This window comes from Limnobacter olei, from assembly GCF_029087225.1.
GTDB classification, from domain to species: domain Bacteria; phylum Pseudomonadota; class Gammaproteobacteria; order Burkholderiales; family Burkholderiaceae_B; genus Limnobacter; species Limnobacter olei.
In genome coordinates this window covers 1-57,671 of sequence record NZ_JARFJD010000005.1, presented here as the reverse complement: position 1 = coordinate 57,671, position 57,671 = coordinate 1, and the positions used below count along the sequence as shown (strand labels likewise).

55 protein-coding genes (1 of these 55 running past the window's edge) are annotated in these 57,671 nt (G+C 52.9%); 40 read left to right on the top strand and 15 right to left on the bottom strand.

Annotated elements, in window-relative coordinates; translation table 11 throughout:
- Positions 1–671: the 3' portion of a hypothetical protein gene (locus PY990_RS04230; protein WP_105029534.1), read on the top strand. 247 nt of this gene lie to the left of the window's left edge; 671 of the gene's 918 nt are visible here — the last part of the coding sequence; the start codon falls outside the window, past its left edge; it ends in the stop codon at positions 669–671.
- Here the strand turns inward: PY990_RS04230 and PY990_RS04225 are convergent.
- Positions 668–2,260: a gamma-glutamyltransferase family protein gene (locus PY990_RS04225; protein ID WP_275270547.1), complete on the bottom strand. Its 1,593-nt coding sequence runs from the start codon at positions 2,258–2,260 to the stop codon at positions 668–670. The two genes, PY990_RS04230 and PY990_RS04225, sit on opposite strands and share 4 nt — an antisense overlap.
- A gap of 168 nt (positions 2,261–2,428) precedes the next feature.
- Between PY990_RS04225 and PY990_RS04220 the strand changes: the two genes are divergently transcribed.
- Complete coding sequence (locus tag PY990_RS04220; RefSeq protein WP_275270546.1) at positions 2,429–3,988, top strand: carbon-nitrogen hydrolase family protein; 1,560 nt, start codon at positions 2,429–2,431, stop codon at positions 3,986–3,988.
- Here PY990_RS04220 and PY990_RS04215 read toward each other — a convergent pair.
- Both PY990_RS04215 and PY990_RS04210 read right to left on the bottom strand, forming a co-directional pair.
- On the bottom strand, positions 3,974–5,416 hold the full coding sequence (locus PY990_RS04215; RefSeq protein ID WP_275270545.1) for an aminotransferase-like domain-containing protein: 1,443 nt from the start codon (positions 5,414–5,416) through the stop codon (positions 3,974–3,976). The genes PY990_RS04220 and PY990_RS04215 overlap by 15 nt on opposite strands.
- Before the next feature lie 3 nt (positions 5,417–5,419).
- Positions 5,420–6,577 carry a YbfB/YjiJ family MFS transporter gene (locus tag PY990_RS04210; protein WP_275270544.1) on the bottom strand — a complete coding sequence of 386 codons (1,158 nt, stop codon included), beginning with the start codon at positions 6,575–6,577 and terminating at the stop codon, positions 5,420–5,422.
- Between the two features lie 156 nt (positions 6,578–6,733).
- Here PY990_RS04210 and PY990_RS04205 point away from each other — a divergent pair, with 156 nt between their 5' ends.
- Positions 6,734–7,336 carry a LysE family translocator gene (locus PY990_RS04205; RefSeq protein ID WP_275270543.1) on the top strand — a complete coding sequence of 201 codons (603 nt, stop codon included), beginning with the start codon at positions 6,734–6,736 and terminating at the stop codon, positions 7,334–7,336.
- A 4-nt stretch (positions 7,337–7,340) separates the two neighbouring features.
- On the opposite strand, the gene PY990_RS04200 is transcribed toward PY990_RS04205, so the two are convergent.
- The 4 genes from PY990_RS04200 to PY990_RS04185 all read right to left on the bottom strand — a co-directional run bounded on the left by PY990_RS04200 (position 7,341) and on the right by PY990_RS04185 (position 11,399).
- The gene (locus tag PY990_RS04200) at positions 7,341–8,495 is read right to left on the bottom strand and encodes a fatty acid desaturase family protein (RefSeq protein WP_275270542.1); all 1,155 of its coding nucleotides are present in this window, start codon (positions 8,493–8,495) and stop codon (positions 7,341–7,343) included.
- Between the two features lie 25 nt (positions 8,496–8,520).
- The gene (locus PY990_RS04195; RefSeq protein WP_105029529.1) at positions 8,521–9,666 is read right to left on the bottom strand and encodes a ferredoxin reductase; all 1,146 of its coding nucleotides are present in this window, start codon (positions 9,664–9,666) and stop codon (positions 8,521–8,523) included.
- A gap of 126 nt (positions 9,667–9,792) precedes the next feature.
- Positions 9,793–10,962, bottom strand: a complete 1,170-nt coding sequence (locus PY990_RS04190; protein WP_275270541.1) for a hydroxymethylglutaryl-CoA reductase — start codon at positions 10,960–10,962, stop codon at positions 9,793–9,795.
- 20 nt (positions 10,963–10,982) lie between these two features.
- Positions 10,983–11,399 carry a hypothetical protein gene (locus PY990_RS04185; protein ID WP_275270540.1) on the bottom strand — a complete coding sequence of 139 codons (417 nt, stop codon included), beginning with the start codon at positions 11,397–11,399 and terminating at the stop codon, positions 10,983–10,985.
- Between the two features lie 173 nt (positions 11,400–11,572).
- On the opposite strand from PY990_RS04185, the gene PY990_RS04180 reads away from it, so the two are divergent.
- From PY990_RS04180 to PY990_RS04160, 5 genes are all read left to right on the top strand, one after another.
- Entirely contained in the window at positions 11,573–12,220 is a 648-nt protein-coding gene (locus tag PY990_RS04180; protein WP_105029526.1) for a CerR family C-terminal domain-containing protein, read from the top strand.
- Positions 12,217–13,329: an efflux RND transporter periplasmic adaptor subunit gene (locus PY990_RS04175; protein WP_275270539.1), complete on the top strand. Its 1,113-nt coding sequence runs from the start codon at positions 12,217–12,219 to the stop codon at positions 13,327–13,329. Before PY990_RS04180 ends, PY990_RS04175 begins: the two co-directional genes overlap by 4 nt.
- Positions 13,326–16,436, top strand: coding sequence for an efflux RND transporter permease subunit (locus tag PY990_RS04170; protein ID WP_275270538.1), 3,111 nt, complete (start codon positions 13,326–13,328; stop codon positions 16,434–16,436). The genes PY990_RS04175 and PY990_RS04170 overlap by 4 nt, the downstream gene beginning before the upstream one ends.
- On the top strand, positions 16,433–17,212 hold the full coding sequence (locus tag PY990_RS04165; protein WP_275270537.1) for a nitroreductase family protein: 780 nt from the start codon (positions 16,433–16,435) through the stop codon (positions 17,210–17,212). The genes PY990_RS04170 and PY990_RS04165 overlap by 4 nt, the downstream gene beginning before the upstream one ends.
- 114 nt (positions 17,213–17,326) lie before the next feature.
- On the top strand, positions 17,327–18,628 hold the full coding sequence (locus PY990_RS04160) for a GDSL-type esterase/lipase family protein (RefSeq protein WP_275270536.1): 1,302 nt from the start codon (positions 17,327–17,329) through the stop codon (positions 18,626–18,628).
- Positions 18,629–18,631: 3 nt separating this feature from the next.
- Here the strand turns inward: PY990_RS04160 and PY990_RS04155 are convergent, their stop codons facing one another.
- From PY990_RS04155 to ppnP, 4 genes are all read right to left on the bottom strand, one after another.
- Positions 18,632–19,366, bottom strand: a complete 735-nt coding sequence (locus tag PY990_RS04155) for an SIMPL domain-containing protein (RefSeq protein WP_275270535.1) — start codon at positions 19,364–19,366, stop codon at positions 18,632–18,634.
- 181 nt (positions 19,367–19,547) lie between these two features.
- Positions 19,548–20,204, bottom strand: a complete 657-nt coding sequence (locus tag PY990_RS04150; protein WP_275270534.1) for a DUF6989 domain-containing protein — start codon at positions 20,202–20,204, stop codon at positions 19,548–19,550.
- Positions 20,201–20,833: a TetR/AcrR family transcriptional regulator gene (locus PY990_RS04145; RefSeq protein ID WP_105029518.1), complete on the bottom strand. Its 633-nt coding sequence runs from the start codon at positions 20,831–20,833 to the stop codon at positions 20,201–20,203. The genes PY990_RS04150 and PY990_RS04145 overlap by 4 nt, the downstream gene beginning before the upstream one ends.
- A gap of 134 nt (positions 20,834–20,967) precedes the next feature.
- Positions 20,968–21,279: a pyrimidine/purine nucleoside phosphorylase gene (gene ppnP, locus PY990_RS04140; RefSeq protein WP_105029517.1), complete on the bottom strand. Its 312-nt coding sequence runs from the start codon at positions 21,277–21,279 to the stop codon at positions 20,968–20,970.
- 274 nt (positions 21,280–21,553) lie between these two features.
- Here ppnP and PY990_RS04135 point away from each other — a divergent pair, with 274 nt between their 5' ends.
- From PY990_RS04135 to PY990_RS04115, 5 genes are all read left to right on the top strand, one after another.
- Entirely contained in the window at positions 21,554–21,841 is a 288-nt protein-coding gene (locus PY990_RS04135) for a hypothetical protein (protein ID WP_105029516.1), read from the top strand.
- Between the two features lie 15 nt (positions 21,842–21,856).
- Positions 21,857–23,341, top strand: coding sequence for a hypothetical protein (locus tag PY990_RS04130; protein WP_275270533.1), 1,485 nt, complete (start codon positions 21,857–21,859; stop codon positions 23,339–23,341).
- A gap of 100 nt (positions 23,342–23,441) precedes the next feature.
- On the top strand, positions 23,442–24,530 hold the full coding sequence (locus PY990_RS04125; RefSeq protein ID WP_275270532.1) for an NAD(P)H-dependent flavin oxidoreductase: 1,089 nt from the start codon (positions 23,442–23,444) through the stop codon (positions 24,528–24,530).
- A 118-nt stretch (positions 24,531–24,648) separates the two neighbouring features.
- The gene (locus PY990_RS04120; RefSeq protein ID WP_275270531.1) at positions 24,649–26,328 is read left to right on the top strand and encodes a GMC family oxidoreductase; all 1,680 of its coding nucleotides are present in this window, start codon (positions 24,649–24,651) and stop codon (positions 26,326–26,328) included.
- 8 nt (positions 26,329–26,336) lie between these two features.
- Complete coding sequence (locus PY990_RS04115) at positions 26,337–26,774, top strand: acyl-CoA thioesterase (RefSeq protein WP_275270530.1); 438 nt, start codon at positions 26,337–26,339, stop codon at positions 26,772–26,774.
- On the opposite strand, the gene PY990_RS04110 is transcribed toward PY990_RS04115, so the two are convergent.
- The gene (locus tag PY990_RS04110; protein WP_275270529.1) at positions 26,775–27,935 is read right to left on the bottom strand and encodes an alkane 1-monooxygenase; all 1,161 of its coding nucleotides are present in this window, start codon (positions 27,933–27,935) and stop codon (positions 26,775–26,777) included.
- 133 nt (positions 27,936–28,068) lie between these two features.
- Here PY990_RS04110 and PY990_RS04105 point away from each other — a divergent pair, with 133 nt between their 5' ends.
- The 6 genes from PY990_RS04105 to PY990_RS04080 all read left to right on the top strand — a co-directional run bounded on the left by PY990_RS04105 (position 28,069) and on the right by PY990_RS04080 (position 35,698).
- A complete protein-coding gene (locus tag PY990_RS04105; RefSeq protein WP_105029509.1) occupies positions 28,069–29,103 on the top strand; it encodes an AraC family transcriptional regulator in 1,035 nt (344 codons plus the stop codon).
- A 103-nt stretch (positions 29,104–29,206) separates the two neighbouring features.
- A complete protein-coding gene (locus PY990_RS04100; protein WP_413789499.1) occupies positions 29,207–31,246 on the top strand; it encodes an oxidoreductase in 2,040 nt (679 codons plus the stop codon).
- Complete coding sequence (locus PY990_RS04095; RefSeq protein WP_275270527.1) at positions 31,243–32,271, top strand: AraC family transcriptional regulator; 1,029 nt, start codon at positions 31,243–31,245, stop codon at positions 32,269–32,271. The genes PY990_RS04100 and PY990_RS04095 overlap by 4 nt, the downstream gene beginning before the upstream one ends.
- A 70-nt stretch (positions 32,272–32,341) precedes the next feature.
- On the top strand, positions 32,342–33,514 hold the full coding sequence (locus PY990_RS04090) for an acyl-CoA dehydrogenase family protein (protein WP_275270526.1): 1,173 nt from the start codon (positions 32,342–32,344) through the stop codon (positions 33,512–33,514).
- On the top strand, positions 33,483–34,412 hold the full coding sequence (locus PY990_RS04085) for a MaoC family dehydratase (protein WP_275270525.1): 930 nt from the start codon (positions 33,483–33,485) through the stop codon (positions 34,410–34,412). The genes PY990_RS04090 and PY990_RS04085 overlap by 32 nt, the downstream gene beginning before the upstream one ends.
- Complete coding sequence (locus PY990_RS04080) at positions 34,409–35,698, top strand: thiolase family protein (RefSeq protein ID WP_275270524.1); 1,290 nt, start codon at positions 34,409–34,411, stop codon at positions 35,696–35,698. Before PY990_RS04085 ends, PY990_RS04080 begins: the two co-directional genes overlap by 4 nt.
- A gap of 69 nt (positions 35,699–35,767) precedes the next feature.
- On the opposite strand, the gene PY990_RS04075 is transcribed toward PY990_RS04080, so the two are convergent.
- The gene (locus PY990_RS04075) at positions 35,768–36,040 is read right to left on the bottom strand and encodes a hypothetical protein (protein WP_275270523.1); all 273 of its coding nucleotides are present in this window, start codon (positions 36,038–36,040) and stop codon (positions 35,768–35,770) included.
- Between the two features lie 185 nt (positions 36,041–36,225).
- Here PY990_RS04075 and PY990_RS04070 point away from each other — a divergent pair, with 185 nt between their 5' ends.
- Positions 36,226–37,917, top strand: a complete 1,692-nt coding sequence (locus PY990_RS04070; protein ID WP_275270522.1) for an AMP-binding protein — start codon at positions 36,226–36,228, stop codon at positions 37,915–37,917.
- Between the two features lie 70 nt (positions 37,918–37,987).
- Here the strand turns inward: PY990_RS04070 and PY990_RS04065 are convergent, their stop codons facing one another.
- Positions 37,988–38,848 carry a pirin family protein gene (locus PY990_RS04065; RefSeq protein WP_275270521.1) on the bottom strand — a complete coding sequence of 287 codons (861 nt, stop codon included), beginning with the start codon at positions 38,846–38,848 and terminating at the stop codon, positions 37,988–37,990.
- Positions 38,849–39,140: 292 nt separating this feature from the next.
- Here PY990_RS04065 and PY990_RS04060 point away from each other — a divergent pair, with 292 nt between their 5' ends.
- Positions 39,141–40,055, top strand: coding sequence for a metal-dependent hydrolase (locus PY990_RS04060; protein WP_275270520.1), 915 nt, complete (start codon positions 39,141–39,143; stop codon positions 40,053–40,055).
- Between the two features lie 240 nt (positions 40,056–40,295).
- Here the strand turns inward: PY990_RS04060 and PY990_RS04055 are convergent, their stop codons facing one another.
- Positions 40,296–41,309, bottom strand: coding sequence for an integron integrase (locus tag PY990_RS04055; protein ID WP_275270519.1), 1,014 nt, complete (start codon positions 41,307–41,309; stop codon positions 40,296–40,298).
- 1,625 nt (positions 41,310–42,934) lie between these two features.
- Between PY990_RS04055 and PY990_RS04050 the strand changes: the two genes are divergently transcribed.
- From PY990_RS04050 to PY990_RS03960, 19 genes are all read left to right on the top strand, one after another.
- A complete protein-coding gene (locus PY990_RS04050) occupies positions 42,935–43,351 on the top strand; it encodes a DUF2314 domain-containing protein (RefSeq protein ID WP_275270518.1) in 417 nt (138 codons plus the stop codon).
- 109 nt (positions 43,352–43,460) lie between these two features.
- A complete protein-coding gene (locus PY990_RS04045) occupies positions 43,461–44,930 on the top strand; it encodes a HEPN domain-containing protein (protein ID WP_275270517.1) in 1,470 nt (489 codons plus the stop codon).
- Positions 44,931–45,043: 113 nt separating this feature from the next.
- A complete protein-coding gene (locus PY990_RS04040; RefSeq protein ID WP_275270516.1) occupies positions 45,044–45,415 on the top strand; it encodes a hypothetical protein in 372 nt (123 codons plus the stop codon).
- A 136-nt stretch (positions 45,416–45,551) separates the two neighbouring features.
- Complete coding sequence (locus PY990_RS04035; protein ID WP_275270515.1) at positions 45,552–45,860, top strand: hypothetical protein; 309 nt, start codon at positions 45,552–45,554, stop codon at positions 45,858–45,860.
- Positions 45,861–46,869: 1,009 nt separating this feature from the next.
- Positions 46,870–47,244: a hypothetical protein gene (locus PY990_RS04030; RefSeq protein WP_275270514.1), complete on the top strand. Its 375-nt coding sequence runs from the start codon at positions 46,870–46,872 to the stop codon at positions 47,242–47,244.
- A 77-nt stretch (positions 47,245–47,321) separates the two neighbouring features.
- Positions 47,322–48,092, top strand: a complete 771-nt coding sequence (locus PY990_RS04025; RefSeq protein WP_275270513.1) for a hypothetical protein — start codon at positions 47,322–47,324, stop codon at positions 48,090–48,092.
- 130 nt (positions 48,093–48,222) lie between these two features.
- Complete coding sequence (locus tag PY990_RS04020; protein WP_275270512.1) at positions 48,223–48,579, top strand: lysozyme inhibitor LprI family protein; 357 nt, start codon at positions 48,223–48,225, stop codon at positions 48,577–48,579.
- A gap of 68 nt (positions 48,580–48,647) precedes the next feature.
- Positions 48,648–49,190 (top strand): hypothetical protein, encoded by a 543-nt coding sequence (locus PY990_RS04015; protein ID WP_275270511.1) that lies wholly within the window; start codon positions 48,648–48,650, stop codon positions 49,188–49,190.
- 108 nt (positions 49,191–49,298) lie between these two features.
- Positions 49,299–50,060, top strand: a complete 762-nt coding sequence (locus PY990_RS04010) for a hypothetical protein (RefSeq protein ID WP_275270510.1) — start codon at positions 49,299–49,301, stop codon at positions 50,058–50,060.
- Positions 50,061–50,139: 79 nt separating this feature from the next.
- Positions 50,140–50,940: a DUF4393 domain-containing protein gene (locus tag PY990_RS04005; protein ID WP_275270509.1), complete on the top strand. Its 801-nt coding sequence runs from the start codon at positions 50,140–50,142 to the stop codon at positions 50,938–50,940.
- 490 nt (positions 50,941–51,430) lie between these two features.
- Positions 51,431–52,183, top strand: coding sequence for a hypothetical protein (locus PY990_RS04000; protein ID WP_275270508.1), 753 nt, complete (start codon positions 51,431–51,433; stop codon positions 52,181–52,183).
- 77 nt (positions 52,184–52,260) lie between these two features.
- Entirely contained in the window at positions 52,261–52,875 is a 615-nt protein-coding gene (locus PY990_RS03995; RefSeq protein WP_275270507.1) for a DUF4145 domain-containing protein, read from the top strand.
- A 73-nt stretch (positions 52,876–52,948) separates the two neighbouring features.
- Positions 52,949–53,410 carry a hypothetical protein gene (locus PY990_RS03990; protein WP_275270506.1) on the top strand — a complete coding sequence of 154 codons (462 nt, stop codon included), beginning with the start codon at positions 52,949–52,951 and terminating at the stop codon, positions 53,408–53,410.
- Positions 53,410–54,480: a serine/threonine-protein kinase gene (locus tag PY990_RS03985; protein ID WP_275270505.1), complete on the top strand. Its 1,071-nt coding sequence runs from the start codon at positions 53,410–53,412 to the stop codon at positions 54,478–54,480. Before PY990_RS03990 ends, PY990_RS03985 begins: the two co-directional genes overlap by 1 nt.
- Positions 54,481–54,560: 80 nt before the next feature.
- Complete coding sequence (locus tag PY990_RS03980; RefSeq protein ID WP_275270504.1) at positions 54,561–55,013, top strand: GNAT family N-acetyltransferase; 453 nt, start codon at positions 54,561–54,563, stop codon at positions 55,011–55,013.
- Between the two features lie 105 nt (positions 55,014–55,118).
- Positions 55,119–55,967 (top strand): protein NO VEIN domain-containing protein, encoded by an 849-nt coding sequence (locus PY990_RS03975; RefSeq protein WP_275270503.1) that lies wholly within the window; start codon positions 55,119–55,121, stop codon positions 55,965–55,967.
- A 162-nt stretch (positions 55,968–56,129) separates the two neighbouring features.
- On the top strand, positions 56,130–56,546 hold the full coding sequence (locus tag PY990_RS03970) for a VOC family protein (RefSeq protein ID WP_275270502.1): 417 nt from the start codon (positions 56,130–56,132) through the stop codon (positions 56,544–56,546).
- A gap of 70 nt (positions 56,547–56,616) precedes the next feature.
- The gene (locus tag PY990_RS03965; RefSeq protein ID WP_275270501.1) at positions 56,617–57,213 is read left to right on the top strand and encodes a PIN domain-containing protein; all 597 of its coding nucleotides are present in this window, start codon (positions 56,617–56,619) and stop codon (positions 57,211–57,213) included.
- A gap of 43 nt (positions 57,214–57,256) precedes the next feature.
- Positions 57,257–57,499, top strand: a complete 243-nt coding sequence (locus tag PY990_RS03960; RefSeq protein WP_275270500.1) for a VF530 family protein — start codon at positions 57,257–57,259, stop codon at positions 57,497–57,499.
- Positions 57,500–57,671 lie beyond the last annotated feature (172 nt).

The window sequence follows — 57,671 nt, the reverse complement described above, 5'->3', positions numbered from 1 at the left end:
TGTTGAATCACGATTGCATTTTGGGCAATGTGGAAGCTGAACTTGGCGAGCCTTTGGATGTGGCTGATTGTGGCTGTGCCTATCCCGAGAATGTGGATCAAGGTGTGGTGGACCGGTCAAACTTCATTCATACCGAGCTGAAGCGGTGCGCGCAACAACAGCCGGAATTATTGGACAGGTTGTTACAGAAACCTTTCTTTGCACGTTACAGCGTGGGTGAATTGAATGTGGCTGTGGTGCATGGCGATGGCGATTCATTGGCAGGCTGGCGTTTTGACCCTGCTCATTTGAAGCAAACGGACGAAGCGCCATGGCGTGCAGCTTTGTTTGAAAAAGCACAGGTGAATGTATTTGCCAGCAGCCACACTTGCAGTGCCGCGTTTCATCATGAGCCACTGCCCAATGGGCAAACAGGATTGATCAGCAACAACGGCGCGGCTGGAATGGCCAGTGAACCGGGAAGCCTGAACGGATTGTTCACCCGAATTTCAGCGACACGCTTGAATAATACTGCTTTGGTATTTCAATCCATACAACTCAATGGTGTGTGGGTTGAACAGGTTCGCGTTCAATTTGATCAAGCTGCCTGGCAGCAGCACTTTCTTGGCCAGTGGCCTGAAGGTACTTCTGCATATACCTCTTATTTCAAACGAATCAGCGAAGGTGTTTAAACACAGGCCACTGATCCATCTGAACGCGGGTCAGCAGCCCCTTCCATCATGCCGTTGGGGTGGCGTACCACCGCACCGGCATGACCCATGGTGTCACTGAATGCCTCTGGCAACACCTCCAGTACATGGCCTGCGTCTCGCAGTTGGGCAATCAATTGTTCATCAAACCGGTTTTCCAGTTTCAAAGTTGTGCTTTGCTCGCCCCAGGTGCGGCCCAACAGCCAGCGTGGTGCTGTTACCGAAGTTTGCAAAGGCTGATTGAACAAGGCATATCGGCTGAACACAGCAGCTTGGGTTTGTGGTTGGCCTTCGCCGCCCATGGTGCCGTACACCATGCTGCGGCCATCTTTGAAACGTGCCATGGCCGGGTTCAAGGTGTGGAAGGGTTTGCGGCCCGGCTCAAGCCTGTGCAGTGCATCTTCTTTCAGTGAAAAACTGATGCCCCGGTTTTGCCACATCACACCGGTTGAAGGGCAAACCACACCCGAACCAAATTCCCAGAACACACTTTGAATAAAGCTGGCGGTACGACCTTCGCTGTCAATACAACCCATCCAGATGGTGTCGCCTTGCCATGGGTCTTGGGGCCAGGGCAGTGCGCGCTGCATGTTGATTTTCTTCGCCCGCTCAGCCAGCGATTCGCGGGTCAGAAAATCACTGGGGTTCACCGTCATGTAAGCAGGGTCGGTGCAGTAGCGGTCGCGCACCAGAAAGGCTTGCTTGGTGCTTTCTACCATGCCGTGCAAATACTCAAACCCATCGGCCTGTTGCACGCCGAGCGTGTCGAACATTCCCAGAATCATCAGCGAGGCCATGCCTTGCGTGGGCGGTGTCATGTTGTAAATCGTGCTGTTGTTCAGCTCGGTTTGCAAAGGCGTAACAAACTGCGCATGGTGATTGTTCAAATCCGCGAGACTTATGGGGCTGCCCACTCGGGCCAAGTCTTCAGCCATGGCCTGAGCCAGTTCGCCGCGGTAAAAATCATCCAGCCCCACTTGGCCCATGCGCGCCAAGGTGTCGCCCAAGGCGGCTTGTTTCAATACGCTGCCCTCAATAGGCACCTTACCATCCATCAGCAAATGCTCCGCAAAGCCGGGTGCTGTTGAAAGCTCATCGAACTTCACACGGGTTAAACGTTCCTGACTGCTGCTGACAGCCACACCATGGCGTGCATGCACCACGGCGTCTTCCAGCAATCGGCTCAAAGGCAGTTTGCCGCCCCATTGTGCGGCCACCTCCTGGGCCTTGATCCACCCACCCACGGTGCCGGCTGCTGTGAGCGCAGCCAATGGCCCGCGGTTGGGAATCGCATCGAATCCTTGCTCGGTGTAAAAGGCTCGTGTGGCTTTTGCAGCCGCTTTTCCACAGGCATCGATCCCTACCGGTGCCTTGCCGGGTTCGCTGAGCAGCCAGAAACCGTCGCCTCCAATCGAGTTCATGTGTGGGTATACCACTGCAATGGCAGCGGCAGCGGCGATCATGGCTTCTGCGGCGTTGCCGCCTTCTTTCAGCACATCTCGGCCAGCCTGTGCAGCCAAATGATGGGGCGCCACAAATACGCCGCCCAGTGCGCGTTTGGTGTGAATCATCTTCAGAAATTATTCGTCGTAAATCGATGTTTAATTGTCTTGAATTATTTTTTAACTCGCCATTCAGTAAAACCCGATTTATTGAGCCCGGACTGATCAAAAATTCATCAATTTTCTAAATATGTTCTAATAAGGAGGTTCATAAAGTAAACGAATAGAGAAGTGACCATGTCGACAGAAATCGAAAATACCGAGTATGAACATACGGAGCACAAGCTAAGCTTGCGCAATTTGCAGGCATCAGATTACGCGGATATCAAGCGAATCATGGAGGTGGTTTACCACAGTGCTGGCGGTGCTTTACCAGAAGCCAAATTCCGTTCAATTTTAAAAACATTTCCGGAAGGTCAAATTTGCATCGAAGACGATGGAAAGGTGATTGCCGCGGCCTTTGCAGTGGTGGTGGACTATGACAAGTTTGGCGACAAACACACTTACATGGAGATCACCGGCAACATTTACGCCACCACGCACGACCCCAAGGGTGACGTGCTTTACGGCATTGATGTGTTTGCGGATCCTGAATACCGCAACATGCGTTTGGGTCGCCGCCTGTACGAAGCGCGCAAGGAATTGTGCCAAAACCTCAACCTTCGCGCCATCATGGCGGGCGGGCGAATTCCCGGCTACAAAGACCACATGAAAGACATGTCGCCGCAGCAGTACATTGCCGCAGTGAAACGCAAAGACATTTACGACCATATTCTTACTTTTCAGCTCAGCAACGATTTTGAGGTGAAGCAGGTGCTAAAAGGTTACTTGCCGGAAGACAAAGAATCGCAGGGCTATGCCACCTTGCTGGAGTGGTTCAACATCTACTATGAACCTGAAAAGCCCATGCTGTTTGGCGCACCTAAAACTACCGCGCGCCTGGGTTGTGTGCAGTGGCAAATGCGCGAATTCCACAGTGTGGAAGACGTGGTGAAACAGGCCGAGTACTTCATCAATGCGCTTTCAGATTACCGCTGTGATGTCGCCCTGTTCCCCGAATTTTTCAACGCACCCCTGATGGGTTTGGCGGGCAATGGCAATTCCTTGGAGGCGATTCGTCACCTCGCCACCTACACCGATCAAATTCGCGACGAGATGAGTCGCATGTCGGTGAGCTACAACATCAATGTGGTGGCCGGTTCGATGCCGGTGATGGAAGATGGTGCTTTGTACAACGTGGCCTATTTGTGCCGCCGCGATGGCACGGTTGAGGCGCAGTACAAAATTCACCCCACACCGCATGAAAAACGTGAATGGATGATGGAGGGGGGTAGCAAGCTGAGTGTGTTTGACACCGACTTTGGCAAGATCGGAATCCTGATTTGTTACGACTCCGAGTTTCCCGAGTTGTCGCGTGTGCTAGCCGACAAAGACATGCAAATTTTGTTGGTGCCTTTCTGGACCGACACCAAAAATGGATACCTGCGCGTGCGCCGTTGTGCGCAGGCCCGTGCCATTGAAAACGAGTGCTATGTGGCCATTTCAGGCAGTTTTGGTAATTTGCCCAAGGTAGACAATGTCGACATTCAGTACGGGCAAACTGCGGTGTTCTCACCCTCCGATTTCGCATTTCCACACGACGCCATCATGGCGGAAACCACACCCAACACCGAGATGACCCTGATTGTGGATGTGGACCTGGACAAGCTTCAAATTCTGAAAAACGAAGGTTCTGTTCGCAATTACCTCGATCGCCGCCGCGACTTGTACAAAGTGGTGTGGCTAGGCGACGAGTGAGGCTTCAAACAGGGCTCCCAACTTTGCAATGGCCACTGCGGTGTCGTCTGTCACCGGGTGGCCACAATTCAGACGAATGCAGTTTTTGTACAGGCCGCTTGCAGAAAATACGCTGCCCGGCATGTAGGCCACTTTTCGGGCAATCGCCTTGTTGAACAGGGCTGCGGTATCGATGTCTCCCGGCAGTTCAACCCACAACACGAATCCACCTTTGGGCTCAGAAATTCGGGTGCCTTGCGGAAAATGTTTCAGCACCAAACTGCCCATGGCTCGCACCTGCGTTTCAAACTGTTGGCGCAAGGTACGCAAGTGCCGTTCAAACGATCCTTTCTCCAGATAATGCGCAACAGCCACCTGCGTGATCGGGTTGGTGGAACCACTTAAAATCCGCTTTTTCGACAACACCTGTGCGGCGTACTTGCCGCCTGCCACATAGCCAATTCGCAGCGATGGGCTTAGCGATTTCGAAAATGAACCACACATGAGAACCCGGTCGCTTTGCTTGCCAGCCTTCAGTGGCCGTGGTCGAAACCGTTCAAAATACAGGTCGGCATACACATTGTCTTCCACAATCGGAAAATCATATTTCTCGGCCAGCTCCAGCAGTTTTTTTCGGTTGGCATCGGGCATGACAGAACCCATGGGGTTGCTGGCGGTGGGGCACACAATACAGGCCGCGATTCGGGTTTGCTTCACTGCGATTTCCAGTGCTTCAAGCGACATGCCATTTTCCGGACTGCTCGGAATTTCCAGTGCGCGCAAGCCCAGTGATTCAATCATTTGCAGCAGCAAGTAATAACCGGGCGACTCAACTGCCACAATGTCATTGTGTTTGGCCACGCTTTGCAAGGCGAGGCTAAGCGCTTCAGTACACCCATCGGTGATCACCAACTCATCGCGTTTCAATTTCATGCCCATTAACTCAAAGCGCTGTTGCAGTTGTTGCACCAGTTCAGGTTGATTGGGTTCAACGTGGCTACCCAGGGTAAGCAGGTCAGGGCGGGTACGGTTCACAGTGGCGTAGCTTCTACGCAGGGTGGCAATTGGTAGCAATTCATGGGCTGGGAATGCAACGCCCAGTGGTGCAACACCTTCGCGGGTGGAACTTCTGAGCAGCATGGCGATTTGATTGGCCACCTCCAGGTTCACCGGTGGCTCCAGCACAATAGAATCAGGCGCCTGCGTACAGGCCGCAGCACTGGGCAGGGTGCGGGCTTGCACGTAATAGCCAGATTTCGCCACAGGTTGCACATAGCCCCGGTCTTCCAGCAAGTTCAATGCTTTTTGTACCGTGTCGATGGAGTAGTGCCATTGCTCCGACAATTTCCGAATCGAGGGCAGTTTGTACCCCGCTGCAAAGTGATTGTTTTCAATCAGGGCCTGCAGGTTCAACGCCAGTGTTTCGTATTTGCAAGAGGAGTTGTCCATGGTTCAAGCCTCAGTTTGCTTTTTCAGTTGCCACACCATGAACACACCCGCCACCATCAATGCAGCCGCTAGGTACAGCGAGCCGCGATAGGTGCCTGTGCGTTCAGCGATCAAACCGGCCAAAGCGGGCGCCGCAATTTGCGACACGCCATAACTGAGTGTCATTCGTGCCATGGCCTTACTGGGGTTGGCGGGAAACTGGCGCCCGGCAATGCTTAATGTCAGGTTCACAATGCCTGCGAATGTACCCCCAAACAGCACAGCGCTGATCATGTTGGCCCAATAGCCGTCGATCATGGCAGCCATCACAATTGAGATGATTTGCAGTAGGTAAGCCAACACCAGGGCTTCAAAAACGCCGGTGACGCGCGCCACGCGGTCCCACACAAACGAGGAGGGAATCGCAGCCAAACCAACCACCACCCACACCCAGGGGCCTTTGCCCTGAAGTTCGGGCAAGGTTTCAGCAATGGCCACAATAAAGGTGGCGCTAATCACATAGCCAAAGCCTGCGCAAAAGTAGGCACCCAACATCAAGCGCATCCACTTGGCGCTGGGCGGTGGCACGTCGGCCACCTGTTCTTCATCACTGCCTGCCTTGGCGGGCTTGGGCATCCATATCCAGGCTGGCACGAAGAAAAGAACTCCCACCACACCCAATACCCACCATTGTTCGTCCCAGGCCAGGTGGTCGACCATGGCCATGACTGCAATGCCAGAAAGCACCAAACCCATGCCCGCGCCCGCAAAGTGCAGGCCCAGTTCGGTTTTCAGCTTTTGGCGGGCCAACCAGTTCATGATCAAGCCTGAGGCAATCAACATGCCCGCTGTACTCGAAACACCCGAGATAAAACGCAGAAACACCCAAAGGTTCACATCGGTGGTCAGGCCCATGCCGATGGTGCTGAGCACCGCCACAATCAGGCCAAAGCGGTACAGCAGGTATTTGTAATTCAGGTTGCTCAGTGTGGAGGCCAGCAAGGCACCGCTGATGTAGCCAATGTAGTTCACCGTGGCCAACCATCCGCCATCAAAGGCGCTTAAGCCAGCCTGCTCGCGCATGATGGGCAGCAAGGGAGTGTAAGAAAAGCGGGCCAAACCCACGGTCAGAATCAGTGAACAAATGCCTGCGGCAATCACTTGCCAACGTTCCAGTTTCATGGGGGCCACCCGCACAGAAGTCAAGTTCCAGAAACAGTACAGATTTTTCAGTGTTTAATCTGTACTGCACATTATTTCATTATCCTGAATCTGTACTGAATATGCAAAAGTTCTTAAAGTGAGTGTTCCATTTTTACTCCACGAAAGGAGTTCGCCATGCAGCACTTTCAAGCCATTGCCCTGTTTGCGTTTTTAAGCATCATTACCCCCGGGCCTAACAACCTGATGATCATGACAAGCAGCATGAATTTCGGTGTGCGAAAAAGCCTGCCGCATTTCTTCGGCATTATTGTGGGTTTTCCGCTGATGCTGCTGGCCATGGGTTTGGGCTTGAATGCGGTGTTTGAAAGCCTGCCTTGGTTTCACACTGCGCTGCTGGTGTTCAGTTTGTTGATGATGGTGTATCTGGCTTGGCGAATTGCCAGCTTTTCACCTTCCGAGGATTCGCTGAAACCCGGTTCCAAGCCCTTGAGCTTTGTTAATGCCGTGCTGTTTCAATGGGTCAATCCCAAAGCCTGGTTCATGGCGACAGCGGCAGTTGCGCTTTTTCCGGCCAGCTCGAACACACCAGTTCTCGACGTGTTGATGGTGGCCGTGATCATGGCCAGTGTGGGTTTGCTGTGCGTGGGTTTGTGGCTGGTGTTGGGTGCGCGCTTGCGGGCTTTCATCAACAGCCCGCTGCGCTTGAAGTGGTTCAACGGAACCATGGCTGCCAGCCTGGTGCTGTTTTTCGCGTACAGCACCGCACAGGCAGTGTGATCGATCAAGGCAAGGAGAGTCGCCAGATGTTCCAGGTGGTGGTGCCAAACTGGCGCGTGAAACTCCCCTTGTTGTAAGGCAATCCATACCGAGCTGCCAAGGCCTGAACTCGGGGCGACATTTCTGCATAGCGGTTGGCAGGAATGTCCGGGAACAGGTGGTGTTCAATCTGGTGGCTCAGGTTGCCTGACAGAATATGGAACAGCCTGCCGCCGGTAATGTTGCAGCTGCCCAGCAACTGGCGCACATACCAGGCTGCGCGGGTTTCGCCTTCCACCTCTTCTTTGGTGAAGTGGTGAACACCTGCCGGGAAGTGGCCGCAGAAAATAATCACATTCGACCAAATGTTGCGAATGCCGTTGGCGATGAGGTTGGCCACCATGGTGAAGCCCAAGGCCGCCAGTGCTATGTTCACAATGTCGAAGCCGAAAAACACGGTAAACGGCACGGTGACTGCTGCGCCCAAAACAGGCCAGCACACATAGTCTTTCAACAACTGGTGACGCACTTTCCAGCCAATGCGTTTCAGCATTGGGATTATTTCCTTAAAGCTTTTCTTGCCCGCCAGCAGTTTGTCGGCTTCCAGATCGTGTAGGGCCACGCCCCACTGAAACAGCATCATTAACACAAAGTTGATCACCGGGTTGAACAGGTATTTGGCATGCCAACGCTGGTCATCGGTTACACGCAAAACACCATAACCAATGTCCGGGTCTTTGCCGTGCACATTGGTCCAAGTGTGGTGCACCACGTTGTGGCTGTGTTTCCATTGGTCAGAAGGGCAGACGTTGTCCCATTCCCAGGTGTTGGATTGAATGTTGGGGTCGCGCATCCAGTCGAACTGTGCATGCATGATGTTGTGACCCAATTCCATGTTCTCAATACTTTTCGATACGCCCAGCATGATCGCACCCAGCAGCAACACCGCCCAGAATTGCGGCCAGCCTGTGAACGGCCAGTCACTCATCGGCAACAGGAAAAAGCTGAGAAACACCACAATACGCCCGGCCAGCATCAGGCTGCGCTGCCATTTGATGACCGAGAGAATGTAGGCGCGGTCTTTGCTGCCCAGCGAGTCTGCAATTTCGTTGCGTATGGCGTCCATTTCGCGACCGAATTCCTCGATGTCGCTGGCGCTCAAGTGTGTTGGCATGCCCATGTTTGTCTCCTGCTTCCTGTGTTGCTTACACTTCGATTTCTGCGTCGCCCACTGCTGCGCACACGCAAATCTGAATCACTTGTCCTGTTTCATTGATCAGTGCGTTCGTGCGCAAATCGCGCACACAGCCACTGGCCAGTTTCACATCACAACCGTGGCAAATGCCCATTCGGCAGCCGTGTTCCGGGTTCAGGCCGGAATCCTCGGCGAGGCGAAGCAGGTTGGTTTCACCGTCTGAATTGGCGCTCACATTGCTGTTCAGAAACTTCACCACGCCGGTTTTCACCTCGGTGGGAACGCCAGCCAGTTGAGCGCGGAACCGCTCCGTGTGCACTTGCCTGCGTAGCCCCTCGGCTTCATACAGTTGCTCAATTGAATCGAGCATGGCTTGCGGGCCACAGGCATACACATCGCGTTTTCGCCAGTCGGGGCAAAGTTGCTCGAGCTGCTCTTTGGAAAAGTGGGGACGTTTGCCGGTAATGTCTTCAGGCTTCTGGCCAGGCTCACGGGTGTGCACCAGGTTCAGTTTGTACAGCTTTTGCTTGTCCGCAATTTCTTTCAGTTCACGCCCGAAGATCACGTCATAAGTGTGTGGGGCGTAGTGAATGTGCACGGTGTTGGGCATTCGCTCTTGAAGCACCAGGCTGCGCAGCATGCTCATGATCGGAGTAATGCCGCTGCCCGCAGTAATAAACAGGGGCAGCACGGGCTGTGCATCGGGCAGGTAAAAGTCGCCTTGCGGCACGCCAATGGGCACGTAATCGCCCACTTTCAGCTTGCGAACCAGGTGGTGCGACATGCGGCCATTGTCGATGGCTTTCACCGTGATGGTGAAGCAGCCATCATTGCGTTCCGGGGCTGAACTGATTGAATAGGTGCGCGTGAAATGTTGCCCGCCAATGGGCACGCCAATACGCAAGTGCTGGCCTGGGCGGTGGCTTCGCCAGTTCAGGCCAGGGCGCAAGGTGATGGTGCGTGAATCAGAGGTTTCGTCCCAAACTGCTTCAACCCGCGCTTGAAGTGCATGGGTACTCCACAAGGGGTTGACCAGTTCAATGTAGTGGGAAGTTCGTAGGGGAAATGCAAAGGCGTCGGAGACTTTCGTCACGAGGCCAGCTACACGTTTGATCAATGAGTTGTTCAACTGCGCGGATCCTGCCTCAGACTGCATTGTGTCTCCTCGTTTTTGTATTGTAAAACGAGTGTGCACTGAAACACATTCCAAGTCATTCCGCACTGCACCAGCGGCTGGTGTTTTACTGACAGCGCCACACGCACGGCGCTGCCTTGCCATTCTTCAGCGGTTTCTTCCGTAGGCGTCGTGGGAGGAAACCCATTCATCCGCCAGAATGGCTGACAGCAAAGACAAATCACCTGCCAGTACTGTGGCGCCCACAATCTCAGCCAGTTTACGCGCCTTGCCAGTGCCCTCACAGCCCAGCATTTTCAGGCACTCGGCCTGCGTGGCCAAGCCTGTTCCACCACCCTTGGTGGCGCAAATCACAGAGGGCAATGTGACAGAAAAATACAAATCTCCATCTGCTGTAATGTCCATGAAGACCATGCCGGTGTGGCTTTCCACCACATTGGCTTCATCTTGCCCTGTGGCAATAAACAGGGCGGCAATGCCATTGGCCGAGTGGGGGCCACTGTAGGCACTGCCTGCCAGCTGCGCGCCTATTGCACTACGTTGGCGTTGCTTGAAAATGGTTTCCGGGGTGGTGCGTGCCAGCCTTTGCAGCACTTCGCGCTTGATGGTGGCTTCCGCAATTACACGCTTGCCCCGGCTGTGCAGCAGGTTCATGTGCGAATGTTTTTTGTCTGTTTCAATGGCGCCACTCAGGGCAAAGTAACGAATGGCCTCCGGGCTGTTTTTCAACACCCATTGGCAGGCGGCATGCGTGGCCTTGCCGCACATGTTTTGCCCGGCCGCATCGCCAGTGGTGTAGTTGAAACGCGTGTACACCATGCGCGCCACTTGCCAGGTTTGAATGTGCTCCAGTTTGCCAAAGCTGGTGGTTTTTTCTGCTTCGGCTTTGACTGTGGCCAGGTTTTCATTGATCCATTGCAAAAACCGTTTGGCTGCACGGGCGTCCTCGAATTCAAACAGCGGGGCGCGTTGCATGAATTCCTCGGCCACCGTCACTTTCACGCCACCCGACTCACTCACCATGCGCATGCCCCGGCTGTAGCTGGCCACCAGTGTGCCTTCGGTCGTGGCCAGTGGCACGTAAAACCAGCCTTGTGCATGTTCGCCATGAATCAGCACTGGCCCAGCCACACCCACCGGCATTTGCACCACACCAATGAAGTTCTCGGTGTTGCTTTTCAAACTTTCAGGGGGCAGGGAATAGGTGCCGGTGTGGTGCAAGCTGGCTCCGGTTTGTTGTGTTAAAAATTCACGGCGCGCTTTGGCAGCATCTTCCGAATAGTTGTCGTCAAATCGTGGAATGGGTGTGCGGGTCATCGGCTGGCTCTTTTTTCTGCTTATTTGCGCTTGGGTTTGTTGCTGCGTGTGACTGCGGCAATTGATTCCTCGTAGCCACTCACCAGTTTGCCAATGTTCTCCAGCTTGGCCTTCAATACATCCAGTTCCATTTGGGTGCGGTCCAGTTGCATGGTCAAGTGGGCATTGTCCTTCTCCAGCCTCACTATGGTTTTGCTCAATTCGCGGTTCTCCTGTTCCAGTTCTTTGTTGGCTTGGTACATTTTCAACAAGTTGGCCTGCAAGCCTTTTACCTTGTCTTGAACACCATCCACAGTTTGCTTGATGCCCGTTTCAAACTGATTCACCTGATCAACCACGGCATTGATCAAATTGCCTGCCGGAAGACTGGATGCCCGTTTTTGAGCGACCGATTTCAGTTTTCGCAGCGCCTTGCTGCCTTTTTCCGCCATACCCATGATTGTCTCCAGTTTGTTGTTTTTTGAATTTGCTCGCCAAGAGTAGCAAGTTTCAGGAATTCGGTGGTATCGATTCGTTTCAATCCCGACAAATGAACTGCTCGCGATTGCTGTTTAATCATTCGTTTGATATATTTTTAAATCAATCGATTGAATTAATTTTGGACTTCCCCATGCTTCAAGACAAGCAGCAGTCTGCACGGCAAAAGCTGGTGCAGGCCGCACTTATCACCTTCGCCGAAAAAGGCTATGAAGGGGCCTCTACACGCGAAATCGCCGACAAGGCGGGTGCCAACATCTCCTCCATTCGCTATTACTTTGGCGACAAGGCTGGCCTTTACCGGGCGGCCTACACCGAGCCGCTGTGTGGCACGCCGTTTGAACAGGGCATTCCTGATTTGAACAGCACCGACGTGGACAAAGCCTTAAAGCAATTGTTCCGGGATTTCCTGGAGCCCTTGAAGCACGGTGAAACCTTTCGCCTGGTGATGAAATTGCATTTCCGCGAAATGATTGAACCCACTGGTGCCTGGGAGCATGAAATTGATGCGGAAATAAAGCCGCAGCACATGGCTTTGGTGAACATGCTGACTGCCTATTTTGGTTTGAGCAAACCCGACCTCGACATCCAACGCCTGGCCTTCGCAATGATGGGCATGGCCGTGAATTTTTATGTGGCTCAAGATGTGGTGGATGTAATTTGTCCCAAATTAATGAGCAATGCCAAAGCCATCGATACCCTGAGTGAACGCTTGGCTGGTTATGCCCGCGCCATGCTCGACAGTGAAAGCAAACGACGCAAACAGGATTGCAGCAAATGAAAATTCCAATGGTTTTAAGTCAGTACCCCGTCGCCACGCTTGCGGCAGTCTTGCTGTTGGGCGCTTGTTCCCCCGGCACCGAGCAAGCCGCACCTGGCGCTGCAAGTGAAACGGAAGTTCCCGGCAAAGCCAGTTTGTCGGTTGAATTGGCTGCGGTGGAGGAGAAAACCATTCCTCTGACCCTGTCCGTGAATGGCAGCGTGGCTGCCTGGCAGGAGGCAGTGATTGGATCGCAACTCAATGGGGTACGAATTGATTCTTTGCGCGCCGAAGTTGGCGATGTCGTAAAGAAGGGGCAAACGCTGGCCGTGTTCGATCAACAAACAGTGAATGCAGATTTGGCACAGGCCAAAGCGGGCGTGGCTGAAGCGCGGGCTTTGTTCGAACAGGCAAAGCTGAACGCCGATATGATTCGCAACATCACCGACCAAGGGGCAGTCAGCGCGCAAGAACGCAATCAGGTGATCGCTGCGGAAAAGTCGGCACAGGCCCGTTTGTTGTCGGCCAGGGCTTTGCAAACCCAGCAGGAAATTCGCTTGCGCAACACCACGGTCATTGCGCTGGACGACGGCGTAATCAGCGCGCGCACGGCCACCTTGGGTTCGGTGCCCGCCCCCGGGCAGGAATTGTTCCGTTTGGTTCGCCAGCAGCGCCTGGAGTGGCAAGCCGAGGTGACCGACGCAGAGTTGGCCCGAATTTCTGAAGGCATGGAAGTGACTGTGTTCAATGCGGGCGAAGCCATCCAAGGAAAGGTGCGCACACTAAGCCCAGTCATCAATGCGCAATCACGAACCGGCATGGTGTACGTCGATGTTCCCGGCGCCTACGCCAAGGGCTTGAAACCTGGCATGTACCTGCGCGGCGAGTTTGATTTGGGCCAGCAAACCGCGACAGTAATTCCGCAAACTGCGGTGATTGAGCGCGATGGCTTTACCTACGCATTCACCGTGGACGAAGCCAGCAGCAAGGTGCAGCGCATCAAGTTGCGCGTAAACAATGCGCAAGGCGAATTCATCGAGGTGTTGGAAGGTGTGAAGCCCGGTGACCAGGTGGTAAAAAGCGGTGTGGCTTTCTTGGCCCATGGTGATTTGGTGAAGGTGATTCAGTGAACGTCTCGACCTGGTCCATTAAAAACCCCATTCCGGCGGTGATGCTGTTTTTCTTGCTCACCGTGATGGGGCTGTACAGCTTTTCCAGCATGAAAATTCAGCAGTTCCCAGATATTGAACTGCCCACCGTGCTGGTCACTGCGAGTCTTCCTGGCGCGTCTCCATCACAACTTGAAAATGATGTAGCCCGAAAAATTGAAAACTCGCTCGCCACACTGCAACAACTCAAACACATTTACACCAAGATTCAAGACGGCATTGTCAGCATCACGGTCGAATTCAACCTGGAGAAAGACACACAGGAAGCCGTGGACGATGTACGGTCTGCCGTGTCGCGCGTGCGTGCCGATTTGCCCACCGATTTGCGCGACCCGGTGGTCAATAAACTGGAATTAAGTGGCTCACCCGTGCTGGCATACACCATCGCCTCCACCGCGTTTGATGAGGAAGGTTTGTCCTGGTATGTCGACGACACCATTACCAAAACCCTGTTGAATGTGAAAGGCGTCGGTGCAGTAAACCGGGTGGGTGGTGTAACACGCGAAGTGGTGGTCGAACTTGATCCCTTGAAAATGCAGGCGCTGGGTGTCAGTGCGCTGGATGTGTCGCGCCAACTGCGCAACACCCAGCTGGAAACTGCGGGTGGCCGGGCCGACCTGGGTGTGGGCGAGCAACCGCTGCGCACGATTGCCACTGTGGACAATGCCAATCAGCTGAAAGAAATTTCAATTGTGCTGAGCAATGGCCGCCGCGTGAAGTTACCTGAAATAGCAACGATTAAAGATACCATTGCCGATCGGCGATCGGCCGCCCTGCTGAATGGTCAAGATGTGGTGGGTTTCGAGATTACCCGCAGCAAAGGTGCCAGCGAGGTTGAAGTGGGCAAGGGCGTGGCCGAGGCTTTGGCGCAGTTGCAGGCGCAGCGGCCCGATCTCACCATGGTTGAGGCATTCAACTTTGTGGAGCCCGTGAAAGAAGATTTTGATGTCTCCATGAAAATGCTTTACGAAGGTGCATTTCTTGCCGTGGTGGTGGTGTGGTTTTTCTTGCGCGACTGGCGTGCCACTTTTGTGTCGGCAGTGGCCTTGCCCTTGTCGGTAATCCCGGCATTTGCGGGCATGTATTACTTGGGCTTCAGCCTTAATGTGGTGTCGCTGCTTGCCATGTCGCTGGTGGTGGGTATTTTGGTCGATGACGCCATTGTGGAAGTAGAAAACATTGTTCGCCATTTGCGCATGGGCAAAAGCCCCCTGGATGCCGCACGCGAGGCTGCTGATGAAATTGGCCTTGCCGTGATTGCAACCACCTTCACCTTGATTGCCGTGTTTCTACCCACCGCATTCATGAGCGGCATTGCCGGAAAATTTTTCAAACAGTTTGGCTGGACTGCTGCGCTGGCCGTGTTTGCTTCGCTGGTGGTGGCCCGCATGTTGACGCCCATGATGGCAGCTTACATGCTGACTTCCAAAGGCCATGAACATGAGAAAAACGAGCCCGGTAAAATGATGGCCCGTTATCTGGACTGGGTGCGCTGGGCCTTGGCCCACCGGCTTGTCACCTGCGTGGCTGCAGGTGCATTTTTCGTGGGCTCTATCATGTTGATTCCCCTGTTGCCCACCGGGTTTATTCCTCCTGATGATTTGTCGCAAACGCAGGTTTACATTGAATTACAACCGGGCAGCACTTATGAGCAAACCCGCAAAGCGGCCGAGAAGGCTCGCGAGTTAATTAGCGAAGTAGAGTATGTGCGCAGCGTGTACACCACCATTGGCGGTGGCGCAGCTGGAACCGATCCCTTCATGATGAGCGGGCAGGCTGAAGTTCGCAAAGCCACCCTTACCGTGTTGCTTGATCCCAGGGGTGAGCGCACCGTACGAAAGCAAGTGACGGAAACGCAGATGCGCGAGGCGCTGAGTAACTTGCCAGGCGTGCGTTACAAGGTGGGTTTGGGCGCCTCGGGCGAAAAGTATGTGCTGGTACTTTCTGGAGAAGATGGCGAAGCATTGTCCAAAGCAGCCAGTGAAGTGGAGCGTGATTTGCGCACCATTCCCGGTTTGGGTTCCATTGCATCCAGTGCGGCCTTGGTGCGGCCAGAAATCTGGATCAAACCCGATTTTGCCAAAGCAGCCGACTTGGGTGTAAGCACCGCAGCCATGGGCGAAACCCTGCGCGTGGCCACTGTGGGTGATTATGATGCCGCTCTGCCCAAGCTGAACCTGTCGCAGCGGCAAGTGCCCATCGTGGTTCGCCTCGACGACGAGGCCCGAAAAGATCTGAGTGTGCTTGAACGCCTTGCTGTTCCTTCAGCGAAACCAGGTGTACCCAGTGTGCCCTTGAATCAGGTGGCCACCCTGGGCATCAACGCCGGTCCATCGGTGATTGATCGCTACGACCGTGCTCGCAATGTGAACTTTGAAATTGAATTGCAAGGGCAACCGTTGGGCGATGTGGCCGCCGCAGTTCAACAATTGCCCAGCATCAAAAACCTGCCGCCGGGTGTTGCCCAACGCAACATTGGTGATGCGGAGGTAATGGAAGAATTGTTCGCTAGTTTCGGCTTGGCCATGCTCACTGGTGTGTTGTGTATTTTTGTGGTGCTGGTGCTGTTGTTCAAAGATTTCTTGCAACCGGTTACCATTCTTGCTGCATTGCCACTCAGCCTGGGTGGTGCTTTTGTGGGTTTGTTGATGGCAGGGAAAAGCTTTTCCATGCCTTCACTGATCGGTTTGATCATGCTGATGGGCATTGCCACCAAGAACTCGATTTTGCTGGTGGAGTACGCCATTGTGGCCCGCAATGAAAAGGGCATGAGTCGGCTGGATGCGGTGGTAGATGCCTGCCACAAGCGGGCTCGCCCTATCATCATGACCACCATTGCCATGGCCGCCGGCATGCTGCCCATTGCAATCGGCACGGGCGATGCAGACACCAGTTTCCGAAGCCCCATGGCGATTGCGGTGATCGGTGGTTTGATGACCTCTACTTTCCTAAGCCTCTTGGTTATTCCCGTGGTGTACACCTTGATGGATGATTTTGAGCACGGTATGAAAAACTTTTCTAAAAAATTGGGTTCAACCTTTAAGCAGTCTGGAGCACGCAAAACATGAAAGCAGCAGCACGCAAATTCAAGACCATTGAAGTCGACGGCAAGCAGCGGTATTACGAGCCTGCCCCCAAAGGCATTAGCGCGGCCAACTTCAGGAAAGTGGTAGAAAGCCGAAGGTCGGTGCGTAAGTTTACCGACAAGCCGATTCCCAAAGAAGTGCTGGATGAATGCCTGGACTTGGCCTTGCTTGCACCCTGTTCTTCAGGTTTGCAGCCCTGGGAGTTTTACGTGGTAAAAACGCCAGCCAAAAAGGCCAAATTGGTAACAGCCTGTTTGGGCCAGTTGGCTGCAAAAACCGCACAGGAACTGATTGTGTGCGTGGCGCGTGTTGATCGTGTCAGTGACTTTTCCAAGAAGATGATTAAAGAGTGGCCCATGCCGGAAGTGCCCACGCTGGTACGCCGTTACTACCAACTGATTCCCTACAACTACTCACCTGGTCCCTTGAACAGTTTTGCCATGGTGAAAAAGGCAGCATCCAATGTGGGTGGTTTGATCGCTCCCTTGCCTCGCGGCCCCTACACCCGCAGTGAAGTGGAGTTGTGGGCTGCGAAAAGTGCGGCACTGGCCTGCGAAAACCTGGTGCTGGCTTTGCGTGCGCATGGCTTTGATACCTGCATGATGGAGGGCTACGACGAAGCCCGTGTCCGTAAATTGTTGAAGCTTAACGATGATGCGTTCCCCATCATGGTGATCGGTGCTGGCGAGCGCGCCGACGACGGCGTGTTTTGGCCTCAAATCCGTTTTGAGCGGGATTTGTTTGTGCACGAAATTTAACAATCGACGTAGAACCATTTAGGTATATTTCTGCTGCGGCTATCCACTAATGCCGCATTGCATCCAGCAAGGCATCCTCTGAAGTATGAGTAATACCACTTCAGGGGACCTGTTTTGAATCACCAAAAATTACAACAATTACTTTGGCCATTGCTCATGTTGGCCGTTGCTGCTTGCTCATCTGGGTCGGACAACGCGTCTGTCGGAGCCTCGGGCAGCAACACGCAGGCCTCTGGCTTGTCGTGCAACAGCAATTCAAACGCGGCTGATGGCGCACGCTGGATGTCGGCCTGGGGTGTTACCCACGTTACCGGCACGGCGCCTGTGGAAACAACGGTACGAAACATTGCTCGAGTCACGGCCAGTGGCAATGCGGTGCGTATTCGTTTCATCAACCTGAGCGATCAACCCATGCAGATTGGTGCCGCCGCAGTAGGCCTGCGTGAGGGCGCAACAGGCGCAAACCTGAAGCTGAATACCAGCAAGGCAGTAACCTTTAATTGCGGCCAAACCAGCGCCACAATTCCGCCTCAAACTGAATCGTTTTACAGCGATCCCATCGCGTTCAAGGTCAACAACCAAGACGACCTTGCCGTGAGTTTGTATGTGAAAGGTGCGGACAATCCCGGTGAGTTCGGTGCAACCTGGATTGAATCCTACAAACTGCCCAATGGCTCAGGCGATCAAACACTCGAGGATTCTGGCGCGGGTTATGGATTGATTGATGAAACCCGTTTTTCAACTCCACCGGGTTTGCCGCTTGTTTGCAATGGTTGCACGGTGTATGCGCTGCGGGATATCGAGGTGCTAACGAAAGACGCAAAAGGTGCCATGGTGTTTTTGGGCAGCTCCAGTTTTCATGGTTATAACACCAGCCAGAATGCATTCAAGAAAATTAGCGATCTCTTGTCGGTACGCATGCTGGATGAAATCCCGGTTGGGCAACGCGACACGATTGTGAACCGTGGCATCGGCGGCGACACGCTGCAAAACGCCAGTGCGACTCGGTTGGAACGCGACGTGTTCGACACCGTGGGTGTCAGTTCGGTGGTGGTGTGGGTAACCAATGACTTGTCCAGCCGAAGTGCCGATGAAATTATCGCCAATTACCAGGAAGTGATCGCCAAGGCACATGCCAAGAAAATCAATGTGTACTGCCCCACCTGGATTCCCGGTGCGCAATCTTCGCAAGCCAACCTGAACGGAGAACGCGCCAAGCTGAACGACTGGATCTTGAACAGTGGCGAGTGTGATGGCGTGGCGGATTACAATGGTGAAGTGGAAGCGCCTGGTGGCCTTACATTCCTGCCTCAGTACAACAGTGGCGATTCTATCCACTCCAACGATGCAGGCCATGAATTGTGGGCTGCGGCTACACCGTTGAGTGAATGGGTGAGTAAGGCCAAACCTCGCTGAAATTTACTCCACCAAATACTGAACCTTGGTGACCACGCGAATTTTTTTCATTACGGTGTTCTCGCCGCCGTAATCGCCCAATGGCGCTGAAATTGAAAACAGTCCCTGAGTGGCTGTTTTCAAGGCACCCACTTTCACACCTGAATCGGCTGCAAAAGTTTGCGCAGCCTCCTTGGCATTATCGGTGGCGGCTTTCAGCATCCGGGGCTTGATGCTGTTCAAGTCAGTGAAGTAAAACTGAATAAAGCTCGACTCGACCAGAATGCCCTCGTTGAGGAACACATCGCTGTTCAGCGAGGCCTGTTCCACCGCATCCACCTTGGCGGTCTCCAGCACGAAGCCACCTTGTGCACGCCAACGTTTGCCGGGTTCTACAAAACCACCGTTTGGGTTCACGTTTTCAAAAATGGTCACCGGTTGGCGGCGAATGTCGCTGGCCTCAAAGCCCATGCCCAGCACCAAACTTTCCAGTTTTTCCAATTGTTTGGTCCAGGCCGCACCAGCGGCTTGCGGTGTTTCTGCAAGTACCGAGAAAGACAGATTCCAGCTGGCTTTGTCCGATTTCACCACTTCCTCGGCCAGGCCTCGCACCTCAATGAACTGATCATACTTGCGAAATTCCTTCACCGCAGTGGCCATTAAAAAACCGGCCACCACCACACCCGCTGCCAGCACAACAGAGCCCAGAAGGCCCATGCCGCGTTGTTGTTTCGGTGAGTACAGCGCGCTTCTTGACATGAATTTCTCCTGAATATTGGGCTTTGCTGATGTTGTACAGCTTCAACGTGAAGAACGTTTTACTTTAAATGCCGTTGTCCATTCATTGAACAAATATTTGAAGAAGGCTCCGATCAGGCTCATGGACGGTTTGGCTTCAAGACCCTCTCAAAGCCGGTTGGGAACGACCACGCCACAAGGGTTAACTAATCCAGAGCAGTGAAAGTGACAGCGCACCCGCATAAAAAACAGCCAGGGCCAGTGCACCAGTAATTTGTTGAAAAGTGGATTTGTTACCCAGTACGTTCCACAGCCACAGAGCGCCCATGGCCAGCAACATTTCCGGAATCAGGGGGTAAAGCGCAAAGCCCTGCACCTGGAGCACCTCTTGTGCATGCCACAGGTTCATGGGGCGTGCAGCCCATTCCCAAATCAGGAACCCACCCAGCGAGAGTGCTGCCACCACGGGGTAGGGTTTTGAGGTGGCCAGTGCCAGCCAGCACACTTGCCACAACAACATGATCCACAAACCCATGAAATACACGGGCACCGCTCCACCCAAGCGCACAATGCCGTGATCGGGAAAGGTCAATGTGCCCATGCGTTCCACCAGCATCCAGTCGGCGCAGGGCAGGGCAATCGAAAGCGGCAGCAAAAACTTCCACAAGCGGACCCATTCGCCGTGTCCCCTCAACACGCCAGCCAATGGAAGCGCAATGTTGTAGGCCACCGCAAACACCAGCAGTGCAACGCCCAAGGTGTTACCCGTGGTGTTCAATGCAACCGGAATGGCAACTGCAAAAAATGCGGCGTGAAACACCAAGGCATCACGAACACCCCTGGAATCGACGCGGTTCATCGCGCGGCTCCCCGTATCAAGGCATTCAGAATGTTGATGATCTCTTCGCTAAGCTCGGGAATATCGGGTGGGTTCTCCAGCATCAGCCACTCGGCCAGCAACTCATTGATGCCACCCACCAAGGCCACGCTTACCAGGTGGTAGTTGCGTTTGGGCAGCTCGCCTTTGCTCACCAAATTGTTCAGGTAGGCTTCAATCAAACCGGCCATGTCATGAATGGCTTCGCGCCGGCGTGCTTCCATCTGTGGGCTCACACCCACCACCTCAAGAACGCCCACTCGGGCATGTCGGCTGTCTTCCAGGTAGTGATGCACCATGGCGCTCACTGCCAGTGGTATTTGTTCCGACAAATTCAGCTCGGGCGCGGACATGGCTTTCAACACGCCTGCACGAAGATCTGCGATGATATTGTCGTACAGCGCGCGAAGTATCGCCTCGCGGCTGTCAAACAACTGGTAGAAGTGGCGCGCTGTTACTTTGGCTTCGCTGCACAAGGCTTCAATTGTGGTGCGCCCGTAGCCTTGCCGCGCAAACAGTTCAAGCGCTGCAGCCAGCAAACGTGCCTTGCGTTCCTCGGCGCGCTGTTCAGCAGCCACGCCTCCATAAGCCCTCGTGGGTGTTTTGCTCATTCAATGTTCACTTTTGACAAGATTTCTTGTCCAAATTATAGTGAGCTTGTTTCAGAGAGCGCAACAACAGTTTGGGTGGCCCCACCGCACGGTCGGGCAGTTTTGAGTTCGGGCGGTTTGTGGTGCCTGCCTAATTACTTGATGTAGCTGCAGCAGTAATCCACGGGTGTTTTCACTTTCAACTGGAATTTGGCGTTGGCCGGTACCTCGAATGACTGGCCACCCGTAATGGCTTTCCAGCTTTCACCTGGCAAACACACATCCATATCACCCGCCAGAATTTCCATGATTTCTTTTTCTGCGGTGCCAAATTCATAGTCGCCGGGCAGCATCACACCCAATGTTTTTTTCGTGCCATCAGCAAACAACACTGTGCGGCTGGTGACCTTGCCATCGAAATAAATATTGGCGGCTTTTACCACGGTGACATTCTCGAATTGAGCCATTTGATTTCCCTTTGAATGCAAAAAATTTGGATGCTGAATGATGCCTTAATTTCATTCGATTGCGGTGTTCTACCCCACGTATTTGCCTTCCAGAATCCCCCCAATTTTGATCCCCCTAAATGGGTTCTTTCGTGGTTTTAATACAATTTTTACAAAAAACCCTTACATCGTGTAAGTAAAAACCTGACATGTTCGGTATATTCGCTACCTAGTAAAGGTTAACCAAAAATAGTTAACCCCCCCCCATCAATCGGAATATCAGCAAGGAATTCACATGTCGAACGAAATGGGTTCTGTTCAAAGTATGGACACTTTGCCGGGCATGAACAGCACAGATTTGTCATTGGCCTCCACTGTAATTCCCGCTGATTTGTTCAACAGCATTGTGTCGCAAATCACGCAAATTGATCTTTCGCTGTTTGGCATGAACAGCCAGTTTGATGCTGCCACAGCCGCGATTTCTCCCAGGGATTTCACTGATTTCTCGCAGTCCTCCTCTCCCATTAATTCGTCCGCAGCATTTGCAGAATCCATCGTGGTTCAAAACGCTGACTTTGCTTGATTCAAGGAAAACACCATGAACTTTGACAGCCCAGTAGTAGCCTCTGTGACCAATATCGACGGCGACGTGTTCGTGAAGCGAAACGGCATTGAAACGCCTCTTCGCGAAGACATGGTGTTGCAAGCGGGTGACGTGTTGCGCTCCACCAGCAACTCCATTGCAGTGCTCAGCATTCCAGGCACACAGCAACAAATTCCGGCATTCCTCGAAATCTCCAATGGTGGTGTGGCCACACTGGGTTTTGACCCCGATGCAGGCCCCAACGGTCAGGTGGTGATTACATCCAATGCTGGCGAAGGTCTGGGCAATGTCACCTTGGTGTCCGAGTTTGATGGAGAAAACCAGGCGGCAGTGCTGGATGGTCAGGAAGCCACCGGTGAAATGAGTGGTCTCTTTGGTGCTGGCCTGCTGGGCGCTGGCGCCGGCCTGGGTGCTCTGCCATTGGCAGGTGCAGTGGGTGCTGCAGCTGTATTTGGCGGTTCAGACGATGACAACGGCGGTGGTGGCAGCGGTGGCGGAAATCCCGGCGCCTTGCCTGCAGAAAATGCGGGTGGCCTGGCAGAAACCATCAGTGACCTGACCAACAATCTGGGTGAATTGACCGAGCCCGTGCCCGTGGTGGGCGACGTGGTGAATGCCGTAGGCAACGTGATCGAATCCACTTTGGTGGGCAACAACAACGGCGGTTTGAACGGAATTTTGACAGGCTTGACCGATGGCTTGACCAGCGGGCTTGAAGCCACACCTTTGGCACCAGTGGCCAACGTGCTCGACATGGGTCTGGGCACTTTGACCGACCTGCTGGGTGTGGCCGCCAACCAGGTGAGCGGCTTCGGTGAAGGAACACCCCTAGCACCCGTGTCTGATTTGGTGGCTAGCCTGTTGGGAACCACAGGCCCCAATACCGATGGTGGTGTTGGCGGCGTGGTGGGCACCGTGGTGAACGTGGGCGACAGCGTCGGCCAACTGTTGGCCCCGGTGCCGGTGCTGGGTGACATTGCAGGCACTTTGGGTGGTGTGGTTGATTCGGTGGCCACGGGTAACAACGACGGTGGTTTGGCCGGTGTCCTTAGTGGTTTGGGGGGTGGTCTTCAAGAAGGTTTGGCCCCCACGCCTTTGGCCTTGATCGGAGAAGGCGGCAACACCTTGCTGAACACCGTGGGTGGTTTGTTGGGCGGCGTTGGCGATGCGGTGTCCTCGGTCGGTGCCAGCACACCCGCTGCACCAGTCACTAACCTGATCGGTGATCTCGCGGGTTCCTTGGGCGGTGATGTCAGTTCTGCCTTGGGCAATATTCCATTCCTCGGCGGTGCGCTGGACAGTTTGACCAGCGGGCTTGGTGGCGGCAGTGCCTTGGGCGAAATTCCACTGTTGGGCGATGTGCTTGGGGGTGATCTGCTGGGTGGTTTGACCTCATCCATCAGTTCGACCAGTGGTGCCGAGGGTGGCTTGCTCGGTGGTTTGCCATTGTTGGGTGACCTGACCAAGACACTGGGATAAATGCAGTTCAACACATACTTACAGTGCTTATCAGAATATCTCGGTTGATGTAATATTCATTGGATTGCCCGATCCGGCCCACTCGATCTACGGACTGCCCATGAAAACCCGCATCACCGAGATGTTCAACATTCAATATCCACTGGTGTGCCCCGGCATGACCTACGTGGCCAATGCCGATCTGGTGGCTGCCACAGCCAACGCGGGTGGTCTGGGTATTCTGGCCATTGGGCATTTGACGCCCGAGCAAACCCTCTCTGAAATTCGCAAGGTTCGAAGCCTGACCAACAAGCCTTTCGGCATTGGTTGCGCATTGATCATGCCGGGTGCCCGTGAAAATCTTGAAGTGGCCCTGAATGAAAAGGTACCCGTGATCAACTTCAGCCTGGGCAGCCCAGCAGATGTGTGCAAGCGTGTGCATGACTACGGCGGCAAAGTGATTGTGACTGTGGTGAATGCCAAACATGCCTTGAAGGCCGAGCAGTCGGGTGCAGATGCTTTGTTGGTGACTGGCCATGAGGCCGCAGCGCACGGCGGTGCTGTCACATCACTGGTGTTGGTGCCCGCAATCCGGCAGGTCACCAAGCTTCCAATTATCGCAGCCGGTGGTTTTGGCACGGGTGGCGGTGTGGTGGCAGCCTTGGCCTTGGGTGCTGATGGTGTGGCCATGGGCACGCGCTGGGCCGCGTCGAAAGAAAGCCCGGTGCATGCCAACACCAAAGAACTGATTGTGAAAAAGGAAGTGGAAGACACCATTTACAGCAAGAACTTTGACAGCATTCCTTGCCGGGTCATGACCACCCCCAACTCCAAAAAAATCATGTCCAAGCCATTCAATCCCGTGCGTGCCATGTGGCGCGCCTACCTGGCTGCGCGTGAAATGAACAAGCCCTTGCTGGGCATCCTCAAAGACGTCTTCAAAATGGGTTTGGAGCAAACACTCACGGTTACCTTTTACGGTGCTGCCGTTTTGCAAATCAAGAAAGCCACCATTGAAGGCAATCACACGCAGGGCGTGCAGTTGATTGGTCAGGTGCAAGGTTTGGTGCAGGACGTTCCCACGGTTGAGGAATTGACCCAGCGCGTGATGCGAGAGGTGGAAGAGGCCTTGGAACAGGTGAACCAGTTGGCTGGAAATGCGGTGGGCATTGCACCCGCTGCACCCGAGAAGATCACACGCATCGCTTGACCGGAATTATCAATTTTTTGTGAGCTTCAGGGCGTTTCTTTTTGCCCGGCTTCCTCTATGATCAAGTGAGAAAATCACAAAATCCGATCCAAGCGGGTTTGAAAATCAGGAGGAGCAGATGAAGACAGAACACGACTACATCGTGGTGGGTGGTGGTTCCGGTGGCTGTGCCATGGCAGGTCGCCTCAGCGAAGACTCAGCACTCGATGTATGCCTTCTTGAAGCCGGCGGCGACGGCACCGGCAACCTCATCAATATTCCCAGCGGTGCAGTGGCCATGTTGCCCACCAAAATCAACAACTGGGCCTTTGAAACTACACCGCAGCCTGGCTTGAATGGCCGCAAGGGCTATCAGCCGCGCGGCAAAACCTTGGGCGGTTCATCAGCCATCAATGCCATGGTGTACATCCGTGGTACGGCATCTGATTATGATCGTTGGGCCCATGAAGAAGGTTGCAGCGGCTGGTCTTACAAAGACGTGCTGCCTTATTTCAAACTCAGCGAATGCAACGAGCGTATTCGTGATGCCTACCACGGCAACAGCGGCCCGCTGAACGTGGCTGATTTGCGTTCCGACAATCCCTTTCAGCAAATCTATCTTGAGGCTGGCAAACAGGCAGGCTTCAAAATCAATCACGACTTCAACGGGGCCGATCAGGAAGGCGTAGGCATTTATCAGGTGACCCAAAAAAATGGTGAACGCTGGAGCGCTGCGCGTGCCTATCTGTTTCCGCACTTGCACCGTAAAAACCTCACTGTGCACACCAAGGCCATGGTTCAGCGTGTGTTGTTTGAAGGCAAGCGTGCTGTAGGAGTTGAGGTGTCCATCAACGGTCAGGTTACTGTGTTGAAAGCACGCAAGGAAATCGTTTTGACCGCGGGCGCCATTCAAACGCCGCAATTATTGATGGTTTCCGGCGTGGGCGATTCATCCGAGTTGGCTCGCCACGACATTGATGTGGTTCATCACCTGCCGGGTGTGGGCAAAAACCTGCAGGATCATCCCGACTTTATTTTTGGTTACTCCACCAAAAGCCTGGATACACTCGGCCTGTCGATTCGCGGCGGCATTCGTTTGTTGCGTGAAATTTTCCGCTACCGCAAACATCGCAGGGGTGCGCTTACCAGCAACTTCGCTGAAGGTGGTGCGTTTCTAAAAACCAGCCCCGAACTGAAAGATCCCAACGTTCAATTGCACTTCGTGGTGGCCATGGTGGATGACCACGCCCGCAAAATGCACATGGGCCACGGTTTTTCCTGCCACGTGTGTTTGTTGCGCCCGCGCAGCCGCGGAAGCCTTACCCTGCAGGGCAACACCATGGACACGCCACCCTTGATCGACATTGGTTTTTTGAAAGACCCACGCGATCTGGATGAGTTGGTTGAAGGTTTCAAACTGACCCGCAAGATCATGCATGCACCGGCCCTGGCGAAGTTTATCGTGAAAGACAAATTCACCGAGAACGTGCACACCGACGATGAAATTCGTGAAGTGTTGCGCAACCGCGTGGACACGGTTTACCACCCCACTGGCACCTGCAAAATGGGCACCGATTCCATGGCGGTGGTGGATCCACAATTGCGGGTGCACGGGCTTGAAGGCCTGCGCATTGTCGATGCGTCTGTGATGCCAAGCCTGATCGGTGGCAACACCAATGGCCCTGTCATGATGATGGCTGAAAAAGCCGTGGATCTCATTCGTGGCGTGTCGCGCGTGCCCGCACTTGAACAGGCCGAGCACAATGCAAGAGCACGTCAGGAACACTTGGCGCAGGCGCTTGTTGCACAGCCGGTGTGAGTGCATCAATGAGCAAGCCTTTTGAGTTCCTATTCAGGGTGCGTTATGGCGAATGCGACGCGCAAGGTGTGGTGTTCAATGCCCGGTATGGTGACTACACCGATTTGGCGGTGAATGAATATTTGCGGGCTGCGCTGGGTGGTTATCCAGAACTGGTGCGCCTGGGTTATGAAACCCAGGTGGTGCGTTTGCTCACCGAGTGGAAGGCCCCGGCTCATTACGATGAGGTGCTGAAAGCCAGCGTGTATCCCAGCCATTTTGGCAATACGAGTTTCACCTTGACTGTTGTGTTTGTGAATAGAGCCACCGGTGCTTTGGTGGCCACTTCACAAGCCACTTATGTGTTGGTCGATGCCAAAGAATTCACCAAGCAAATTATTCCGGCTGAAATAAAAAGCGCCCTGCTAGAGGGCGCTGTGGGCAAGCAGATCAATCAGGCTGGCTGATCAGACCACCAGCGAATAACGCTGAATCACTCGTGCACGCTTGCGCGGATGAATGTTGATTTTTTGCGCATTCTTGCCTGCCACTTCCAGCAACCTTGGGTTCATGATGGCAAACCACAGGGGTGGTACATAGGCAATCAGGAACATGCCGAAGTATCCCGATGGCAAACTGGGCAGCTCCGGAAAATCACGCAGCGACTGGTAACTGCGTGCCGGGTTGGCATGGTGATCCGAATGGCGTTGCAATTGAAACACCACGAGGTTAGACACCAAATGATTGCTGTTCCAGGAGTGGTGTGGGGCGCAACGTTCGTATTCACCATTGGGTAGTTTTTGGCGCATCAGGCCGTAGTGCTCAATGTAGTTGGCACTGGTCAACTGAAATGCACCCCAAAAAGCCACCACTGCCAACACGGGCACCATGGGCCAGCCAAACATGGCGATCAGAGCGGTGTACATCACCAAGGTCATGGCACCGGCTTGCAGCATTTCATTGCCGGCATTCCAGCGGCTTTTGCCTGCGCGTTCCAGGCGTTCACTTTCGAGCCTCCAGGCGCGTTTGAATGCCCCTGGGATTTCACGCAACATGAATTCATAAATGTGCTCACCCATGCGTGAGGTGGCCGGGTCTTCCGGTGTGGCCACATCGCGGTGGTGGCCACGGTTGTGTTCAATTGAGAAGTGACCATAGCCACCCAGCGAGAGGGTGAACAGCGCCAGTGCTTTGTCCAGCTTGCGCTTTTTGTGGCCCATTTCATGACCCAGGTTCAAGCCAAAGCCCAGCAGCGAGCCTGTGGTAATGGCCACGGCCAACCAGTGCAGCCAGTGCAAATCGTGCGTGGCCAGAAAAATCACGTTGAACAAAAAACCGAAGGTAATAATGGGCACCAGCAGGTAGGTGATCACGCGGTAGTACTTGGTGTTCTCAAGTTCGGGCACGGCCTGTTCAGGCGGGTTTTGTTTGTCTTCGCCAAACACAAAATCGAGCACGGGCAAACCCAGATAGAAAAACGCCAGGAACACCCACAGCCACTGCGTGTGGCCGGTGTAGAGGTACATGATCGGGCCGAGCGGCGCGGCAAAGGGCGCAATTACAGAAAGCAGCCACAAGTATTTCTTGGGATCTTTGTATTGGGTTGCGGGCATGGTGTTCGATGTCATTGTTGTGCACCAGGTGGTTCAGGATGGTTTTATCTTAGGCCTGCAAGGCGATGGACAACACCGCACAGGGTGGCATAAGATCGTCATAAAGTGACAAAAACAAAACAACAACAAGCACCACGAGACAACACACTTGACCCAATCTCTGTATGAATCAGTCGCAGCCTTAAAGCCTGCATTGCACCCGGTGTACGCGCGTTTGCTGTGCGCCGAGTTGCAGCGTCGCGGCTATTCGCCGGAGCAAATTCTGGAAGGCCTGCCCTTGAACTGGCAGCAGCTTCACGAAAGCAACCAGTTCATGAGTTTTGACCAGATGCGCCAGTTGATTGAGCGTGGCGTGCAACTTAGCCGATGCCCCTGGCTGGGTTTGGAGGTGGGTTTGAGAACACCGGCATCGGCCCACGGCACGCTCGGTGCAGCCATGATTGCCAGCAAGAATTTGCCCAGCGCCATGTTACTGCTGCAGCGCTACGCGGGCTTGCGCCAAAACCTCGCCAATTTGAAGTTTGAACATGAACCCGAGTTTGCCGCGGTGCTTGAAGAATGGGTTGATCTAGGCCCGGTTCGCGAGTACCTGCATTGCCAGTTGCTCGGTGGTTTGGTGCAGTTGCTCACAGCGATGACCGGGCAAGAACTGCCACCGCAACTTCGAATCGAGTGGCCGTTTGAAGCCCCGCCCTGGGTCCATGAATATCAGCGAATTGCGCAACATAACAGCTTTGGGCATGCGCAGTTGCGTGTGGTGTTGGGCAGCACTCTGGTGAACAGCCCCAGCCTGGCTGCCGATGATGAAGCCTTGCAGCGCTTGCTTCGCGATTGTGATTTGCAGTTGCAGCGTCTTCAAGCCGGCGGCACCTTGGCCCAGCGCGTGCGCATGCTGTTGCAGCAAACCGAAGGGCACATGCCCACCTTGCAAAGCATGGCTTCCAGGGAAAACCTGACCGAACGCACCTTCATGCGCCACCTGCAGGCTGAGGGCACCAGCTTTCAGCAATTGTTGGATGAAGTGCGGCAAGAACGCGCCTGCTGGTTGCTGGCACACACCCACACCACCGTTGAAGAAATTGCCCATGCCTTGGGCTACGAAGATGCATCCAATTTCAGCCGAACATTCAAACGCTGGTGCGGCCAAACCCCCAAGGAATACCGGCTGGCACATGCGGCGTGAAAGTGCATGCCACCCCTTAATTTGTTTCTAATTGACGTAATATTTTAATAACTTTGTAATGTTTTATTGATCCAACCATCGAGGTATTGAAATGCCAGCAGTTATGCAAAATCAAGCACACGCCAAGTTACTTGAGCCATTGAACCTGGGTTTCACCACCTTGAAGAACCGCGTCATCATGGGTTCCATGCACACTGGGCTTGAAGAAGAGCCACCAGAAAAACTGGCTGCTTTTTTTGCACGCCGCGCGCAAGGCGACGTGGGCTTGATGATCACAGGTGGTTTTGCCACTTCTGAAACTGCCGTGCTGTGGCCCGGTGCTGGCCGCATGACCAGCGAGCAAGATGCAATTCGTCACCGCACCGTGACCGATGCCGTGCATGCTGCAGGCGGCAAAATTGCCATTCAATTGCTGCACGCAGGTCGCCAGGCCTACAACGTGAACATGGTGTCGGCTTCGGCTAAGCAGTCTCCCATTTTTCCATTCACACCCCGTGAATTGACGCCCGCTGAAATTGAGCAGGAAATTGATGGCTTTGCCAATGCCGCCGCCTACGCAAAAATGGCGGGTTACGATGGTGTGGAAGTGATGGGTTCCGAGGGTTATTTGCTCAACCAGTTCCTGACCGAGCGCGGCAATGAACGCACCGACGAATGGGGCGGCACTTTCGAAAAACGCATGCGCTTCCCACTGGAAGTGGTGCGCCGTATTCGCGCCAAAGTGGGTGCGGAATTTATTATCGTGTACCGCATGTCCATGCTTGACCTTGTGCCCGATGGTCAAAGCCTTGAAGAAACCCTGCTGCTGGCCCGCGAGCTGGAAAAAGCAGGCGTGACCATTTTGAACACAGGCATTGGCTGGCACGAAGCAAAAATTCCAACCATCGCCACGCAGGTGCCACGTGGCGCATTCACTTGGGCCACGCGCAAAATCAAGGAAGTGGTGTCCATTCCAGTGGCAGCTTCGAACCGCTTGAATATGCCGGGCGATGCGGAGCGGGTTTTGCAAAACGGTGATGCAGACATGATCGCCATGGCACGCCCCTTCCTGGCCGACCCCGACTGGGTTTTAAAAACCAAAGAAGGCCGGGTGGATGAAATCAACACCTGCATTGGTTGCAACCAGGCTTGCTTGGACCACACCTTTGGTGGCAAGCGTTGCAGCTGTTTGGTGAACCCACAGGCTTGCCACGAAACCGAGCTTGTTTTTGTCAAAACCACCACGAAGAAAAAAGTGGCGGTGGTGGGGGCAGGCCCGGCCGGCATGTCGTTCTCGCTGACGGCTGCACAGCGCGGTCACGCAGTCACCCTGTTTGATGAAGCAAAGGAAATCGGCGGGCAATTCAACATCGCCAAGCAAGTGCCCGGCAAAGAAGAATTTCATGAAACCATTCGTTACTTCAACACCATGCTGAAGAAGGAAGGCGTGAACTTGCAACTGGGCAAGCGGGTCAGTGCCGATGATTTGAAAGATTTTGATGAAGTGGTGCTGGCCACGGGCATTATTCCCAATGTGCCCAGCCTGCCGGGTGTTGATCACCCCAAAGTGATGGGTTATCTCGATGTGTTGAAGCACGGCAAGCCGGTGGGCCAGCGTGTGGCCATTGTGGGCGGTGGCGGCATTGGTGTGGATACGGCTGAGTTTCTAACCCATCACGAAAATGAGCATGGTGTTGCACAATCACCTTCCACCAGCATTGAAGACTTCTGCGAATTCTGGGGCATTGATCGCGATCAAAAAGCGCGTGGTGGCATTGCCGGTGTCAAAGCCAATCCCGAAAAGGCCACACGCCAAATCACCATTCTTCAACGCAAGCCCAAGAAAATTGCGGGCCCCGGTAAAACCACAGGCTGGATCCACCGTGCTGCGCTGGAAGCCAAGGGCGTGCGTTTGTTGTCGGGTGTGGAATACATCGGCGTTGAGGATGCAGGCTTGCGCATTCGCACACCCGATGGTGCCGAGCATTTGCTGGAAGTCGACAACGTGATTGTGTGTGCAGGTCAGCACCCCAACCGTGAGCTGGAAGAATCAGTTCTCGCCTTGGGCAAGCCAGTACACATCATTGGTGGTGCATTCAAGGCCGCCGAGTTGGACGCCAAGGAAGCCATCAACCAAGGTGCCCGCTTGGCCGCAACCGTGTGATTGCTCGGGACGTCAACAACAAGGTTGTTTTTCCAACAGCCTATACGCGCACATTGGCGCGTGAGCAGGGGCTGGATCACAAGGGTCAGCTTCTGTTGTTGAAAGGCACGCGCCTTGCACCGGCTGATCTGCTTGAACTGAACAAATACATTGATGCAGAAACCCAAGCAGTGATTGTGCGCAACGCACTGCAACTCAGCGGCAACCCGGCCTTGGGTTTGCGCTGGGGGGCAAACTTGCACCTGGCTGCGCACGGACCATTGGGCACCTTGATTGCTTCATCGCCCACTTTGGGCCACGCCTGGAAAGCCACTGAAAAGTTTCATGACATACGTGGCGGTTTTGCCCGCATGGAAGGCCACATTGCGAGCGATCACTTTGCGGTGATCATCAACATGGGCATCGCACTGGACGAAGTGGGGCGCTTTTTCTGTGAAGCCGTGCTGGCCACCATGGTCAACCACCTAGGCATGATCATTGGTAATTCAAAGCCTGCCTTGCGAGTGGAGCTGGCGTATTCTGCCCCGGCCTATGCCGATCAATACTCCGAGTTTTTGCACGCTCCCTGTTTGTTTGACAAGCCCAAAACAAAAATCGTGATTCCCCATGGTTTGGCGCTGATGCAAAATCCCATGGCCGACCCGGAGACCCATGCCATGGCGTTGGCACGCTGCGAGCAGTTGTTGCTTGAGCAAAGGCGACCCAGCAGTTGGGCGGCCAGAGTGACCGAACTGTTGCGCAGCAACCCTGGGCAAATATGGACTTGTGAGCAAGTGGCAAGCCACTTTCATTTGTCATCGCGCACCTTGATGCGCTACCTGCGCGATGAACGCACCAGCTACCAGACCCTGCGCGATTCTGAACTGGCCCGGCAGGCCAAACTCAGCCTGCTGGTCAGCAACAACACGGTTGAATCGGTGGCACTTAGCCTGGGGTATCAAGAGGTGTCCAACTTCAGGCGTGCCTTCAAGCGCTGGTTTGGCATGTCACCCCAGGCATTTATTGAGCAGAGCAGGGTAAATTAAGACACTCTGTCGCTATTTACCCCCATTGTGTCCGGCTTTGCCCTAGGCCAAATTGAACGCGTGCAACAAGATGAATGCACCAGTTCAATTTGAGGCCAGAATGTTCACCCCTTATTTCAATGAAACCCACGAGGAAGCGCGCCGCAATATTCGCCGCTTCGTTGAACGTCATGTCACGCCCCACATCAACGAGTGGGAAGAGGCGGGCACTTTCCCCCGCGAAATTTATAAACTGGCTGGCGAGGCAGGCATTTTGGGTATCGGCTATCCCGAAGAATTTGGCGGTAATTCTGAAGGTGATTACTTCATGAGCCTGGTCGCCACTGAAGAGCTGCTGCGTGCAGGCTCCGGTGGTTTCTTCTCCAGCTTGATGTCGCATGGCATTGCCTTGCCACCCATCGCCAAGTGGGCCAGCCCCGAGATGAAAGCGCGCATTGTGCCTGAAGTGTTGAGTGGCGACAAAATCATCGCCCTGGCAGTGACCGAGCCTGGCGGTGGTTCGGATGTTGCCAACCTGAAAACCCGCGCGGTGGATTGTGGCGACCACTACAAAGTGTCAGGGTCCAAAACCTACATTACCTCGGGCATTCGCGCCGACTATTACACCGTGGCCGTGCGCACAGGCGGCGATGGTTATGGCGGCATCAGCATGTTGTTGATCGAGAAAGGCACGCCCGGTTTTACCACAGGCCAGCCATTGAAAAAAATGGGCTGGTGGTGCAGCGACACGGCCGAGCTGTTTTTCGACAATGTGGTGGTGCCCAAATCCAATTTGATTGGCATTGAAAACAGTGGCTTCATGATGATCATGACCAACTTCGAAAGTGAGCGCCTGGGCCTGGCCTGTTATGCGAATACCTTGTCGGAACTGGCTTTGAATGAAGCGCTGGCCTACGCCAAAAACCGCAGCACCTTTGGCAAACCTTTGAGCAAACACCAGGTGATTCGCCACAAGCTGGCGGACATGGCCACACAGCTGGAAGCCAGCCGTGAATTCACCTACCGCGTTGCAGCCCGCATGCAGGCGGGCAAACCCGCTTTGAAAGAAGTGTCGATGGCCAAAAACTTTGCCACCAAAACATCGGATTTCATTACCTATGAAGCCGTGCAAATTTTTGGTGGTATGGGCTATATGCGCGAAAGTTTGGTGGAGCGTTTGTACCGCGACAATCGAATTGCATCCATTGGCGGTGGCACCTACGAAATCATGAATGAAATTATCGGCAAGCAGTTGGGCTTGTAAAAAAGGAATAAACACCATGTTGGCAGACTATCCATTGAAATACCTGGCCTTGCACTGGCCCAACATTCGGTCCATGGGCTGGGCTGCTATTCGCAATGCCACGCCCATTACCCGGCCAGCCACCTTGCCAGAATTGCCAGTGAACCACAGCATGCACGTGCCTGCACTCAACAATGAATTGCTGGATCAATACGTGGCCTGGACAGGCGCCCCTGCAAATCGCTACCGCACAGAAATACCAGCGCACTTTTGTAGCCATTGGGCCATGCCCATGTTGGCCAAGCTGGGCAGCCTTGCCCCCTACAATTTGTTGTCGCTGCTCAACCAGGGCTTGCGCATGCAAATTCACAAGCCACTGATTCGCGATGAGCCCATTGCTTTGCGTGGCAGCTTGATGGATGTGAGCGACGATGGCGACAAAGTGCGCATTCACACCCGCGTGCAGGCCAGCAACCCCAAGGGCGAACTGGCCATCGTCATCGACAGTTACTCCACCGTGCCCCGTGCAAAACCTGCTGGCAAAAGCAAACCCGCCAAGCGTGAAGAATATGAATTCAACACCGCAGGAAGCTGGGATGCCGAGGAAGAAGACGGATTGGCCTTTGCCATGTTGACAGGTGACTTCAATCCCATTCACACCATCAAGGCGGTGGGCAAACGCACGCGTTTCAAAAGCTGCATTTTGCATGGCTTCGGGCAATTGGCCCGCACCTGGGAAGTGCTGCACAACGCAGGTTATTCCGTGGCCGATCTCGATGTGCGCTGGATCAAACCACTGCCATTGCCCAATGCAGGCATGCAGGTGCAAACCAGTACAACGAAGGACTCTGAAGGTTACACACAGCTTCGCCTGGCCGCAGCCGATGGCACCTTGCACATGGTGGGGCGCTTCAAATGAAGTCAATTCGCAAAGCAGTGATTGTGGATGGCGTGCGCACCCCGTTTCTCGATTCGGGTGGCGCCTATTCCCAGCTTATGACCTATGAGCTGGGTGGAAAAGCCATTGCAGGTTTGGTCAACAAAACCGGTATTGACGCAAGCCGTGTGAACATGGTGACCATGGGCACGGTGTTGCATGAAATTGAAACTTCGAATGTGGCGCGTGAAAGCATGTTGAGTGCAGGGCTGCCTGCGACCATTCCGGCGTACACCACCTCTATGGCGGGTTTGTCGGCCAGTGTGGGCTTTGCCAATTTATGCGACATGATTGCCCTGGGTCGAATTGATGTGGGCATTGCAGCAGGCGTGGAAAGTTTTTCGGATATTCCCATTCGCTACTCGCAAAAAATTCGGCGTGCAACCATGAAGGTGCGGCAAGATTCCTCTGCCAAAAACATACTGAAAAACCTGGCCAGCCTTCGCCCGGCCGACTTGAAACCCGAGATGCCCACCGGCACCGACTTCACCACCCGAAAAACCATGGGTGTGTGTGCTGAACAAATGGTGCGCAAGTTCAAAGTAAGCCGCGAGGATTGTGATGCCTTCACCGTGCGCAGCCACCAGCTGGCCATTGAGGCACTGAACCAAGGCCACTTCGACGGCACCATCATTCCGGTACAAGTGCCATGTGTTAAACAGCCCATTACACAAGACAACACACCGCGCAAGGACAGTAATATCGAGAAGCTAAGCGCCATGCGCACCATTTTCAGCAAAAGCGGCGTGATTACCGCCGCGGGTTCATCTCGGTTTACCGATGGTTCAGCAGCCTTGCTGGTAACAAGTCAGGAAGCCGCAGCTGAACTGGGCTTACAGCCCTTGGCCGAGGTGGTGGATTATCAACTGGCTGCAGTGAAAAGCCTTGAAGAAGAAATGCTGCTGGGGCCAGCCGTGTCTATTCCAGCCTTGTTGGCCCGAAACAAGTTGAGCATGAACGATATCGATGTATGGGAACTTCATGAAGCCTTTGCAGCCCAAGTGCTGGTGAACATCGCTTGCATGCAGCGGCGTGAATTTGCAGATGAGTACTACCAAGGCAAAGTGCCCGGCGAACTGCCGATCGAGAAGCTCAATACCTGGGGTGGTTCGCTTTCGCTTGGTAATCCGTTTGCGGCCACAGGCATTCGCCTGCTTACCACCGCAGCCAGAAGGCTACAAGTGGAGAACAAGCGTTATGCAGTGGTATCCAGTTGTGCAGGCGGCGGCTTGGGTGCCGCAATACTGCTGGAAAACAGAGGGCTTTGAATTAGTGCCGAATTAGTGCCGGATTAGTGCCGGATTAGTGCCGGATTAGTGCCTGAGCGCCGGCGAGAATCAATCGTCATCGTCATCGTCGTCGTCATCATCGTGGTAGCGGTCGTCCCAATCGTCGTCGTCATCGTCATATCGATCGCGGAAGCGTTTGCCGTAGCGGTAGTCGTCCCTGCCTCGGTGGTCGTAGTAATCATCGTATCCAAAGGCTGCAAAGGCTGATGGAATCAGGATGTTGATGTCGATGCGGGGTTCCCGGTATTTTTCCCCGGCCTGGGCCAATTGGGAAAATGCAAGCGCGGTGCCCAGTGCGATGATTGAAACAAGCGTTTTCATTGAGAACTCCGGATGAAAATAGGCTGTGCGAAATTTTGGTGCCAATGTCATGCAATAACTCGTATATGGCGGTACAGGTTGACAAATTGAATATGAATTTTTAATTGGGCAGCCACCGGGCTGATATTCTTGTATCAGCCTATAAGAACAGAATTCAAAACAGAAATAATTCGGGAGACAAACACATGAGTGCAGCGCAGTACGAGAAATTCGAAACCCTGCTGGATTGCCTGGACCATTGGGCAGCCACCCAACCCAACAAGGTTTATTTCACCCAGCCTTTTTCAACTGAAAAAACGGTGGACTACACCTGGGGCCAAGTGGCCGACCAGGTGAACAGAATGGCCGCGTACCTGCAATCGCTGAACCTGCCTGAGAAAACCCACATCGGCATTCTGGGCAAGAACAGTGCGCACTGGATCATGGCCGACCTCGCCATTTGGCGGGCAGGGCATGTGTCCATTCCCTTGTACCCCACACTGAATGCTGAAACCGCTGAATATGTGCTGGACAACAGCGATGCGAAAATGATCTTCATCGGCAAGATGGACGAGTTGTGGCGCGTGGTTGAAAAGGGCATTCCCTCCAGCATGCCCACCATTACTTTGCCCTTGGCGCCCCAGTTGGCCCACGCCAAGAAATGGGACGACATTGTGGCCGCCACTGCACCCACCCAAAACCCGGTGAAGCGCAGCAAAGACGAAATGGCCACCATGCTGTACACATCCGGCAGTACCGGAAAACCCAAGGGCGTGATGATCTCGTTCAACGCCATGATCAGCGCACTGCGCGGCACCTCGAAAGTGATGACCTTCAGCAACAACGATCGAATGATTTCCTACCTGCCGCTGGCCCATGCCGCCGAGCGCGCCATTCTGGAAACCGGTTCGCTGTTCTATGGCTTCCATGTGTACTTCTCGTTCGGGCTCGACAGCTTTATTCAAGACTTGCAACGCGCACGGCCCACTTTGTTTTTCTCGGTGCCGCGTTTGTGGACCAAGTTTTACAACGGTATTTGCGGAAAAATTCCGCTGGGTGTGCAGCAAGTTATTTTCCGAATTCCGATTCTTTCCGGTTTATTCAAAAAGTTCTTGCTGAAAAAACTGGGCTTGTCTGAAGTTCGAATGGCGCTCAGTGGCTCCGCACCCTTGGCCCCTGCGCTAATGTCCTGGTACCGCAACCTGGGGCTTGATTTGCTCGAAGGCTACGCCATGAGCGAAAACTTCGCCTACTCGCATTGCAGCCTGCCCGGCAAGGTGCGTGTAGGCTACGTGGGCAACACCTATCCCGGCGTGGAATGCAAAATTTCCGAGGTGGGTGAGGTGCTGGTGAAAAGCCCATGCAACATGATGGGCTATTACAAAAACCCCGAGCTGACTGCGCAGTCGTATACCGAAGACGGCTTTTTGAAAACAGGCGACATGGGTGTGATCGACGCCCAAGGCCGCTTGAAAATTACCGGCCGCGTGAAAGAATTGTTCAAAACCAGCAAGGGCAAATACATTGCACCGGTGCCCATTGAAAACCGCTTGAATGGCCATGAATTGATCGAGGCCGTGTGCGTGACTGGCCCCTCGTTTCCGCAACCGTTTGCCTTGGTCATGTTGCCCCTTGAAGAACACAAACAAGTAGAGCAAAACCCGGCTGAGGCCGCACGTGTTGAAAGTGAAATGACCGAGTTGCTAAACCATGTGAATGGTCAGCTTGAAGCGCATGAGAAGTTGAGTTGCATTGTGGTGGTAAAAGACCTGTGGACCATGGAAAACGGCTTCCTGACACCCACCATGAAAATCAAGCGCAATGTGATCGAGGAGAACTATTTGCCCAAGGCAGAAGCCTGGGTGAAAATGAAAAAACCAGTGGTGATTGAGCAGTAAGCGCGACCCAAGTTCGACTTAATCGCAACTCAATCGCCAAACAAAAAGCCCGGATTTCTCCGGGCTTTTTTTACGCCAGCGTGCCTTCCCTGAAATCTTGCAAGGCCTGCCGAATTTCCTGTTCAGTGTTCATCACAAACGGGCCGTATTGCGCAATTGGCTCATTCAGTGGCTTGCCTGCAATTAGCAATGCTTTTGCATCAGCACTGGCTTCAATCTTCACGCCATCGCCTTCGTTCTTCAAAATCGCCATGCGCTTGTCGCCCACCACTTGGCTGCCCACCTTCACTTCACCTCGGTAAACAAACACCACCGCATTGTGTTGCGCAGGTAGTTCTTGCACAAATTTCGAATTCGCAGGCAAGTGCAAATCAAGGTACAAAGGCTGCGTGCCCTCGCGGCTTACCGCACCTTCCACGCCATGGCTGTTGCCTGCAATCACGGTCACCGCAACACCATCGGCGGTTTTAAACTGGGGCAGGTCGTTGTTCTTGAAATCGCGATACCAGGGCGTGCACATTTTGTCTTTCGCGGGCAGGTTCAACCACAGTTGAAAGCCTTCCATCACGCCTTCTTCCTGTTGCGGAATTTCACTGTGAAACACACCGCGCCCGGCCGTCATCCACTGCACGCCGCCGTTTTCCAGCAAGCCTTTGTTGCCCTTGCTGTCCTCGTGCAGCATGCGCCCGGCAATCATGTAAGTGATGGTTTCAAACCCACGGTGCGGGTGGTTCGGAAAGCCCGCAATGTAATCGTTGGGGTTGTCGCTGCCAAAGTTGTCCAGCATCAGAAATGGGTCTAGCCTGCGCTGCAGGTTTTGCGTAATCACGCGGGTCAGCTTCACGCCAGCACCATCGCTGGTCGGTTGGCCCACCACAATGTGTTCCACGGTGCGCGGCTGTTGTACAGAAATTGGTTTTGGCGCGTTCATAAATACCTCTCAATGAACTGATGAATACTTCGATTTTACCGCACACCACAAGGTGCGGAAGGCCTTGTGGAACAAACACTTCCAGTAAAAGAACCTGGTTTCATATTGCACTGCAAAATTATTTATGCAATTGAATCAATGGTTTGCTGTGTTTCTAAAAACAAACGATCGTTTGAAATTTAGAGTGTTTTTCTAACGTTTACAGTTGTTAATGACGAAAATGATTGATACATTGAGCAATGTAATCGTTAGTACCAAAGTATAAAAATAGCTGCAACCAAAGGAGTACACCATGAAAGTCATTCCAGTGCGCCGTGACGTCAAGATCAACCTTGACGAGTCCCGCATCAACAACTGGCACGAAGCCGGTGAGCACGTCACCCATTTCTTCAACGCACTGTCGGTGTTGTTCCCCGCAGGCGAGCGTTTGTTCATGGACTCCGTGCGCGCCTACAAAGACCAGGTGACCGACCCCGAACTGAAACAAGCCATCACCGCATTCATCGGCCAGGAAGCGCTGCACAGCCGCGAGCACGAGGAATACAACGAGATGATGGACCGCAGTGGCGTGCCCGCTTTGAAGCTGGACAAAATGCTGTGGAAATTGCTGGGTGGTTTGCAAAAAGGCCTGGGCAAAAAATTGTCGCTGGCTGGCACCATTGCGCTTGAACATTACACCGCCATCATGGCCGACGCCGTGTTGAAAGATCCAAAAGTAACTGGCGAGAAATCGGACGAAGGTTTCAAGCAAATGTGGCAGTGGCATGCGTACGAAGAAACCGAGCACAAAGCCGTGGCTTACGACGTGTGGAACACCGTGATTCCCGACAACGTGTACAACCGCTTTATTCGCCGCTTTGGCATGGTGCTGGCCACCGTAATTTTCTGGCCCGTCATTATGTACTTCCACGCACGCCTGGTGTTCGCCGACCCCAACACCAAGGGCAAGCACCTGCAAGGCTATAAAGCCGTTGCCAAAATGTTGTTGGGCAAGGAAGGCATTTTCCGCAACGCGATGAGCGACTTCTTCGACTACTTCCGCGCCGACTTCCACCCCTGGGACCATGACAACAGCCACTTCATGAAAGAGATCGACGCTTTCGTGGAGAAGGTCAACCAAGCCATGCGCAACCCCAACCCCGAAGTGAAAAAAGCAGTGCGTGCACGCATGAGCAAAGCAGTGACCAAGGCACCAGTGGCCGCATAAAAACAATAATTTTTTCTTCCTGAAAACCGGACCATTCGTAGCGGGGTGGTCCGGTTTTTTTATTCCCGCAAATGAGGGGTGGTGTTTTTTGCTGTGTGGCTGATAACGAGGATGGGTGCGGGTTTTAGCGGTTGATTATTTATTAAGCACTGGGGTGAGGGGAGGGTAATGCTTGATGTTGGTGCGGGATTAATTTACTTTCATTACGATTCAATGTAGTTTGTGCAGTAAGTGTGGGCTTTAGAATTGGCTTGCGGTAGCTATGGTGCGGCAGGAAAGTGAGTCTAAAGGGCTGGCCACTCCACCTACACAATTCGCTACGTGCGTGTAAATCATGGTTGTATTCAGGTCGTTATGACCCAGCAATGTTTGAACTGTTCGGACATCAGCGCCAGATTGAAGAAGGTGAGTTGCGAAACTATGCCGTAGTGTATGGGGTGATGCCGGTTTGTGAATACCAGCACTTTCAAGTGCGCGCTTGAAGTCTCGTCTGAAAGTTTGTGGATATAAATGATGCCTGCGGTGAATGCCGCTCACTGGACAATTGGAAGTTCTCTCTTGAGGGAATACCCAGAACCATGCCCAGCTCTCGGGAGCACGGGGATACTTGACCTCTAGTGCATTAGGAAGCTCCACACCGGGTAGTAAATTGGCTCTGTCACCCTTCCAGACTTCATGCGCGTGTAGCAGCTGTTTTTTCAAAGAACCAGCAAGTGAAGCAGGAAGCATAACGACCCTGTCTTTGTCTCCTTTACCGCATCGGATGATGATGCAGTTGTGCTCAAAATCAATGTCTTTTGTACGCAGGCGAAGTGCTTCCATAATTCGCATACCAGTGCCATACAGCAGCTTGGCGACCAATAAGTGTACTCCTTCGAGATTACTAAAGGCGGAGGCGACTTCTTGACGGGTGAGGACCACAGGTAAACGCTTTGAAGTAGTCGGACGACTTACTTCTTCTAGCCACGGCAGGTTTTGCTTTAGAACCTCGCGATAGAGAAAAAGTAATGCGGACAAGGCCTGTTTGTGTGTTGATGCTGAAACTTTTCGCTTAACGCTTAGGTACTGCAGAAATGCTTCAACATGCGGTGCTGACATTTCAGCTGGGTGTTGTAAGTTGTGGAAGCGAATGTAAAACCGAACCCAGTACACATACGCTTTTTCGGTTGCGTGGGAATAGTGTTTGTACCGAATCGCAGTGCGCAATTGGTCAAGTAAACGTGGCGAGTTTTGGGTTTTGGTTATACTGTTCATTTATACAGTATATTTGTCAGTCGCTAAGCTACACAAAGGGCTCACTCGGTTGAGGTGCCCTCAGGGGTGATGTTCGAATAAATGGATATCGCCGTTATTGTTCGATAAAACTAGTTAGGCCGCTTCCGGTACGCCCTGCAAACAACATGAGCCAAATAAGACGTCCCGAAGTCACGCCAGTTCAGCGGATGTGGAGCTTAGTTGCTCCCAGCTTCGTCGCACTGCTCATGGCGTATGCGCCCGCGGCCTACGCGTGCCAACCTCCTCGACCGGGCGAGCAACTGCCGACGGAGAGTGAAGTGAGAAAGCGGTACAAGGAGGAAGCAGACTCAATTCTGGTGGTTCGAGCTGTCGAACAGGGCGACAACGGAAAGGCCAATCCAACTGCTTTTGAGGGGGAGGGGTGGGCAACGCTTGAGGTGCTACATACGCTGAAAGGTACTGCTCAAAAGAAGGTTCGGTACGGTCTGGGCGGGTGCGGATACGGCGGAACGTGGAACACGCACATCCCTATGGACAAGTACACCGTCGTATTCCTGAAGGGAGACCGCGTGTTCTATGGAGTAGAGCTTGCGCCGGGCCGCAGTGCGCAGAGCCAAGCTGAAGAGGTCCTTCGCGGAGGCTCTAACACCCCGCTACCGAGGTAGAAAGATGTCTGCATCGCGGCGACGCAGGAACGCCCGCAGAATGCGGCCTAACAGGTCGTTCGACGCGGACACGCAGCGGCAGCGCGCCGCAAGGCGCGCGTGTGATCGTGCACCTTGCGGCGCGCTGCCGGTGCGTGCCGGTCACCTCCAACGTTAGGCCAGTGTTCATGCGCATGGCTCGTTGCTCACCGAATCTCGCGTTGCATGCCACCGCTTCCGCCATGACCGCCATGCTCATCACCGAGTCCTGCTCTGGGTCTCATGCTCAGTCTCTGCCGGGCCGTCCGTCCGCTGGCGGCCGGCGAACCATCGTGGTGGGTCATCAGTGCCATGCAACGTCTGTTGAGCACAAGCAGCGCTGGCGCTGTGCAAAGTCATCGCTCCGTCGGCACAGTCGTGCCATGTCAACGGCTGGCATCCTCGGCTTGCCAGCCGGTCACGGTCTCCAGTACAACACCCGCCTAACCCTGCGGTCGAGCGGACGTGCCAAACGGCGCGCTGTTGCGGGGCCTCTGGCAATGTGTCTTCGCTTACCGGGCTGGCACGCCGCTCACCACGAACGTTAGATCGCTTAGAAATGTCAGCACCCAATAAAAAAACACTCAAGAACGCAGCGATGGCGGATATTCTATTTGTGCAAGCAATCTTGCGCCGGTGGGATCCGATTGGTGTTGAGCCTGGGGTTGCGGCGCCCGCTGACGAGTATGACAGCTACGCTACTCACATCGTCTCAATTATTAGGGCCGGGTGCACGACCGAGGCGTTGGCATCCCATCTTGAGCATTTAAGCTCTGAGACGATGGGCCTAGGTCCAAGCAATAGCTTAAGCCTTTCGAAAAGCCGTAGTTTTGCCGCAGAGATTATGGCCAGCGTAGGGCGGTCTAACACATCGTTTGAGGCGGACGCGTGAGGAATAAAGCGCAAAGCTCAGACGTCGGTGTGCGCGCCGCTTAACTCAACCGTTAGGCCTCAAGAGAAATGCGCTTACCCACGATCTCTCTAGACTTCTGGCAACTGGTGTCAGGCGAGGAAAGGCAACAAGCCGCACCTTCCACGTTCGAGATTCCGACTCTCACAGAACGAAGCAATCTCACCTCTGGCCAAGGGGCAAAGCTGATATTCGCGATTGAGGCCGAAGAAGAAGATGGAACAGTTTCTACAAGCACCGAGCGAATGTGGGTCATCGTTTCCCGCAAGGTAGGCAACTACTATTTCGGCATCCTAGACAGCGAGCCAGCCACAGTGCCAAACGATGGTGAGTTCTATCTTCTTCGGGGCGCAGAGATCCCATTCCAAGCCGAGCATGTCATTGCTGTCAGCACTCCACCGAAAGAGTATGCAGAGAGAGTGCTATCCGCACCCCCGGTCAAGCGTTGGGCACCGCGTGAGGCCTAACCCTTCCATCGAGAGGGACGTCCAAGGACTATCGCCCTCGGCCGCCCCTCATGTCAAACGTTAGGCACACTCCAAACACTTTTCTCGCGTTGCACAAATGGGAGGTTCGATGACGGATCAGGGCAGCAGTTACTTTGCATCGATTCAGCAATACCGAGCTGAGTATCGCGAATTATTTATTGCGGCCTTTAAGGATGGCCTGCGGCTTGTTGGTGAAGCAAAGGACTCCGGCAAGTACATTGGAACCCACTTCGATTTTCCCAAACTCACCTTTGACAAGAACGGACTACCCCAGTTGTCTTCAACGACTGGTTCCGGGCCGGTCGACTACAGCGGTTGTTTTACTTCTTTCGGCGGGAAGGCACTTATCAACGAGGACGAGATTGATAGTTTCAGCAATCTCGTCCAGTACGTCAGATCGAGGGAAACGCTGTTGAAGCGTTTTAGCCTGGCGGTAGAACCCCCGCCGATGGGGAAGATAAAACTTGAAGTAGACAAAATCCAAGTCTTGGCAGCTGTTAAGGACGCCTTAGACCGCTATATTCATAAATTCAACATCTTCGAATATCAGGATCAGTACGCTGAAGAAGTGGTCGCCCCCGTGCTTTCGTATATTTTCGATGAGCGGTTGAGCATCGACATCTGCGTACCGATCCTATTTCTGGACTTTGACGTTGACGAACACGAACTTGCTGGCGGTCTTGCCATCATCCGAATCCCGGAAGAGCAGCACCTAGCTCGATACAAAGTCAATTCTCATAACACGAGCGCTCATAAATCAGTAATTCTTGCAGCAACCCACGCACTAGTATTTAAAGACTGGTATGTCCCAAACTCAGAACGCATGTGGGATTTCAATATCTTAGGAGATGCCAGAGCTTACCCGCGCGATTTCATTGAACGGTTCTTCGGCGCGATAAGAATTTGCTCGGCTAGCAAGACTGGCTACAGCCAAATGTACTCTGTCTACAAGGGCTGGGAAAATTACCCGAAGGCAGATTTGCCCTGCGTCCAGGGTGTAACTGTTCGCGCTTATCCATCTGAATTTGAGGATTACCACTGGAACATCGATAAGGTGCCACTTATATCCAGCGATCAACTCGATCAGATTACAAAGGTATTTGAACAGCTTTCTAACGCCACAGAAAATTCCATCATCCTTTCTCTTAAGCGGCTAAATCGGTGTCTTGTCCGAGATGACGAGGAAGATGCGGTGCTTGACGCTACTATTGCTTTGGAAGCCCTGCTGTCTGATGACGGCAAACAGGAGATGACGCACAAGTTGGCCATGCGCGTCGGTGCTTTAGCCGGGCTCGATGCATCATTTGGACGAAATGCTGCGGAAGCCTTTAGGGACATCAAAAGTATCTACGGATATCGCTCGGCCATTGTTCACGGAAGCAGGAATCTTGAAAAGAGTAGGATGGTTAAGATCGATGATAAGACACGTAAGCCAGCCCACAATCTTTCAATCGACTATGTGAGGCTGGTTTTGAAAGTGCTGCTAGCTAACCAGCGATTTCGCGATCCAAGGCAGATCGATCAAGAGTTGCTTTTGGGGGTGCCAACGGGTGCCTAACAAATCGTTGCACCGGACATTTGACCCGCTGCCAATTTTTGCTGACGCAAAAACAGGCATCGCCTCAAATGCCGGTGAACTCAGGCGTTATAAGCCAATCACGGAGAATATCTTTGCCTTCAGATATTGTAAAAGCGGGAATAGCTTTAGTGATTTCATGTCTATCCACCCTGATTGCAGTCTACTTCGATGGCCTTGATTTTGAAGAGATTAGTTTCAGTGATCCGTTTACGTTAGGTATTAATGTCATTTGGACAGTTATTATCGCTTGGGTAATCTGGGATTTATTTAGGGGCAAAGATATTAAGCTAACCCTTGTTCTTGTCGGGGTAATAATGCTTGCTTCATTAATTTGGGATGTATCAGAGTTCGGCTTTGGTATGGCTCAACTTTTCTATGTTCTAGAGCTTCTCATGTTTGTAGCGGCATACTTTTTCGTCAGTACTAAGGAAAGCAAGTCATGGTTTTCGGCGAAAAGCTTATAACAAGCCGCTCAAACACCGTTCCGGCCGCCAATAACGCGGCCTCCACTGGACTCGCTACGCGTTGCGTCGCTCGCCGTTTAGCGGGGCGTTAGACATCACAATGGACTCGGGCTTGAGAACGAACAGGGGAGATAGCGTGCAGGTACAAATCATCGGGATGGCTTGGTACAAGCCTGAAAATTTCGATCGTCTTCGTACGATGTTCGAGGATGGGCATAAGCTCCATAGAACCTACAACGAGTGGTTCGCCGCGGCGGAGACGGGTCGCAAGAAGTTCGAGTCCCAGGGTGTTCGCGTTGTGCCGGTGGACATTGACCCTGACGCTTTCCCGAAGTGGTGCAAGGCCAATGGTATGAGGCTCAACGCCGATGCCCGAAACAAGTACGCCAGCTTTATCGCGTACCAGGTTGCCACGGGCGCGCAAGGCGATGAGAGCGTTCACTGAGGTTTGGCTGCAGCGGTCCTCGGCGGCGCGAATGGCGGTGACGTCTAACAGGTCGGTCGACACGGACGCGTTGCGGCAAGGCGCCGGTCACCTTCACGTTAGGCATCGCAAAGTATGAAGCTCGGTGAGCTCAAAAGTCTTGGCCACAAATTTGCAGATTCCTTTGCAAGTGGGATTGGGTTGTTGGTTGGATTTTATGAAATGGATGTCTTTGCTGAAGCTGCCGCATCTGACTCTGGCTATATTGAGGTTAACTTTCTAGACGCGAGTACTACGGGCAGCACTATCTCGGAAAGGCTTAAATGCGCAAGTAAATGTTATGGCAACGCGCTTCCCGAGCTTTGCAAAAAACACCGCATCGACCCGAGTCAAATCAAGACTCTCATCGCCAGATTTGGAACCGACTCTGTCTATGGGCCGCACTTCACGGTTTCTGTTGAGAGTATCGACGGCCGCAGTTCCACCGACCGATACATTGGTTTTCCTGTGAGGTGTATGCGCACAAGAGGTAGACACAATTGAGACGACAAATGGTTCCAGCCATGCCTAACATATCGGTCAAGGTGCGGCATTTGGCCGCTAGGACGTCCCGCAAGCGGTCCGCCCCTTACCTTAAACGTTAGACCTCATGAATCCACTGGGCATGTTAGTAGGCGTTGCACTCGGGCTGGTGATAATCCTCGCGGCAACTGTCGTACCACCAATCGTCATTCTGCTATCGCGGAAGGTTAAGGGCGCGGAACGTTTATTTTGGTTCGTACTGGTCTTCGCGCCGTCGGTACTCTACTGGACCAATACGTACCACGCTGCTCCTTTTCCTGTGATGGCGGCAGGAGTCCTATTAAGTCCCGTTGTGCTGGCCGTATTCTTGGTGCTCAAACGGGGCGCGACCAAACAAGGGAGTGCTAGTGACGTCTAACTTTTCGGCCCACACGGACACACAGCAGCAGGATGCCGCTTCGCGGCGCTTGCTGCGTGCCGGTGGCCTCCAACGTTATACGTCACCAAAATGAATCCGTCTGAGCTGAAGGCCCTCATCCTCAAGGATATGCAACTGTTCTACGATGAATACGAGATTCCTCCACCCGGTACAACCGTGGGGACACCGTGGTCTAAGGAACTTATCGCTGCCGAACTTGAGAAGATGCGTCCGTGTTTGATCGATCCATTTCTCACTGAATGTCTCGTACAAGATACCCATGACCAGTTGAATGCTAACCCTCCGATTGTTCGCAATTGCTGGGTAGTAGCTATCGACGGCAGCTATGGTCTGCTGTTCGATCCAGAGGCTGGCGATTTCGCGCTTGCCTGCCAATCACCTTCGCGTGAATGGGGAACAATTGGTGTGCGCGGAGACGCGGTTACTACTTTTCTCGCCAGGTAACCAATGACCTATAACCCTGCAATCAACCGGACCTGCGCGAAAAGCCGCGTAGTCCGGTTATTTCCACGTTAGGCGCTATGAATACCATTCCCGGCTTCTGGGACGTAGGTCCCCACGCCCCTTTTCCAGTCGAGGATATTTGGCAGAAGTTTGTGCGACATATCGGTGGCACGGTCGTCGAAGATGTCCTGCCAAATCCACGCAAGTTCGAGAACGCTGACTTCTACTTTCCAGATACTCAGATCATTGCTGAGTTGAAGGAGATCCAAACGGAGTTTTCGGAATCACAGAGCTTCGTGACGGGTTTTGGCGAACTTATGGAACGTGTCGTTCGAGACGACCCGGCATGGAGACCCGCACTATTCGGTGGAGATGGACGATTTCCGCCTTGGTTTCGAAGCGAGTTCATCCGACTCTTTCGACCTCCCATCTCCAGGGTTTTGAAGAAGGCAAACCGGCAGATTCGTGACACAAAGGAATTCTTTGGCATTCGGGCATCGAAGGGCGTCTTGCTGTTCGTGAATGACGGTTTTCAATCGCTAGGCCCTGAGCCAATTCAAGCGTTGGCCTGCAGCCTGCTAGCCGACTCGTATTCGTCCATAGATTGCTTCATCTATCTCACGGCGAATTCCTATGTTTCAGTACCTGGAGATTCAACACCTAGATTGGTCTGGGCTCCTGTCTACAGCGATCGAGCGCCGGAGGATTTGCAGGAACAGATAAATCACCTCGGTCGTAGTTGGTTTGACTTCATTGAGACCCTGTGCGGGCCGCACACAGACCGAGTTGAAACTGATGACATGGATGCAATTGCCGGCGCGGAAGCTATCCGCCTGCCAAAAACATGACGCCTAACCGCTCGTTCAACCGGATAGGCTCCGGCGTTCCACCGCCGAGCGTCATTTCATTCTTACCCGGCGGCGTCACTTCGTCGCCTGCCGGTTAACTCAAACGTTATACGTAAAAAAAGGCATCAAGTTGATCAACCGTTTAATCATCTCGTTTTGCTTTTTTTCTTTGCCGCTAATTGCTAACGCTACCCATTGCGATAAGGTATTAGCGAATGACAAGCTGATTGTGTGTCTTGGTGATGACTACAATGAAGCTGATAAGCGGCTAAACGAGGTTTATAAATCTCTTCGCACAAAGTTGGGGCCAGAAGAGAAGCAGTCTTTGAAGCATTCCCAAAGAGCTTGGTTAAATAAACGAGACGATCAATATGACGCCGAGGCAGCACCAACCGCAGGAGGGCAGGTGTATCAACCAACGTATATTCAGTGCCAGATCGATATGACGAATAGTCGAGTAAAGCTTTTGAAGGCCAGAAAATGGTGAAAACGTATAACACATCGCTGAACACGGACTCGCAAGCGAGCCGGTCAGCTCAGCGTTAGGCGAAATCGATGAGCATAATGAAGGTTGCTAAGTTAGATGCGATTTGCGCTCAACTCGATGCTGCCGTTGAGTTGTTTTTTCTATCTGAAAACTTCATCGCCACTCATACGCTCGCCGCTGCAGCTTACAACGCATTAAAAGATATCGCCAAGAAGCAGAAGCAAGAACATCCGTTTCTTAAGCGTGGATACCTTGAAACTCTCTCTGAAGTCGAAAGAAAAAGAATCATGGGCTTCCTCAATGGCCCTGAAAATTTCTTTAAACATGCAGACAACGACACAAATTCAACAATTGAGTTTGAAACGGATTTAACTGAGGCCCTGCTCGCGGACGCTATGGCGTACTTCCGAGACAAACCGAGTTTGCGTCCCAAGCACTACGACATCTTTCGCCTTTGGGTCGGCGTTATAAGAAAGGAAGCCGTGCCGGATGACTTTCTACGTGGCCTCGTCGAGGCTTTAACTTCGAGTATGAAGTCAAAAGGCAAGCGTGAGTTCTGGCGGTATGCTCACGATCTTCTTGAACAACATAAAAAAGGCGTATCTCAATGAAATCGCCTAACAACTCCGTCGAGGGGGATCGCCCACAAGCTGTGCATGTGGGTTTCCTTCGCGGCTTTGCCGCTACGGCGGCCCCTCACGTCAAACGTTAGAAACTTTATGTCCTCACCAATCGAGAAAAGATATAGTCCAAAGCGAGTTTCAATCGCTCTAGTTACGGCATGGGTTATTTCAATTGTTGCAACACTACTGATTGGGAACCCTTGGATTGCCTTGGTGTCAATCTTTTTTGGCGGTGCATTGCCGTTTGCGCTCTTAGCAATCTGGCTTCCACGCTCCAGATTTGGAAAGTTTGTTCAAGAGGCAGCTTCTGTATGGCAATTGCGGATATTCGGAATCACAATGCTTTTCTCATACTCTGCGTATGCAAATAAATGGGCAGGTGATGTAATAAATCAGCTATTTCGCGTTGACTCAAGCCATTTTGGGGTGTCCACCACGTTTTTTGCTGTGCTGTTTGCTCCGTTCGGTCTGATTTATCGACAAGACGTTATTGGTTGGCTGTGGATCGTGTTTATCCTCCTAGGCACACTCCTAACATATGTGCTGCCTTTGTCGCTTCTGACCCCTGACCGCGCTGCGCTCGGCTTGAAAGCATGGATTGGCGGCTTACTATTTGTTTTTGTTGGAGCGTTTGTCCTAACTACGAGCGCAGGCTTAGCAAATTCATTTAAGCCATTAGCGATGAGGTTCGCTATTTGGGCGGACTTCAACGGCAGCCATCCATGTACTGATGACTGGACGAGCAAGTCAAATAGTGTAGTTTTCTTGGGTGATCAACGTGTGCTGGTCTTTTTCCCGGAGAACCCAGCAAATAGCCAGTTTTCGGTCAAATCATGCAACTACGCAAAGAGTTTCTAACTATTCGCAGCGGATTGTCAAAAGCTACTCTTTTGCCGCCCGCTGAACTCAACCGTTAGCTTTTATAGGGCGAACAAACATGGCCGATGGATGGCTGCAAGTGGCGCAGGAGGCTCTGAAGGTCCCGGGTCTGCTCGTGGAGATCTATGGGGATTTAGCCCGACCAGGAGTCAAGCAGGCGGGTAGGGCACTTGAGACAGTGATGGGTCTTGGCAACACCATCCTTTGGCCTATCGCTTGGGCCAATGAACGATCTCGCATTGCGCTAGAGACAAACCTTGAAAAGTATCGACAGCGCCTCGAATCCATACCGGAGGAAAAGATTGTCGGCGTAGCCCCAGAGATAGGAGTTCCTATTGCCGAGAAGCTCGCGTATGTCACGGACGAGCAACTCTCTGACATGTACGTGAGGCTTCTAGCAACTGCATCAAACGTGGACACGCTTGGGAATGCGCATCCAAGCTTCGTCAACGTAGTAAATAATCTAAGCCCGGATGAGGCCCGTCTCCTCGTGTACTTCGTGCAGCGCCGAGACATGCCGATCGTTCAAGCGACAGCGGTCGTGCCGAAGGAGGGCTCACACAGCGTTCTCGGTGGGCCATTCGTACCGCCAGAAGTAACGAAGGACCTGGTCTTCCCGGGCAACATAGACGCATACCTGAGCAACTTGTCCGGACTGGGACTCGTCACCGTCAGATATGACGAGTGGCTTGCCGACGGTTCTATCTATGAGCCGCTTGAGGCCTCGAATCGTGCCGCACTTACCAAGAGAATCGAGAGCATTCCCCAGCTTGCCGGTCGCGAATTGAAGTTTGGAAGAGGTCTTGCTCAGCGAACGAGCTTTGGCCTGAAATTCATTCAAGCGTGCCACGGGAAATGAAAGCTAACAGGTCGTTCGACGCGGACACGCAGCGGCATTGCGCCTCGAGCCGTGCGCGGGAGCATACGTCTCGCGTCGCAATGCCGCTGCGTGCCGGTCAACTCCAACGTTAGACCCCACGGAGGAAGCTGTGTACGCCTGCCCACACTGCAACAACCCTGGCATCTCTATGCTTCGCCGAGCCTTTCTCGGCACAGCAATTCCTGCAACCTGCACTTCTTGCGGCGCGAAGGTGGGAGTTCCGCTGGGCAAGAGTGCCGTCGCGTTTCTGCCGTTTCTACTTGCTATGGTCGCTGCGCGCCACCTGCCAACCTTCACCCTAGCAGCGATTGCTTGGTTGGTCGGTGCCGCCGCAATGTTCATCCTATGGTTCACGTTTGTGCCGCTAGTCAAGAAGTGAACACCTTTGCCGTGGCCGTGTTGTCTAACCCGTTGTTCCAGCCGACTGCCTTCGGCGGCGGCTGAACGCCAACGTTAGATTCATTCAGTCATGAACTTAAAGTTTTCCGGAACAATAGATATTGGCAAGGCCTTGGGTCGTCTTCTTAATTTTGTTTTTGGCACTGTCTCTAGTCGACTCATGGCGCTAGGCGTTGGGCTAATGTCATTTGGCTCGAAGGATATTCTTCTGTATGCCTTCCAAACCGTAGTACTGAAACAGACCGACGCTACCCCTCCAGGCAGCGCCTTCGGCTGGCTTGAATTAGTCGGACTTGCTGTCTTTGTAATTGGAATCATCATTCCGTTCTACAACTGGATTGCCAATTCAAAGAAGAATCTTGCCGAAGAGAGAACCAATTTCAAGGAAACGTTTAGGCAACTGAGCGATGTTCGGCTGCAAGATGAAATTGAAAGGCTTTATGGTGTTAAGGGCGCTGACGTTCCTTCCATCAAAGCAGTTCTGGGCCATCCAACAAACGTCAATTTCGCACTCAGTCTCTTCCAGTTGTGCTACCTCAACGTCGTATACCATCCACCGTGGTTTTCATTACGGGATCGTTTTTTTAAGCTCCGCTACAACTTGGGATTCTTGTTTTGGCTATTACTGCCATTGCACGCCGTCGCCTGCTTACTGATGGCTAGCTTGGAATTTTATGCCCCAGGTATCCTTAAGTCGGGACCATATGCAGCCCAAGCTTTTGTCGGTATTGCCCTATTGGATTGTGTCGGCGCTTGGTTAATCATGACCGATCTTAAGAAGATGGGAACAGCAATAACACTAGTGGAAAAAGCTCGCCCATGACTCTAACTTTTCATTCCACCGGACCTGCCCGAAAAGCCGCGCAGGCCGGTGAATTCAGACGTTAGGCGTCACAACTAATGCCCCTGCGCGACTCCGTTGTTATCGATTGCCCGCACTGCGCCACGCGAGTCAGCGCACCAGTGAAGGGCTATGTGAAGCACACAGACACCGACAACACAATTGTCTTGGCGTGTTGCCCCTCCTGCGAAGAAGCGCTCCTTGGCTTCACTCAACTCTACCGAGATGACCATGACGATTGGGTGTACGACCGAGCGGAGCGCCTGTGGCCAGAACCGACGGCAATCGACTTAAGCCCAAGCATTCCTGAACGAATCCGCCAAGATATCAAGGACGCACAGAAGTGTATCGCCCATGGAATCTGGTCTGCCGCAGTTGTGCTTTGCGGCCGAGCTGTGGAGCGACTCGCCACCGAGAAGGCCCCCGGCAAGACGCTCGCTACTGGGCTCACAGAACTCAAGAACCAAGGCGTCATTGACGACAAGCTCTTTCAGTGGGCGGATGTGCTGCGCCGAGAGCGGAATCTCGGGGCACACACCACAACAGAAGAAGTCACAAAGGAGAACGCAACCGACGTGCTCGCGTTCACAATCGCGATCTTCGAGTACGTCTACACGCTGTCTGAGAAGTATGCCGAATTCAAAGTACACAAGGCGGCGCGCGGTGACGCCTAACCCCTCGCTCAAGCTGACCCACTGCGGTAGCTTAGCTCGAACGTTAAATCATAAACACAACAAAGAGGTCTGCATGAAGGTACTTGGAATTCGAACCGCACCAAAGCAATTGAGATTTGCATTGTTAGACTCTGACGGGACCAACATTGTTTTCCTAAACCAAAACGCTGAACACATAATCAAAGTGCCAGCCGGCGTAACGGAAGTCGAAGACATAATTCATTGGCAAAAATCGGAGGTCGACAGAATATTAAGGCAAAATCAGGACATTGACCTAGTAGCGATCAAGACCAGCGAATATGCTCGAAGCGATACCAAATCAACTCGCCTCGCGTCGTATCTTGACGCCGCAGTTTTGCTGGCTTCTAAAGACGCGAACATCCCTGTCTGTACACGTCTTTACAGCCAAATCGGCGCCAAGAGAACAGATGTCAAGGAGCGCGCTGAGTCTAAAGTTGGTTCTACGGATAAATATTGGAACGAACAAATCGCTGACGCAATCATGGTAGCTTGGGCGTTGAGAGGAGGAATCTAGTGTCAGCGCCGAAATTCAATGCAGGTGACCAGCTGTATAAGTACCAATTACAACATAACATTGGCGGCGGGTATTTCGGAGAAGTGTGGCTCGCGCATGACCTCACTTTGGCTAGGGATGTTGCCATAAAGATTCTCGATGAAAGTATGGCTCCGGTGGCAGAACACTTGAACGAGGCGAAAGTCGGAAATAGGCTTGAGCATGCGAATGTGATCCACGTTCACTACGCGGATGTTGTCACAACTCCATCGGGAAATGTTGTGGTAATTGCTATGGATTATCACCCAGGTGGATCTGCTACTACACAGTTGAATCCGTCGAATTTTATGCCAATGACGGAGGCAATCAGGATTACCATCGACATACTCCGAGGGCTTGAGTACCTCCATGAGTCAGGTCTTTTTCACAACGATGTAAAACCTTCCAACATACTTGTTGGCCCAAGGGGCGAGGGGATTCTGACGGATTATGGGATTTCATGTGCCTCGCCCGGGTTAAAGCCGGCGAAGGCGCCAAATGCATACGTTCTTCATAAGGCGCCAGAGACGATTGCAACTGGCAATATCACCCTATCGACTGACATATACCAAGTTGGTTTAACGTTATTTAGGCTGCTGAATGGTATCGGAACCATTCGCGATTTACGCAGCAGCGTGGGGAATGCAAAGTTCGAAGAGCTAAAAGCAAAAGGTAAACTACCAAGAAAGCAGGATTACTTGCCATTCATTCCTCCATCGGTAGCTAGAGTCATAGCAAAGGCAACTAAAGCTGACCCTGCCGACAGGTTTCAATCGGCATTGGACATGCGGCGAGCACTTGAAGCAATCGCTCTAGCTGGGTATTGGACGACCGATGCTACAGGAGATTATCTTGGAGTTTCAGGCAACCAAACATTTCGTTTTTCTCAGGAAAAGAGTAATCATGGATACAAGTTCGATGCATTTCGTACCCGACTTGAAAGCGGCAATGAAACTCGCGTAGCGAAGATGTCTGGCTCAAAGCTAACTAGTGAAGAACTAAAAAAGCACATGAAATCGTTCATGCTTTCGGTGGTAAATGGTGAGCTGTGATTTAACAAATAGCTCCACCGGAAAAATACTCGCTGCGCTCGCATTTTCCGGTGAGCTAAGCGTTAGCGGTAGGAAGGCTCATGAGCATACGGAAAGCTGATAGTGGCGATGCCCCAAAACTACAAAGCCTAGTTGCTGGTCTTTCGCGATACTACTTGCGGGATCCGGACGCTACACTTCCTGATTGGTTCGCTAGCAGCCTGAGCGAAGCCGAATTCGTTGATCGCCTGGCAGGTGATGACTACTACAACTATGTCTACGAACTTAACGGCGAGCTGGTAGCTTATATTTCAATTAAACGACCAAACCATGTGTACCACCTTTTCGTGGCGGCGTCGCACCAAGGCAAAGGCATTGCGCGCCTACTCTGGGAACACACAACAAAGCAATTAGCGGTTAATACATACACGGTTAGGTCATCTATGATTGCTATACCTGTCTACAAGCGCTTCGGCTTCATAGAGTCTACCGCCGCTGGTGAAAAAGATGGTGTGCTCTATCAGCCGATGGAGCTTCGGCAAGATGTGCGCTAACAAGGGTATTATGGCGCCGCTGCGCGGCTCGGACGGCTTACATTTCGGTCGTTCCTCCCTACATTTCAGCCGCCGCGCATACCAGCGTTATATTTCACAAATGCCATGACAAGCCACTGGTCAGATTCCGAGGTCGAAGCAGCAGTCGCGGACTATTTCTGCATGCTTCGGCTTGAGTTGACTGGAACTGAATACAACAAAACAGAGCATCGGCGCGCCTTGATGGAGCAGCTAAATAATCGCTCCAATGGTTCAGTGGAATTGAAGCATCAGAACATCAGTGCCGTTTTGATTGAGATGGGTATTCCCTACATCGACGGCTATAAGCCCCGGTTCAACTATCAGCGCTCACTGTTGCCAGCGGTGGTCGCTGATTACCTCAAGAGTAATCCAGAGCTTCAGCACCTGTTTGCTGCGGATTCGGAGGTAACGCCTGCAATTCCAAGCGTGGAAGACTTCCTGTCGGCCTGGGACGAACCACCCACGCCGGAAGATCGAAAAACTCCCACCATTTCAGAGCCGCGAGCCATCTACAACCCCGGTGGCGTTAACTACTTGGAGCGCGAGGCCAGGAACCAATCTCTCGGAGAAGCAGGGGAGCAGTTTGTCCTTAATTTTGAGCGTGCTCGCCTAATTAGGGTCGGTAAAGATTCACTCGCTGACCGTATCGAGCAAATTTCGGTCACAGTCGGGCCATCGGCTGGTTTTGATATCAAGTCTTTTGAGGAAAACGGCACAGATCGGTACATAGAAGCAAAAACCACCAAGTATGGAAAAAACACGCCATTCTTCGTCACGCCAAATGAACTTCGATTCTCCCGAGACAATGCATCGAGGTATTACCTATATCGCTTGTTCAAGTTCCGCGACACGCCGCGACTATTTGCATTGACTGGAAGTATTGAAGATCGGTGCATCCTTGAACCGTCTGAATTTATTGCTAGGTCAGCGTGAAATCTAACCAGATGATGCACATGGCGTTTGCCACGTTGTTTATTTTGCTGACGCAAGAATAGGTATCGCATCAAATGCATCGGGGCTGCGGCAATAGGATTCAATCGCACGCTTTGATTCATGGCAAACTCCACTTGCACTCGAACCAATACCGTCTAACTCATGCGCCCACACATTAGCCTCATCACCCTGGGCGTTGAAGATCTACAACGTGCCGTCGCATTCTATCGAGACGGGCTTGGGTTACCCACCAATGGCATCATGGGTACAGAGTTCGAGATAGGTGCAGTGGCTTTCTTTGATCTTCAACCCAACCTGAAACTCGCAGTGTGGCCTCGCGCAAGTTTGGCCGCTGACACAGGCTTGTCTCTTAATGGTGGAGGCACAGGCAGCTTTAGTCTTGCTCACAATGTGGCTTCTCAAGAAGAGGTTGATGCTGTTATGCAGCAGGCAAGCACGGCGGGTGCAACAATCGTTAAACCCGCAGGCGCAACTTTTTGGGGTGGCTATGCTGGTTACTTTCAAGATCCAGACGGCCACCTTTGGGAAGTTGCATTTAATCCAGAAATGCCCGTCTAATTGAGGTCGATCAGCCTGTAGAACTAGCCTGCCGACTTAAAACGACCAAAGCCCAAAACCAGGATTTAAATTGCGAACAAACTACGTACTCATCGACTACGAAAACGTGCAGCCAGAAGCAATGGCGGTGCTCAGCAAAGAGCACTTCAAAGTGATCGTATTCGTCGGTGCCAATCAAGCCAAGGTTACCTTCGAGGTGGCATCAGCACTTCAGCAAATGGGTGAGCGTGCCGAGTACATCAAGATTTCAGGTAATGGCTCCAACGCGCTCGACTTTCACATTGCGTACTACATTGGCTTGTTGGCCAGCAAAGAGCCCGATGCATACTTCCACATTGTTTCCAAAGACACGGGCTTCGACCCGCTGATCAATCACCTCAAAGGCAAAAAGATCCTCGCGTGTCGTTCCAAAGATGTCACTGACATTCCGATTGTCAAGGCGTCAAACTCCAAATCACCCAGCGAGAAAATTGCTGTAATCATCGCTGATTTAAAGCGCAGGGGAGCAGCCAAGCCACGCGCCGTCAAGACGCTCACGAGCACCATCAGCAACATGTTTCAAAAACAACTATCCGATGAAGAGCTTCAGTCATTGCTGTTAGAGTTACAGACGAAAGGAATAGTCAGTATTGCGGGTACCAAGGTTTCGTATGAATTGCCCGCCTGAAACTTCTTATAAAAAGCAATCGCTTCAAGGATAAAAGCCCAGCATGAATACCGAGCAATTCAAGAACCCGATGCATGGGGTTACGCTTGAGTCTGTCGTTGTGAAACTCGTTGAACACTACGGCTGGGATGAGCTCGCCAATCGAATCAAAATCAATTGTTTCAAGAACGATCCTTCCGTTAAATCCAGCCTGAAGTTTCTTCGAAAAACACCTTGGGCCAGAGAGCAGGTGGAGCAACTTTACCTATCTACATTTGCAGCACAAACTGAAGTGCGAAAAAGTTAAGTCGACTGCCGCGCGGTGTAATTACACCAAGCTATCACCACCCCACAATTTGTAACCCCCTCATTCCTTCTTTTTAAGGTGCCTCTTTAAATTCGTTTAAAAGGCACCGCATGGTAGTTATGTCCTGCCCGGGTAAGCCGGGTCATGCAGTGTAAGCCCCCAGCAAACCCGT

Bases quoted from the DNA above. Each gene is read 5' to 3' on its own strand.
- PY990_RS04220 (WP_275270546.1), top strand. From the start codon at position 2,429: ATGTCGACAGAAATCGAAAATACCGAGTATGAACATACGGAGCACAAG.
- PY990_RS04085 (WP_275270525.1), top strand. From the start codon at position 33,483: ATGAAATTATCGGCAAGCAGTTGGGCTTGTAAAAAAGGAATAAACACC.
- PY990_RS04205 (WP_275270543.1), top strand. From the start codon at position 6,734: ATGCAGCACTTTCAAGCCATTGCCCTGTTTGCGTTTTTAAGCATCATT.
- PY990_RS04065 (WP_275270521.1), bottom strand. From the start codon at position 38,848: ATGAACGCGCCAAAACCAATTTCTGTACAACAGCCGCGCACCGTGGAA.
- PY990_RS04100 (WP_413789499.1), top strand. From the start codon at position 29,207: ATGCAAAATCAAGCACACGCCAAGTTACTTGAGCCATTGAACCTGGGT.
- PY990_RS04145 (WP_105029518.1), bottom strand. From the start codon at position 20,833: ATGAGCAAAACACCCACGAGGGCTTATGGAGGCGTGGCTGCTGAACAG.
- PY990_RS04055 (WP_275270519.1), bottom strand. From the start codon at position 41,309: ATGAACAGTATAACCAAAACCCAAAACTCGCCACGTTTACTTGACCAA.
- PY990_RS04165 (WP_275270537.1), top strand. From the start codon at position 16,433: ATGAAAGCAGCAGCACGCAAATTCAAGACCATTGAAGTCGACGGCAAG.
- PY990_RS04115 (WP_275270530.1), top strand. From the start codon at position 26,337: ATGAGCAAGCCTTTTGAGTTCCTATTCAGGGTGCGTTATGGCGAATGC.
- PY990_RS04070 (WP_275270522.1), top strand. From the start codon at position 36,226: ATGAGTGCAGCGCAGTACGAGAAATTCGAAACCCTGCTGGATTGCCTG.
- PY990_RS04130 (WP_275270533.1), top strand. From the start codon at position 21,857: ATGAACTTTGACAGCCCAGTAGTAGCCTCTGTGACCAATATCGACGGC.
- PY990_RS03975 (WP_275270503.1), top strand. From the start codon at position 55,119: ATGACAAGCCACTGGTCAGATTCCGAGGTCGAAGCAGCAGTCGCGGAC.
- PY990_RS04225 (WP_275270547.1), bottom strand. From the start codon at position 2,260: ATGATTCACACCAAACGCGCACTGGGCGGCGTATTTGTGGCGCCCCAT.
- PY990_RS04025 (WP_275270513.1), top strand. From the start codon at position 47,322: ATGAATACCATTCCCGGCTTCTGGGACGTAGGTCCCCACGCCCCTTTT.
- PY990_RS04120 (WP_275270531.1), top strand. From the start codon at position 24,649: ATGAAGACAGAACACGACTACATCGTGGTGGGTGGTGGTTCCGGTGGC.
- PY990_RS04010 (WP_275270510.1), top strand. From the start codon at position 49,299: ATGTCCTCACCAATCGAGAAAAGATATAGTCCAAAGCGAGTTTCAATC.
- PY990_RS04215 (WP_275270545.1), bottom strand. From the start codon at position 5,416: ATGGACAACTCCTCTTGCAAATACGAAACACTGGCGTTGAACCTGCAG.
- PY990_RS04180 (WP_105029526.1), top strand. From the start codon at position 11,573: ATGCTTCAAGACAAGCAGCAGTCTGCACGGCAAAAGCTGGTGCAGGCC.
- PY990_RS04200 (WP_275270542.1), bottom strand. From the start codon at position 8,495: ATGGGCATGCCAACACACTTGAGCGCCAGCGACATCGAGGAATTCGGT.
- PY990_RS04155 (WP_275270535.1), bottom strand. From the start codon at position 19,366: ATGTCAAGAAGCGCGCTGTACTCACCGAAACAACAACGCGGCATGGGC.
- PY990_RS03970 (WP_275270502.1), top strand. From the start codon at position 56,130: ATGCGCCCACACATTAGCCTCATCACCCTGGGCGTTGAAGATCTACAA.
- PY990_RS03960 (WP_275270500.1), top strand. From the start codon at position 57,257: ATGAATACCGAGCAATTCAAGAACCCGATGCATGGGGTTACGCTTGAG.
- PY990_RS03980 (WP_275270504.1), top strand. From the start codon at position 54,561: ATGAGCATACGGAAAGCTGATAGTGGCGATGCCCCAAAACTACAAAGC.
- PY990_RS04080 (WP_275270524.1), top strand. From the start codon at position 34,409: ATGAAGTCAATTCGCAAAGCAGTGATTGTGGATGGCGTGCGCACCCCG.
- PY990_RS04210 (WP_275270544.1), bottom strand. From the start codon at position 6,577: ATGAAACTGGAACGTTGGCAAGTGATTGCCGCAGGCATTTGTTCACTG.
- PY990_RS04030 (WP_275270514.1), top strand. From the start codon at position 46,870: ATGAATCCGTCTGAGCTGAAGGCCCTCATCCTCAAGGATATGCAACTG.
- PY990_RS04125 (WP_275270532.1), top strand. From the start codon at position 23,442: ATGAAAACCCGCATCACCGAGATGTTCAACATTCAATATCCACTGGTG.
- PY990_RS03995 (WP_275270507.1), top strand. From the start codon at position 52,261: ATGCCCCTGCGCGACTCCGTTGTTATCGATTGCCCGCACTGCGCCACG.
- PY990_RS04075 (WP_275270523.1), bottom strand. From the start codon at position 36,040: ATGAAAACGCTTGTTTCAATCATCGCACTGGGCACCGCGCTTGCATTT.
- PY990_RS03990 (WP_275270506.1), top strand. From the start codon at position 52,949: ATGAAGGTACTTGGAATTCGAACCGCACCAAAGCAATTGAGATTTGCA.
- PY990_RS04190 (WP_275270541.1), bottom strand. From the start codon at position 10,962: ATGACCCGCACACCCATTCCACGATTTGACGACAACTATTCGGAAGAT.
- PY990_RS04005 (WP_275270509.1), top strand. From the start codon at position 50,140: ATGGCCGATGGATGGCTGCAAGTGGCGCAGGAGGCTCTGAAGGTCCCG.
- PY990_RS04000 (WP_275270508.1), top strand. From the start codon at position 51,431: ATGAACTTAAAGTTTTCCGGAACAATAGATATTGGCAAGGCCTTGGGT.
- ppnP (WP_105029517.1), bottom strand. From the start codon at position 21,279: ATGGCTCAATTCGAGAATGTCACCGTGGTAAAAGCCGCCAATATTTAT.
- PY990_RS04090 (WP_275270526.1), top strand. From the start codon at position 32,342: ATGAATGCACCAGTTCAATTTGAGGCCAGAATGTTCACCCCTTATTTC.
- PY990_RS04050 (WP_275270518.1), top strand. From the start codon at position 42,935: ATGCGCTTACCCACGATCTCTCTAGACTTCTGGCAACTGGTGTCAGGC.
- PY990_RS04175 (WP_275270539.1), top strand. From the start codon at position 12,217: ATGAAAATTCCAATGGTTTTAAGTCAGTACCCCGTCGCCACGCTTGCG.
- PY990_RS04135 (WP_105029516.1), top strand. From the start codon at position 21,554: ATGTCGAACGAAATGGGTTCTGTTCAAAGTATGGACACTTTGCCGGGC.
- PY990_RS04060 (WP_275270520.1), top strand. From the start codon at position 39,141: ATGAAAGTCATTCCAGTGCGCCGTGACGTCAAGATCAACCTTGACGAG.
- PY990_RS04015 (WP_275270511.1), top strand. From the start codon at position 48,648: ATGAGCATAATGAAGGTTGCTAAGTTAGATGCGATTTGCGCTCAACTC.
- PY990_RS04150 (WP_275270534.1), bottom strand. From the start codon at position 20,204: ATGAACCGCGTCGATTCCAGGGGTGTTCGTGATGCCTTGGTGTTTCAC.
- PY990_RS04185 (WP_275270540.1), bottom strand. From the start codon at position 11,399: ATGGGTATGGCGGAAAAAGGCAGCAAGGCGCTGCGAAAACTGAAATCG.
- PY990_RS04110 (WP_275270529.1), bottom strand. From the start codon at position 27,935: ATGACATCGAACACCATGCCCGCAACCCAATACAAAGATCCCAAGAAA.
- PY990_RS04045 (WP_275270517.1), top strand. From the start codon at position 43,461: ATGACGGATCAGGGCAGCAGTTACTTTGCATCGATTCAGCAATACCGA.
- PY990_RS04195 (WP_105029529.1), bottom strand. From the start codon at position 9,666: ATGCAGTCTGAGGCAGGATCCGCGCAGTTGAACAACTCATTGATCAAA.